The following is a 55982-nucleotide window of genomic DNA, read 5'->3' on the forward strand; positions in this document are numbered from 1 at the left end:
CTCCCGGCCGGGTCGCGTGCCGCGGCCTTCTGCCGGGTGTGGTCCCGCAAGGAGGCCTACCTCAAGGGCGTCGGTGTCGGCCTGGGGCGCGCTCTGGACGCCGACTACGTGGGCGACCGTCCACGCCGCGGAGCCGTCCACCCCGCCGGCTGGTCCCTGCACTCGCTCGACCCGGGCCCGCAGCGCGACACACACGCCGCCGCGGTCGCCCTGCGGGACACCACACCGCCGGTCCTGCGCGTCCTGCCCGACTCGTACCCGCACACCACTCAACAGGTGCGGCGCTCATAGCCGTTGCCGCCGGGAGCCGTCACGTCGTGATCCCTGCGGACGATGTCCAACCGCTCCCCGAATGCCCGACAGGCCTTGCGCAGGCCGGTGTCGGTGTACTCGATCACCACGACCCGGTCGTCGAAGGCTTTCGCGTACACACCACACTCGTCGTAGGCGCCGCATTCCTCGGCGACGGCGAAGTCGACTCCCAACTCGTGGCCGCTGGAGACCAGTTCGGCAGTGTTCTTCTGGCCGACGGCGAGCCCGTTCCGGTGTGCGCGCCGCACCAGCAACGACATGAACGCCTTCGCGTCCTGTGCGCTCAGCAAGCCCTTCGAGCGTGTGTAGCTGTCGTAGTTGTCCGGTTCGACGGCGTCGAAGCCGTCGTCGGCGCAGCCGTCGATCCAGGGGCCGACGCGGGCGGCCACGCGCTCGCGCTTCTTCGCCGTGCCGATGTCGAGGAGCGGTTCGTCCCAGTCCCGGTCGATGACGATCCGGCCGTTCGGGTCGTGCAGCAGCAAGTCGGCGGGCCAGTCGTCCCGTTCGTCGGGCTGTGCCTGGAAGGCGTTGACGTAGCAGATGTTGTACAGGCCGGGGGCGGGCTGCGCCGCCCGGTCGCGGCTCACCACGCCGACGTCCTTCGCGGGCGGATAGACGCCACCGATCTGGTAGTCGAAGCCCGTGTGCCGGGGCGGTGGACTCCAGTTGTCCCCACCGCCTCCGGCCTTCCCACCGTCGGGCGAGCACCCGGCTACGAGCGAGGACAGCAGGACGGTGATCAGGGCAGAGATGAGTACGTTCGTGTCGCGTGACGCCATGCCCCCATTTGATCCCGTGGAGCGATGTGCGTGCGGTGATCAAGATCTCGAATTGGCTGAACACCGACCCGGCAGGTGTGCTCGGGCGAGGCCGTCGCGGGGCCACCTCGGGGGAGCCATTAGTGTTTCCGGTACCGGACCCTACAGGGGAGTTGCATTGACCAGGCTGCGCTGCGCCGTGCTCGACGACTACCAAGGCGTGGCCTTGTCCATGGCGGACTGGACCAGAGTGGGGACGGACGTCGAAGTCCGGTCCCTGCAACGCCACTTGCCGACCGAGGACGCGGTCGTCGCGGCGGCCGGCGACTGCGAGATCGTCGTCGCGATGAGGGAACGCACAGCTTTCACGGACACCCTCTTCGCCCGCCTCCCGCAGCTGCGTCTCCTGATCACCTCGGGGATGCGCAACGCCGCCATCGACCTGGCCGCAGCGGCTCGGCACGGCGTCACGGTGTGTGGCACCGCCAGCAACTCCGAGCCGGCCGTCGAACTGACGTGGGCGATCATCCTCGGCCTCGCGCGGAACGTGGTGCGCGAGAGCAACGCCCTGCGCGACGTGGGCCCCTGGCAGAGCACCCTCGGCGCCGACCTGCACGGACGCCGCCTCGGCCTGCTCGGGCTGGGGAAGATCGGCACCAAGGTCGCCCGCGTCGGCCAGGCCTTCGGCATGGAGGTGACCGCGTGGAGCGAGAACCTCACCGAAGAGCGCGCGGGGGCGGCCGGCGTCAGCCTCGCGCACTCCAAGGAGGAGCTCCTGGAGAGCAGCGACTTCGTCTCCGTCCACCTCGTGCTCGGCGACCGCACACGCGGGCTGATCGGCGCGGCGGAACTCACACGCATGCGCACCACGGCCTACCTGGTCAACACCTCGCGCGCCGCGATCGTCGACCAGGACGCTCTGGTGCGTGCCCTGCGCGACGGCTGGATCGCGGGGGCGGGCGCCGACGCCTTCGAGACGGAGCCGCTCCCGGCCGACCACCCCCTGCGCAGCGCCCCGAACTTCCTCGGCCTGCCGCACCTCGGCTATGTCACCCGCCGCAATTACGAAGGCTATTTCGAGGGCGCGGTCGAGGACATCGAGGCGTTCCTGGCGGGGAGTCCGGTCCGCACCCTCACGGCCTGAGCAGGACAGAGGCGGCCCGGGCCGGACGCGGGGCGAACGGCAGGGCGGCGGTACGTGCGAGGCCACGGGGGGCCGCACGATCGGCGGTGACGGGGGCAGGGACGATGCGGCGCTGGATCAAGGTGGCGGTGGCGGCCGCGGCGGTCCTCGGCCTGGGTGGCTCCGTCGCCGAGCCGTAAGCCCAGGACTGGTGGCTGGTCGGACGCGCCTGTGACGGGGCCGTGCTCCGTCCCCGCAGAACCCGTCGTGCGCGAGAAGCTTCCTCGCACCGCCTGTCCCAGCCGACACGTCCCCCCATCCACGAGGCCGACATCGCCGACGTGGCCGTACGCGCGCTCCTCGACGACGACCTCCTGGGCCAGGCGCTCTCGATGACCGGCCCGGAGGGACTGGCCATGGCCGAACAGGTGGAGAACCTCGGGCAGGCGCTCGAACGCCCCCTGCGCTTCGAGGAGATCGGCCCCGAAGCGGCGAAACAGGCCATGTTGTCCGTGCACGCCTGGATGAAGGAAGCGGCTGTCGACTCGCTCCTGAGCTATCTGGCCCACTCGGTCGGCCACAGCGCGCCGGTCACCCAAGAGGTCCCCCGCGTCCTGGGCCGCCCCGCCGGACCTTCGTGCAGTGGGCCGAGGATCACGCGGACGCGTTCCGGCGCTGAGGAAGCACGTGCGCGCCCGGCGGAACCCCGAAATCCGGCGTCAAAACCCCAGCTCAACGGTTTTCGCAGGTCACGAGGGGTGGCGTAACTTCGGCGTAACGCGGAAGGTGTGGGCGGTGGGGTAGCTTCGGGCCCGGAAGCAGGTGACGAACGGTGCCGAACCACCCCATGCATGACGAGGAATTCCAGCGCCCCGGCGGCACGCCGCCCCGGGCCGAGCGGGCGCGGCGGGCCGCCGACACGCTTCGGCAGCAGATCACCTCCGGTGTCTACGCACAGGGACTGCTGCCCGACGAACGCCGGCTCGGCCATGCGCTCGGCGCCACCCGCAACGTCATCAGGGAAGCCCTCGCGCTGCTCGCCGACGAGGGGCTGATCATCCGCAGGCGCGGTGTCGGCACCCGCGTCGTGACGGCGAAGTACGGGCACGGACTCGAACGCCTCACCGGCCTCGCGGAGACGCTCGTCGACCACGGCACCGTGACCAACGAGGTGCGTGCGGCCCGGACCGTGCCGCACGCACCGACGGCGGTCACCGAACGGCTCCGGCTCCCCGACGGATCCGAGGCCGTGTACTTGGAGCGCCTGCGGAGCCTGGACGGCCGGCCCCTCTCGGTCGATTCGACGTGGCTCGCCCCCGACATCGGTCGGCCCCTCCTCGACTGCGATCTGGCCCACCGGGACGTCTTCGACCTCATCGAGGAGACGTCGGGACACCGGTTGGGCAGCGCGGAGGTCACCGTGCATGCCGTCACCGCCGAACCGGACACCGCTCGGCTCCTCGAAATCCCCGAGGGCGCAGCCCTGTTCGCGATCGACCGCCTCACATGTCTCGCCGACGGCCGCCCTGTGGACGCGGAGACCCTGCGCGTGCGGGCCGACCGGTTCGCCCTGCAGGCCCTGGTCCACCGTGGTCCCGTACGGCCCCGCACCTGACCGCGGTACACCCCTTTCCTGACCGCAAGACACCCCTCCCCGCTGCCCTCGGAGGCACCCCCATGCCCATGGACCTCGACGTCCTCACCCTGGTTCTCCTCGCCCTCTTCGGGCTCGCGGGAGGCATCGGGATCACCGCGGTGGGGCCCGGTGGTGTGCTGCCGACGATCGGGATGTTCCTGCTGACCGGGCTGTCCCCGGCCGGGGTCGCGGGCACCGCCATCGCCACCCATGTGGCGACCGGCGCGCTCGGCACGGCCGCCTACACCCGATCGGGACAGTTGCGGGACGCGGCCACGCGGCGCACGGCGACGGTCCTCGCCTTGGCCGCCCTCCTCGGCACACCTCTCGGTGTCCAGCTCAACACCCTTGTCTCGGGGCAGGGGTTCGGGATCCTGCTCGCGTGCGCCGTCACCGTGACGGGTGTCCTGGTGTGGGTGCGCGAGCGGCGCGCCGGGGCCGCGGGGAGCGAGCCCGTGAGCGTGCCGCTCACGCGAATTGCCTTGGTGGGCTTTGGAGTTGCCGTCGCGGCCGGGCTCTTCGGCCTCGGTGGACCGATGCTGAGCGTGCCGCTCCTGGTCGTCTGCGGGCTCCCGGTGCTGTCCGCGCTCGCCGCGGCGCAGGCGCAGTCCGTGGTGATCGCGGCGATCGGCACGCTCGGGTACGTGCTGCACGGTTCGGTCGACTGGAGGCTCGCCGCGCTGGTGGGTGTGCCCGAGCTGATCGGCGTGATCGTGGGGTGGAAGATCGCCCACGCCGTGCCGGCGCGCCGCCTCAAGTACGCCCTGGTAGGAACACTGCTGGCACTGGCCCCGTACCTCGCCTTCCACTCCTGACGCCCCGGACCCGCCCGTGTGACCGAAGGGCGGGCCCGGGACGAGGAGTTCAGCCTCGGTCGGGTCGCGGCTGGAACGTGCCGCCGTACATCGGCAGCCGCACGCTGGAGCCGTAGCGCTCCAGCTGGGCCCAGGGCCGGTTGAGGCCCGAGGAGCCGAACTCGCGGACGCGGGTGACGGCGTCCAGGTCGAGGACGTCCGCCAGGAGTTCCTGGCCGGGGCCCGCCTGCTGGCGGATGGTGCCCTCGGGGTCGACGATGACGCTGGTGCCCACGGCGGCCGGGTCGGCGGCGTTGACGTTCACCACGTACACCTGGTTCGTCCAGGCGTTGGCGCGGGCGCACACGATCTCCATGTCGCGGTCCCTGGTGGTGGTCAGGGTGGGCTGGACGATCACTTCGGCGCCCAGCCAGGCGAGCTGGCGTGCGGTCTCCGGGAACGAGCCGTCGTAACAGATCGCGAGGCCGATCCTGCCGATGTCCGGGATGTCGAAGACGACGAACTCGCTGCCGGGCGCCGTCGTTTCGTAGGGCTGCCAGGGAAAGACCTTGCGGTAGCGGGCGACGATCTCGCCCTGCGGAGAGACGGCGAGCGCCGTGTTGTAGACGGTGCCGTCGGCGGTGCGCTCGTAGACGCTGCCGGGTATCAGCCACAGGCCCGTCTCGCGCGCGAGGTCGCAGATCCGGTCGGTGAGCGGTCCGGGGACGGTGACGGCCGCCTTGTCCATCCAGTCCTCGCGGGCATCGAACAGCGGTGCCTCCGCGGACAGCATGAGCTCGGGCACGACGACGAGCTGGACGTGCGGAAGCAGGGCGCGGGTCGATCGGACCCGGTCGGCGAACAGCGCCCATGTGGCCTCGGGATCGAAGGGGACAGGGGCGGTCTGTACGGCGGCGATGCTGAGCGTGCGCATGGATCAGTCCTCGGTGACGGTCAGTCGGGTGACGGCGGTGCGGCCGTCGCGGAAGAAGGAGCGGAAGCGGTGGCGCAGCGCCAGCATCACGACCAGGCCGAGCAGGACGGAGCCGAGGCCCAGCAGGAGAACACCGCCGACGCCGAACAGTGAGGTGGAGCCGTACGAGGGGTCGGTCATGTCGACCGCACTGCGGACGAACGCGGCGAGCATCATCAGCCCGCCGGCGAGCGGCAGCACACCCTTGAGGAGCGCGTCCCGCCAGGAGCGGCGAAGCTGCCCTCGGAACAGCCAGACGCAGGCCAGGCCTGTGACGCCGTAGTAGAGCGCGATGAGCAGGCCGATGGAGAGGATCGCGTCGCCGAGGAAGGCGGGCGAGAGCCAGGTCAGAGCGGCGAGGAGAACCGCGGCCGCCGTGCCCATGAAGACGGTGCCGAAGGACGGCGTGCGATGGCGCGGGTGGATGCGGGCGAACGCCTGGGGCAGCGCGCCGTGGACGCTCATCGAGAGCGTGGCCCGCGAGCTGCCGACGACGCAGGTGAGCAGCGCGGCGATCGCGGAGACACAGACGGCGAGCTGGACGCCCTTCGCGAGCGCCGTGCCGAGGACGGGCGGGCCGAGGGCGGACAGGACGTCGGCCGCGTTGCCGGCGTTGCCGAGTCCCAGGCCTGAAGTGCCCGTCCCGGCGAAGCTGATCGCGGCGACCGCCGTGAACAGATACGTGACCAGGAGGACGAGCGTCGAGATGAGCGCGGCCTTGCCGGGGGTGCGCTCGCTGTCGCGGGTCTCCTCGTTGACGGTGAGCAGCGCGTCCCAGCCCCAGTAGATGTAGAGGCAGAGCAGGACCGCCTTGGCGAACGCGCCGAAGCTGTCGAAGCCGAACGGATCCAACCAGGCGAGCGAGGGCGTCAGCGCCCCGTGCCGGGCGAGCGCGGCAGCGCCGAAACCGAAGAGCGCGAGGAGTTGGAGCCCGAGCAGCACGTACTGGACGACCGCGGCGAGCTGGAGGCCGCGGTACGCGATGACGGTGATGGACCCGATGAGCAGCGCCGCGGTGACGGCGACCGCGGTCTCGTCGGAGGCCAGTGAGTCCAGGCCGAGGAGCCCGAGGAGGTATCCGGCGCCCACCTGGGAGAGCGCGGCCATGGCAGTGACCGTGGCGAACTGGGTGACCCAGCCGCCCAGGAGCCAGCCGGACGAGGGGCCGAAGGCGCGCGTCGTCCACACGAAGGTGGTCCCGCAGTCCGGCATCTCCTTGTTGAGCTCGCGGAAGGCGAAGGCCGTCAGCAGGATCGGCACGAATCCGAGGAGCAGCGCGGCGGGCGCGAGGTGGCCCACGGCCATCGTCACGAAGCCGAGGGTCACGGCGATGCTGTACGCGGGGGCGACCGAGGAGAGGCCGAGCGCCACCGAGGCGAGCAGCCCGACGGACCCGCTCCGCAGGCCCTTGGCGGGCGGTGGGGACGTGGTGGTGGGGGCGGGTGTCTGAGGGGGATCAGGGTTCACGGCGGCCTTCTGGTCGGCGGCGACTTTTCGTTAAACCGAGATTTAACGAACGAGTCGTGAGGCCTGTCAAGACTGGGTTCGGTATCTTTACCCCGGCATCAGCGAATCGGCTGGGATATGGACTGGTGCCGGGTCGGAATCGGATCGGACGGAGGCGGTCGTGGGACGGCGCAAGGACCAGGAGGCGCGGCGCGCACAACTGCGCCAGGCCACGCTCCGCGCACTGCACAGCCGGGGCCTCGAAGGGCTGCGACTGCGCGATGTCGCCGAGGAGGCGGGGGTCACGTCGGCCGCGGTGCTCTACTACTACGACGACCTCGACGAGCTGATGTACGAGACGTTCCAGCGGGCGAACGAGCGCTTCAGCCGCGAGCGCGAGGAGAGCGCCGAGAAGTTCCAGGACGCGCGGGACCGGCTGCGGGCCTGCGTCGAGCACGGCGTCGCCGACGGACCCGACGACCTGCTGCCCCGGCTGCTCTTCGAGTTCTGGCCACGCAGCCTGCGCGACCCCCGGGCGGCCGCTCTCGACGCCGCACTGACCGAGCGTCAGATTGCGGTGTACTACGCCACGTTGGTCCTCGGTGAGGCGCAGGGGCACTTCACTCTCGCCGAACCGGCGGGCCAACTCGCCGCCGGGTTCGTCGCGATGGAGGACGGCTTCCAGATGGAGGTCCTCGCGGGGCGCCGCACGCGGACCGAAGTGATCGGTGCGCTGCACGGGTACGCCCGGATGGCCACGGGCTTCGACCCGTCGGCGTGAGGCGGGACGCGCGGGCGCGCGGTCACATCCCGAACCGGCGCACCGACTGCTCCTCCTGGGCGATCCTGCGCAGCATGAGGAGGACCGGCTCGTACAGGACCGCCGCCGCGACCGCGGCCTCGACCTTCTCCACCTCCTCGGGGAAGACGTCGAGCCGGTCGAGGTCGTGCTCGGCCACACGCTCCATGTGCCGTGCGTACGGGGCGAGTTCGGGCGTTCCGCAGGGGTAGCCCAGACGGTTGAGCGTGGCGACCGTCGTGACGAGGGTCCGATACGAGGGGGAGAGGCTGCCGATCTCGCGCGCGGAGTCCCAGCCGAGCTCCTCCAGGAGGCGGTCGACGGCCGAGGCCGCCTCGACCGTGGCCGGGTCGTCCTCGGGCGCCTCCGGCGGCTGCGGCAGCGCCCACAGGGCCGCGCCCATACGGATCGTGCGGCCCAGCGAGTCGTCGTCCACCGCCGCGAGCACCTCGCGAGCGGTCGCCACCGGCACCCGGCCGACCTGGATCAGCGCCCGTACGAGTCGCAGCCGGCGCAGATGGGAGTCGTCGTACTCGGCCTGTGTGGCCGTGATCCGCCGCCCTGGGGGCAGGAGTTGCTCCCGCAGGTAGAACTTGATGGTGGGGATGGAGACCCCGCTCAGCTCGCTGAGTTCCGCGAGTCGCATCTCTTGCACCCCTTCTTGGGCAGTGCCACTATCCAAGCACGGGTGCCGGGGCGGTGGCACTCCCCAACCCAGCCGAATCGGGGGCGACATGGGCACGAGGACGAACACCGGACGGACGACCGCGGGCATGCAGGGGGATGTGGTGGTCTTCCTCATCGGTATGCGCATCAACCACTTCTGGGCGGTCCACCGGTGGCTGCCCGTGTTCGTCGCGATGCCCATGATGATCAGGGAACTGAACCGCGACCGCTCCCTCGGGCTCCTGCACCACATCCTGCTCACCGGCTCGCCGCGCACCTACATGGTCGTCCAGTACTGGGAGTCGAAGGAGAAGCTGCTCGCCTACGCCGCGGCCCCGGACAAGCGCCATCAGCCGTGGTGGGCGCGGATCAACCGGTACGCCCGCAAGGGCGCGACGCACGTCGGGATCTGGCACGAGACCTACGTCGTACCCGAGGGCTCCTACGAGACGATCTACGGCGACATGCCGGCCCAGGGTCTCGCCAGGGCGTTCGGCGTCGCGGGCCTCGAAGACGGGGTGCAGGCGCAGGACCGGCTGCGGGTGTGAAGCGGAGTCCCTGAGTCCGGGCGCCGCCGTCGCCTCCGGTCGATTGTCAGTGCCACCAGGCACGATGGCAGCATGACAACGACTTCTGGTGAGTTCGTCCTGGCCGATGCCGCTGCCTATGCCCAGGCCGTCGCGGACGCGTCCCTGGCGGCGGGCGCCTACTACACGGGCGGGACGTCCGCCCTCGACGACGACGCGTACGACCGGCTCGTCCGGGCCGTCGCCGCGTACGAGGCGGACCACCCCGACGCGGTGCTGCCGCAGTCGCCGACCGGGAAGGTCGCGGGCGGCGCCGTCGAGGGGGACGTGCCGCACACGGTCCCGATGCTGAGCCTGGACAACGTCTTCGACAGCGAGCAGTTCACCACGTGGACCGCGTCCGTGGCCCGCAGGATCGGGCGCGATGTGACCCGGTGGAACGTCCAGCCCAAGCTGGACGGACTGGCCATCGCCGCGCGCTACCACGAGGGCCGCCTCACGCAGTTGATCACCCGGGGCGACGGGACGGCCGGGGAGGACGTCTCGCACGCGATCGGCACCATCGAGGGCCTGCCCGACCGCCTGCCCGACCGCCTGACCGATGCGCACACGGTCGAGGTGCGGGGTGAAGTCCTCATGACCATCGGCCAGTTCGAGCACGCGAACGAGGTGCGTACGGAGCACGGCGGCGCCCCCTTCGCCAACCCGAGGAACGCCGCGGCGGGCACCCTCAGGGCCAAGGACCGCGCCTACACGGTACCGATGACGTTCTTCGCGTACGGCCTGCTGCCCCTGCCGGACACGTCGGCCGAACACGCCGAAGCGCTGCACTCCCTGGCCCACGGCGAGCTGATGGACCGCGCCGCAGCCCTCGGGGTCAACACACCGGCCACGACAGCCGTTTCGGGACTCACCGTCGACAGTGTCGAGGAGGTTCTCGCCCGGGTCGAGCACATCGCGGGCCTGCGCGCCGAGCTGCCGTTCGGTATCGACGGGATCGTCGTCAAGGCGGACCTCGCCGCCGACCAGGAAGCCGCCGGATCGGGCACGCGCGCCCCGCGCTGGGCCATCGCCTTCAAGCTGCCCGCCGTCGAGAAGATCACCCGCCTCCTCGACGTCGAGTGGAACGTCGGCCGTACGGGCGTCATCGCCCCGCGCGCCGTACTCGAACCCGTCGACATCGACGGCAGCACGGTCACGTACGCCACGCTGCACAACCCGGCCGACATCACCCGCCGCGACCTGCGGCTCGGCGACCACGTGATGGTCTACAAGGCGGGCGACATCATCCCCCGCATCGAGGCGCCCGTCGCCCACCTGCGCACCGGCGACGAACAGCCGATCGTCTTCCCCGACGTGTGCCCGCAGTGCGGCTCCGGCATCGACACCAGCGAGCAGCGCTGGCGCTGCGAGCGCGGCAGGAACTGCCACCTGGTGGCCTCGCTGTCCTACGCGGCCGGCCGCGACCAGCTCGACATCGAAGGCCTCGGCGGCACCCGCGTCGTCCAGCTCGTCGACGCGGGCCTGGTCACCGATCTCGCCGACCTCTTCGCCCTCACCCGTGACGGGCTCCTGGCGCTCGACCGCATGGGGGAGACCAGTACGGACAACCTCCTCGCGGCGATCGAGGCCGCCAAGGCCCAGCCGCTGTCCCGGGTGCTGTGCGCCCTCGGAGTGCGGGGCACCGGACGGTCCATGTCCCGCCGTATCGCCCGGTACTTCGCCACGATGGACCACATCCGCGCCGCGGACGCCGAGGCGATGCAGCGGGTCGAGGGCATCGGCGCCGAGAAGGCCCCGGTGATCGTCTCCGAGCTGGCCGAACTCGCCCCGCTCATCGACCGGTTGGCGGCAGCGGGGGTGAACATGACGGAACCCGGCGCGACCCCGCCCGCCCCGGAGGAAGAGGCCGAGAAGGACGGAGCGGGCGAACGGGCGGCCGACGCAGGCCCGCTGGACGGCATGACCGTCGTCGTCACGGGAGCCATGACCGGCCCTCTGGAGAAGCTCAGCCGCAATGAGATGAACGAACTCGTCGAGCGGGCCGGCGGCAAGTCCTCCTCCAGCGTCTCCAAGCGCACTTCGCTCGTCGTCGCCGGTGAGGGCGCGGGATCCAAGCGGGCCAAGGCCGAGGATCTGGGCATCCGCCTTGCCACGCCGGACGAGTTCGCCGAACTCGTCGCGAACGTTCTGGAGTGATGTGAGGCCGTCCGTGGAGAGGCTGCGCAGATGACTGTCCTGGCCGAAAAGGTGCTCTAGACTGCTTCGCCGACGAGGCGCTCGACCATGCGCCGCACCGGAGACAAGGGTCGTCGACGGCCCTGCGTGGAGGACACATGGCATCGGGGGGATGGGGACCGGACAACGGCCCCAGAAACAACGGCGGACAGGCGCCGACGGGTCCGGGCTGGGGCAACCCGTACGGCCCACCACCGTCCGGACCTTACGGTCCGCCGCCCGGGCAGGCGCCGTACCCGCCACAGCCGATCCCGCCCCAGGGCGGGCCGTACCCGTACGGCCCGCCGCGGGTGCCGGTGGCGCCCCGCCGCCGCAACCCGCTGCGCCGCGTGCCGGGCCTCAACATCGTCTCCGCGATCATCCACTCGGCACACCGCGTGGCGACCCGGCTCTTCGTGCAGGACGGCGGCGTCCGCATCAACGACCCCCTGGTGGTGCGCGTCCAGATCTTCCGCTCGGTCCTCGGCCTCCTCGCCACGCTCGCCCTGGCCTTCTACTACGGCAAGGGCGAGCAGGCGTGGCACGGAGCGGCGGAGGACGGCTTCGGCAACCTGCTCATCACGCCGGTCCTGCTGATCGTCACAGGTCCGCTCGTCGTCCTGGGCTTCATCCTGTACGCCCCTCCCCACCTGCGGTCGGCGCTGCGCGCCCGGCTCAAGGGACCGCTCAAGACGGTGGCCTGGTATGTGGGGTCCGTGGCTGTCTTCGTCACCGTGTGCGTGGTGGCGATCAACAGCGGCTACCTGGACAAGCTGCCCAAGTGGGCGGCGGCCCTGAGCGCGCTCGTCGTCCTGACCGTCATCGTCTGGGGCCTGCCGTTCCTCTTCTTCGCCTCCCTCTACTCCGCCAAGACCGCCTTCAACACCGCCCACGTGCATCCGATGCTGCCCGCCGTGCTGACCGCCGTACTGGTCTGGGCGGTGGCGGTCTTCAACCTGATCGATCAGGGCATGCCGAAAGGCCCGGTCGCGGCACAGCTCTGCTCCCTGCTGGGTGGCCCGCTGTCAGTCACGGCCGTCGCCCTGTGGGAGCTGCGGAGAATGCGAACCCGCCACGGAGTCGTCCTGCGTGGCTGATCTCGGCCGCATCGCCTTGGCCCGGCGGGGAGTTGACCCGGTGTGACTCAGTCGCCCGGACAGCAGAGCCCCGCCGATGCCACCGCCCCGCGCCCCGATGAGCATCCGGCCGAGGCGGAGCGCCGGCCTCGGGCCTGGCGTGAGTACGGGACGCTTTTGATGGCGATAGTGGGGCTCATGCTGTCGCTGACCACCTTCCTGGCGACGGCGCTGCGCTGACCGCCTTTCCGGCGAAGGCTCTGCCCGACCACCGCCATCGCGAGGGCTCTGCGCCGACCCCCGCGGCCGCTCGGCCCGCACGACTCCAGAAGCGCCGAAGGCGTCGGCGCTTCTGGAGTCTCCTGGCCCTGCGCACCCCGATCCGGATGCCATGAGGAGGCGCGCGGCGTGATCATCGTGGCGGGCCCGGGCGAGACCGAAGGCGCGGATCACCCAGATGCAGAGAAGGCTTTCACCTTCTTCACAATTTGTTGCGACGTTCACACACGGAGCGACGAACGTGACAGGATCCCGGCAGCCGCCCGCCGCGGCGCCGTAGAATCGAGGCATGGACACCACGCGGCTCGCGCGGCTCGGCGCCGGGAAGTACCTCCTGGTCACCAGCTTCCGGAAGAACGGCACCCCGGTGGCCACCCCGGTCTGGGTGGTCAGGGACGGGTCCGCACTCGGTGCGTGGACCGCCGCGAACTCCTGGAAGGTGAAGCGGATCCGCAACCGCGCGGATGTCCTCGTGGGTCCGTGCGACGCCCGCGGCAACCCGACCGGCGATCAGTTGCCCGCCACGGCGGAGATCTGCTCCCCCGAGGTGACGGCGCGTTATCGCAACCTGATCCGGAGCAAGTACGGCCTGCTCGGCAAGGTGACGCTGTTCGGCAGCCGGCTGCGCCGCGGCCTCGACGGCACGGTAGGCATCCGCATCACACTCGGCGAGTGAACGCGGCGGTCAGGCCGCTTCCCGGCGCTCGGGCCGAACGGGGCCCACAGCCGTCTCCGCGCGGAACGCGACGACCATCTCCCGCGCGTGCCGCAGCCCGATCCGCGTGAAGTCGGCCTCGAGAACGTCGAGTTCGGCGAGCGTGTCGCGACGGTCGTGGCCGAGCCGGGAGCGCGACTTGACCAGCCCGAGCCGGCACAACGCCACACCACGCGGTTCGTGCAGGGCGCGGAACTCCGCCAGCGCCGAGGCGTAGACGTCCCGGGCCGCCTCGTAACGCCCGTCCCGGTAAAGGACGTTGGCGCGCATCTTGTGGTTGTACGCGAGCGCGCTCGCCAGATCCATCGCGCGGCAGATGCCCTCGGCCTCGGAGAGCAGGGACAGCGCACGGTCGGGTTCGCCCCGGACGGACAGCACGTCGGCCACCCCGCGCAGCGACCACGCGGCTTCGATCCCGAGCCCTACATCCGAAGCCCCCGCCTCACCGATAGCTACAGGCGTTCTCGCAACTCGCGAACAAAGCCAGGACCGAGGAGCCAGCGATGCTATGCGGGCGGATGGAGGCTTTGCAGTCGATCAGCAGACCGTCGGTGATGAAGTCCGCGTCGGCACCACCGAGAACGCTGCTGCCGGCGAACACCGGCCCGCACACCTGCTCATGGGGTGGCAGCGCGCGCAGCGGGGCGAACGGCTTGTCGGAGAGCTGCATCTGCTCGGAGATGTCCTTGAGCACGTACCGAGGCACCGCGGCGGTGAGGTGATCCAGGCGCGTGTCGGCGTCGGCCTGGGCCAGCAGATTGCGGCGGCGGGAAAAGACACCGTTGCGGTACACGGCTTCGAAGAACCGGCCACGTGGCACAGCCGCGTCAACTGCTCCTCGGCCAGGGGGTGCGTGCCGTCCAGGTGGGCGTGTGGACATTCGCGTAATTCCCCAGGAGTAAGTTCACGTAATTCCCCAGGTGCCCGTCTGGCTGGGGGGCTTGTGACCCGCCTTGTCAGAGGTCGACGCGACGCTCGGCAGCCGATGGGTCATCGACGGAGCCGTAGCGCAAGACGACGTGCGCCGGCCGGAACGGCAGGCCGTTCAGGATGGGTGCCATGACAGCGAAGAGTGCGTCGGCGTCTGGTCCGTAGGCGTAGAGGACCACCTCGCCTCCTCCGTATTCGTTTCCGTCGAACTCGCCGACGTCGGCTTGCTCGATCGCTTCGGTCAGCAGGTAATGGGACTGACGGACGACCTCCCGTTGGCTTGGCTCGCCGAGGCCGTCATCGGCCAGTCGATAGTGAGTGATGACGGCATGCTCAACGGCGTTTTCTGCTTCGTCTGTGTCGGCCATGTGGGAAACGATCTCATCCTGGACCGACGTCCTCGCCAGCCCGGCCCTCCGGGACGCGGTCCTAGGCGATCGTGGGCTTGGCAGGCTTGTCGGTCGGGTTTTTGGGCCGCTTGTTCGGGCGGTAGCTGGGGCCGTTCATGATGACCTGGTGGCTCGTGTTGATCAGCCGGTCCAGAAGTGACTCGGCGACGACGGGGTTGGGGAAGAGTGGATACCAGTCACTGGGCGCCCGGTTGCTGGTGATGATCAGGGACCGGCCCTGGCGTTCGCTGACCAGCTCGTATAGGTCGTCAGCCTGGGACGCTCCGAGCTGGCGCATGGCGAAGTCGTCGAGGATGAGCACGTCGGGCCGTACCAGTTCATGGATCCGCTTGTCCCAGGTGCGGTCCGCGTGGCAGCCGGCGAGGTCCGCAAGGATCCGGCTGGTCTTGGCGAACCGGACGTGGGCGCCCTGGCGGACCGCGAGGTGGCCGAGGGCCTGGGCGACGTGTGTCTTTCCGACCCCGACCGGGCCGAAGAGGATGACCGACTCGCCCGAATGAAGCCAGCGCAGGGCTCCGAGATCGCGGATTTGGGCGGCCGGAAGCTTCGAGGAGGCAGTGAAGTCGAACTCCTCCAGGGTGACCTGCTGCTCGAACTTCGCCCGGGTTAGACGTCGTTGGAAGGCGACGGTCTCGCGGCGGGTGATCTCGTCCTGGCAGAGGACCTGCAGGAAGTCCAGGTGCCCGAGCTCGCCGCCATGGGCCTGGGCCAGGCGGGCATCGAGGGCCCATGGCCAATTAGGAGAAGTCGGGCTGAGGAATTACATGATCCTTCATCGCCCGGTCGGCGATCTCGGTGAACTCGTGGCGGATCGATGGCAGCCGCAGCATGCGACAAGCGACGTCACTACTGCTCGACAAAGCCACTTCCGCCGACCTCACGCTGAAAACCTCAGTAGGAAGCCTGCCTTGGTTGTTCCGGCTCCTGGCGTGCTTGCCTGCGGCGGCGCTGTTCCGCGACGTCAGCCACGGGGGCGGACAGCAGCAGGGTGCGAGTGTAGGGGTGGTCGGGGGTGCGTGTGATGTGGTCGGCGTCGCCTGTTTCTACGATCTCGCCCTTGTGGATCACGGCGACCCGGTGGCTCATGCAGCGGACCACCGACAGGTCGTGGGAGACGAAGAGGTAGGACACCCCGGTCTCCTGCTGGATCTCCAGGAGGAGGTCGAGCACGGTCCGTTGCGTGGTGAGGTCGAGTGCGGACACCGGTTCGTCGCAGACGACGAGGCGAGGGCGGAGCGCGAGGGCGCGGGCGATGGCGACGCGCTGGCGCTGGCCGCCGGAGAACTCGCGCGGCAGGCGTCGCGCCGTGTCGGACGGCAGGTGGACCCGGTCGAGCAGGCCGCCGACCCGGCCGCGCGCCTCGCGGGCGTCGACGCCTTGGGCGAGGAGCGGTTCGGCGAGGGTGTCGCCGATGGTGAGGGACGGGTTCAGCGACGTGTACGGGTCCTGGAAGATGACCTGGAGGTCACGGCTGAGGGCCCGGCGGCGTGCCGTGGTCGCCGTGTCGATGCGTTCGCCGTCGAGGGTGATGGTGCCCGAGGCGACCGGCACCAGACCGAGGACGGCGCGGCCGATGGTCGTCTTGCCCGAGCCCGACTCGCCGACCAGGCCGAGGGTTTCGCCGGGCCGGATGTCGAGGTCCACCCCCTTGAGCACCTCGGTACGGGGCGCGCGCCACCCCTTGCCGGGGAACGACACCCGCACGTCCGTGACGGTCAGCAGGGCTTCGGATGCCGGTGCGCTGGTCATACGGTGGTGCTCCTTGCCTCGCGGGGCTGCCAGGGCTCCCGTGCGGGGGCGGTGTCGAGAACGGAGTCGAGCAGGGTGCGGGTGTAGTCGTCCTGCGGGTCGTGGAGCACCTGCTCGGTGGTGCCGGTCTCCACGATGCGGCCCTTGTTCATGACGGCGACCCGGTCGCAGAGGTCCGCGACGACGCCGAGGTTGTGGGTGACCAGCAGGACACCCAGGTTCCGGTCCTGCTGGAGGCGGCGCAGCAGGTCGAGGACTTCGGCCTGGACGCGGACGTCTAGGGCGGTGGTGGGTTCGTCGGCGATGAGGAGTGCGGGGTCGCAGGACATGGCGCCGGCGATGAGTACGCGTTGGGCCATGCCGCCGGATATCTCGTGCGGATAGCGGCGCATGACCTGCTCGGGGTTCGGGATCTCGACGGTGCGGAGCAGGTCGACGGCGCGATCGGCGGCCTCCTTGCGGGACAGGCCGAGGACGTGGCGCATCGGTTCGATGAGCTGGCTGCCGATGGAGAAGGCCGGGTCGAGGTTGCTCATCGGTTCCTGCGGGATGTACGCGACGGTCGCCCCGCGCAGGGCACGGTGCTCCCGCTCGGGCATCCCCACGACTTCCCGGCCCGCGACGAGGACGCTGCCGCGGGAGATCCGGCCGCCCTCGGGGAAGAGGCCGAGCACGGAGAACGCGGTCTGCGTCTTGCCGGAGCCCGACTCGCCGACCAGTCCGACGATTTCGCCGGGCCGCACGTCGAGGTCGACCTCGTGCACGACCTCCTTGTCACCGCCCTCGGGTCCGGGGTAGGCGACGGCGAGCGAGCGGATCGACAGAAGCTCGGCCCGCTCCTCGCCCGAGTCCGCGAGGGCCACGACATCGGCCGCACGGGCGGGAGTTCGCGTACGACGGGAGGCTTGCCCCGCGCGGTCCTCCAGGCAGTCCCGCAGGGCCGTGGCGATCAGCACGAGCGCGGCGTTGGTCAGGCCGAGGGCGAGTCCGGGCCACAGCAGCAGGATCGGCCGGCGCTGGATGTTCTGGAACGCCTCGTTGAGCATGGCGCCCCAGGTGGCAGAGTCGCCGCTGCCGACACCGAGGAATTCGAGGCCGGCCTGGAGGGCGATGGCAAGGCCGGACACGAGAGCGATCTGGATGATGATGGGGCCGCGGACGACTGTCAGGACGTGCCGGGCCACGATGCGGGTGTCGGAGAGCCCGGAGACGCGCGCGGCGTCGACGTACAGCTCGCCCCGGACGTTCGCGACGATGCCCCGCACCAGGCGGAAGAAGCTGGGGGAGGACAGGAATCCGAGGACGACCATCAGGACCCAGACGTTGGGGCCGAGGATGGCGCGGGAGGCGAGGAGTACGACCATGGCGGGCAGCGCCATGACGAGGTTTACGAGCCAGTTGGCGACGGAGTCGAAGCGGCCTCCGTAGTAGCCGGCGCACAGGCCGGCGGGGACGCCGAGCGTGAGCGCGATGCCGAGGGCGATGACGGCGCCGCCGAGTGTGTTGCGCCCGCCGTACAGGATCCGCGAGAGGATGTCGCGTCCCGCCGAGTCCATGCCCAGCGGGTGACCGGAGCTCGGACCGGAGAACGCGTTGGCGAGCGAGGCGGCCCCGGGGGCCTGGGGTGCGAGGAGCGGGGCGAGCAGCATCGCCGTGACCAGGAGCAGAAGGACCGTCAGGGAGACGGCGCCCAGCGGATTGCGGACGAGCTGCTGGAGGATGCCGCGGGAACGGTCGGCGTCCGCCGGCGTCTTCACGGCCGGTGCCGGATCGGCAGGGAGGTTCTCGCTCATGCGATCCTCGCCTTCGGGTTGAGCCAGCCGATCATGATGTCGACCAGGAGGTTGATCAGGACGACGCCGATGACGGTGAGCATGACGAGGGCCATGATCACGGGGATGTCGCCGCGGGTGGTGTAGGTGACGGTCATGCTGCCGAGGCCGGGCAGGCCGAAGATCTGCTCGACGAGGACGGTGCCGCCGAGCAGGCCGACGAACTGCATGCCGAGGACGGACAGGGCAGGCGCGGAGGCGTTGCGCAGGACGTGCTTGAGCACGATGCGGGACGGAGGCAGGCCGCGGGCCCGCAGCGTGCGGACGTAGTCCTGGCGCAGGACGTCGATGACGGCGCCGCGCACCTGCTGGGAGACGCCCGCCACGGAGGCGACCGACAGCGAGATCACCGGCAGCGTGACGGTGGAGAGCCAGGCGCCCAGCGACTCGGTGATCGGGGTGTATCCGATGGCGGGGAACCAGTTCAGGCGGACCGCGAAGACCAGAACGAGGATGAGTGTCACCAGGAATCCGGGCAGCGCGTAGCCGAGGACGCCGAGTATCTGGACACCGCGGTCGATGGCGCCGCCGCGGCGCACCCCGGCCCACGCGCCGAGCAGGAACGAGACGAGAGCCGTCACGAGCGTGACGCCGAGCATGAGACTCACGGTGACGGGCAGCCGGTTGGCGATGGCCTGGGAGACGTCCTCACTGGAGAACCAGGACGTGCCGAAGTCCCCGCGCACGGCGTGGGAGAGCCAGTCCGTGTACTGCACGAGGACCGGCCGGTCGAGTCCCAGCTGGGCGTTCTTGGCGTCGATGACGTCCTGCGACGCCCCTTCGCCGAGGAGTTGGCGCCCCACATCCATGTCCGGGATCGACAGAAGCACGTAGGAGAGGAACGAGATGACGAGCAGGAGCACGGCTCCTGCTGCGATCCTGCGGGTGATGAAGGTCAGCATGTGTCTCGGTATTCGTGACCGCGGCCGAATCGGCCGGCGTGAACCGCGCCGGGTGGCGTGGCCCCGCTGAGGGCGGGGCCACGTGCGGCGCGTGGGACGTCCCGCACCGCATCGGCGGACGAGATCGTGGGGCGACCCTACCTGCGGTTTTTGCCGCCGAGCAGGTGTGCCGGGAGGGATTTTAGCCAGCTGGTAAGTGATGGACGGCCTGCGGACACAATGGCTGCGCGCGCCCGACGCGGTGCCGCTGGAAGCGCTGGTACGCGACTTCCAAGGCTGGTACGGCCGTCACGTGACCGACACCGTCGGGGATCCGGTCACGGGCTGACCCTCGCGAGCACCTCGGCGGCCATGCTTCGGTGTCCCGCGGCGTTGGGGTGGAAGCCGGCGGCCTGAGGCGTCTCCTTCGGCTCGATCCAGCGCACCCCTTCGGCCTTGCAGGCGTCGTGCCCCACCGACGGGGTGTAGGTGTTGACGTAGGTCGCGCCGTAGGCGGAGGCCTGCTGGGAGAGCATGGAGTTGAGTTCCTTCTCCTTGTCGCGGAACCAGGCGAAGTCGCCTGCCGCGAAGGGGATGGCGTCTCGGCACGCGGAACCGTCGTCGGGCATGATCACTGGATAGCCGACCAGGAGCACCTGGGCCTGCGGTGAGCGGGCGTGGATCTCCTGGAGGATCGCATCGACCTTGGGAGCGGTGGCATCGATGCGCGAGCGGATCTCGTCGGTGCCGAGCAGGGTGTAACTCGTCTTGCAGGGCGACCCGTTCGGGTCGAGGTAGGCGACCAGGACACAGCGGGTACCGACTTTCTGGAGGCCCAGGTCGTTGCCGCCGATCCCCAGGGTGACCAGCGCCGTGTCCGGGCGCAGCGCGTCCAGCTGGGGAGGCACCGAGTCCTGTGGCGCGGCCATGTCGCTCGTGTCGGCTCCGGCGCAGGTCACGTCGGTGACGCCGACGGCGTGCAGGGCCCCGGCGACCAGGGAGGGGTAATTGCTGTCGGAGCGGCCGCAGTTCGGATCGACCTCGTCGGGGATGCCGAGCCCGGAGCTGTACGAGTCCCCGAGCGCCACGTAGTGCACGGGGGCGGCGGCCCGCTTGGAGTCCGAGGGGTGCACATGGTCGTCCGAGTGGGCGGCTGCAGGCTGGACGAGGGCCAGGCCCACGATTGCGGCCGTACCCACGGAAACGGCGGCACGCAGCAGAGGATGCCGGGCGCCTCCTGTGAGTGAGGACGCCAGGGATGGATGGCGCAAACGGTGCAGCGGCACAGCTGTACCTCTTCTCATGAGCGTCAAGGGCGGCATGGGCGCACGTCTTCGGCGGCACGGGTGTGCATGCCGGGTCGTCGCTCGGGGCGAGGCCGGCCGGGCTCGAAAACCATAGAGTGATCGGTTTCTAGCCGTCAATGCTTGTGCGCGCGGCAACTTGGGCGCACCTGTCCGGCGCAGTGCACCTCCGCTTGCACGGCTGAGAGCGCCTTGACAGTAAAAACCGATCACTTTACGTTTTTTGTTTGGCTGAGACTCCAGCCGTGTCGACACACCTCACCGGGCAGGCCGAATGACCCACCAGCACCATCACCCCGCCCCCGCCGCGGGCAGCGAACTGACCCTTCTTCAGAAGGCGTCGCTGACCAGCGGCGCGGGTGACTTCATCACGCAAGCAGCGGGGGATGTCCCGGCCGTGTCCTTGTCCGACGGGCCGCACGGACTGCGGCTGCCGAGGGAGCAGGGCGACGGCGGCCAGGTCGACCTGCACAGCGCGGCACCGGCCACCTGTTTCCCCCCAGCCGTCGCGCTCGGCAGCAGCTGGGACACACAGCTCGCAGGCATGGTCGGCGCCGCCATCGCCGCCGAGGCACGGGCCCACGGCGTCCACGTCGTGCTCGGTCCCGGCATCAACATCAAGCGGTCACCGCTGTGCGGACGCAACTTCGAGTACTTCTCCGAAGACCCGCTCGTCACCGCCGAGCTGGGCGGCGCAATGGTGCGCGGACTGCAGGAGGCGGGTGTCGGCGCCGCGTTGAAGCACTACGCGGCGAACAACCAGGAGACCGACCGCATGCGCGTCAGCGCCGACATCGACGAGCGGCCGCTGCGCGAGATCTACCTACGCGCCTTCGAGCGGATCGTCCGCCGGGAACGCCCCTGGTCGGTGATGGCGGCCTACAACGCGCTCAACGGCGTACCGCTGAGCGAGAACCACCGCCTCCTGACCGACATCCTGCGCACCGAGTGGAGCTTCGACGGCGTCGTGATGTCCGACTGGGGGGCCGTGCGCGACCGCGTCGCCGCGCTGCGGGCCGGACTCGACCTGCAGATGCCGGGCACGGGCGGACGGACCGACGCCGAGGTCGTGGCAGCCGTGGAGAGCGGCGAACTGGACGCCGAAGCGCTCGACCGGTCGGCCGCCAGGCTCGCCCGCTTCGCGCACCGGGCAACCGCGGCCGACGGCACCGGGGCCGGCGAGGTGTCGTACGAGGCACACCACGATCTGGCCCGGACGGCTGCCGAGCGCTGCGTCGTCCTGCTCAAGAACGACGGCGAACTCCTGCCCCTGGCCCCGGACTCCGGGACTGTCGCCGTGATCGGCGAGATGGCGCGCACCCCGCGCTTCCAGGGCGCGGGCAGTTCACAGGTCACCCCGACACAGCTGGACGTACCGCTGCACTGCCTGCGCGAGGCGGCGGACGGTGCGGACGTCACGTTCGCGGCCGGCTACGCCCTGCCCGGCGCCGACGCGGAACCGGCGGAGGACCTCGTCGAGGAGGCCGAACGGGTCGCCGCGGGCAGCGACACCGTGCTGCTCTTCCTCGGACTGCCCGCGCAGGACGAGTCGGAGGGCTTCGACCGCGACCACATCGACCTGCCCTCAGCACAGGTGCGGCTCCTGGAGCGCGTCGTCGCGGTCAACCCGCGGGTCGTGGTGGTCCTGTCCAACGGCGGTGTGGTCCGCACGGCTCCCTGGCACGACCGGGTGCCGGCGCTCGTCGAGGGCTGGCTCCTCGGTCAGGGCGGCGGCGCGGCGCTCGCCGGCGTCCTGTTCGGATCGGTCAACCCGTCGGGCCGGCTCGCCGAGACGATCCCGCTGCGCCTGGAGGACTCCCCTTCGCATCTGTCCTTCCCCGGCGAGGAGGGCCATGTCCGTTACGGGGAAGGCGTGTTCGTCGGCTACCGCGGCTACGACAAGCGCCACACCGAGGTCGCCTTCCCGTTCGGGCACGGACTGTCCTACACGACGTTCACGTACTCCGACCTGACCGTGCGGACGGGGGCCGACGGCGCGCGTCTGGATCTGCGCGTACGGGTGGCCAACACCGGGCAGCGAGCCGGGCGCGAGGTCGTACAGATCTACAGCCGGGGACCGGCGGGTAGCCGAGTGGCCTGCCCGGAGCGCGAGTTGCGCGGGTTCGCGTCCGTGGAGCTCGCGCCCGGCGAGGAGGTGGAGGTGGAGGTGCGCGTGGACCGGGCCGACCTCGCCCACTACAGCGAGCGCGAGGCGAGATGGCGTGTGGAGGGCGGTGTCCACCACTTCGAGGCGGCGGCCTCGTCCCGGGACATCAGACTCACCGCTGCGGTGACGCTCGACGCGGACCCGTCCGGAATCCTGCTGACAGGGCGCCACACCCTGGCCGAATGGCTGGAGCACCCCGTCGGCGGACCGCTCCTTGCGGAGGCGCTCGCCCGAGGCCGAACCGACGAGAGCACGGGCGCCATGGCCGATCCGGTGATGCGGCGCTTCCTCGCGGGAATTCCGCTCGACGTCATCGCCGACTTCCCGCAGAGCAGCATCACCCCCGAGGACGTGATCACGCTGTCGGCCAAGGTGGCGGCGGAGCCGGCCGACGGGAAACCCCGGACCGATGATGACAAGTGAGGGCGCCGCGGTGATCGAGGGCGAGGCAGCGCCTGGCTGGGAACCGGTGCTCGACGCGTTCGCCGACGCCCAGGCGCGGGACCCCGGTTCGGCACAGCTCGCGGTCTACCAGCGCGGGCACCTCGTGGTCGACACATGGACGGCCGCCGAAGGGGCGGGCACCCGCCCCTTCGGGCCCGACTCGGTGGGCGTGCTGATGTCCGTGACCAAGGGGTTAGCGGCCGTCTGCGTCCAGATGCTCAGCCAGAACGGCGAGCTCGATGTCGCAGACCCGGTCTCCCGCTACTGGCCCGAGTTCGCCCGCAACGGCAAGGCCGGAACGACGGTCGCCGATCTCCTCACCCACAGTGCGGGGCTGCCGGCGTTCACCGGTGACCCGGCCGATGCCGCCGGCGTCGATCTGCTCGACTGGGACGCGTGCGCGGCCCGGCTTGCGGACGCGCGGCCGATGTGGCGGCCCGGCAGCGCCTTCCACTACCACCCGCTCACCTACGGCCACTTGGTCGGCGAGGTGGTGCGCAGGGTCACCGGCTCCACCGTCGGGTCCTACTTCGCGGCCGAGGTCGCCGCCCCGCTCGGGCTCGACCTGTGGATCGGACTTCCACCGCACGAAGACCACAGGTTCGTGCACCAGCACCACCCCGGATCGCCGCCCACGCCTGCGGAGTTGACCGCAGCGCTGCACTCCGTCGGCCTCACACCAGACGACGGGCTCGCCCGCTCGATCCTGGCGTCCATGGCCGAACTCGCCTCCGTGACCTCCGCTTTCCGCTCCCGGCAGGGCCGCGCCGCCGAGATTCCCGCGGCGGGCGGCATCGGCAACGCCCGCAGCCTGGCCCGGCTCTACGCGGCTCTCATCGGCCACGTCGACGGTGTGCGGCTGCTGTCGCCGCTGACCGTGGAGCGGGCACGGGCACCCCGCACCGACCACCTGCCCGCGCCGGCACCGCTGCGCCGCCCCGCACACACGCACCCGGCCCGCTTCGGCCTCGGCTTCGAACTCCCGCGACGAGGCCTGCCGATGCTCGGCGAGGGCTCTTTCGGCCACGCCGGGGCGGGTGGCCCTCTGGGCATGGCGCACCCGGAGAGCGGCCTGGCCGTGGGCTACACCTGCACGGAGATGACGTGGGACGGTTCACAGGGCCCCGACCCGCGCTGGATTCCGTGGACCCGGGCCATCCACCGGGCCGCGGGGCTGACCACCGGCTTGTGGTGAACGTCCGAGGCCAAGCAACAATGCACAGAGTGCTGGAGGCGGTGTCCGCCTCCAGCACTCTGTGCATCTCTCGCAGCAGAACCGTCACTCCTCATCCGGTTTCGCCGACAGCAGGCTCATCACGTCCTCGATGGGCTGCTCCATGTCGGTGGACCGGTCGATCAGCCACTGCAGCTGAATTCCGTCGGCCAGCGCGAGGAACAGCACAGCGAGGCGCTCTGGCGGGATGTCCGAGTGCAGTGCGCCCTCGTCCATCCTCCGGCGCAGATAGTCCGCCGTGCGTTCGCGCATCGTCGGATAGCGCTCGGCGAAGAGGGCGTGCGCCGGATGCTTTGGATCGCTCGCGGCCGCCGCCATGGACACGAACAGCTCGACGAGTCCGGGCGTGCTCGCGCTCTCCCGGATGATCTCGCGGTAGCTCTTCGGGTCCGCCCGCTCCGCGTGCCGGATCCTGGCCGTCTCGTCACGCATCCGCAGGACCTGCGTCAGCAGATCCTCCTTCGAGTCGAAGTAGTGCATGAGACCCGGCAGGCTCAGGTTGCACTTGGCCGCCACCTTCCGCAGCGAGGTGCCGCGGTATCCCTCGCTCGCGAAGATCTCCAACGCCGCGTGCAGGATCTCGGCGCGCTTCGCCTCGCCCTTCTCGTACGGGCCCCGTTTTGCCATGTCAACCAGCCTAGCGTGCGCTGAGCGCGCTGGCCGGGGCGTGCGGGATGCGGCCCGAGCGGGCGAGCGCGCCGAGCCGGCGGGCCGAGTCCTTGGGGGTGCGGGCGAAGGTGTCCGGGTCGACCGCGATCAGTCCGAACGTCGGCCGGAAGGTGCCCCATTCGTAGTTGTCGAGGGCGCTCCAGTGGAGGTATCCACGTACGTCGATGCCGTCGGCCATGGCCGACGCGAGGCTCTCCAGAGCGCGGGTGGTGTAGTCGACGCGGCGCTCGTCGTCGCCGGTCGCGATGCCGTTCTCCGTGACCATGACGGGTACGCCGGGGCCGACCACGTCGACGGTGTGCCGTACGGCCTCGCCCAGCGCCTCGGGATAGTACTCCCAGCCGGTCAGCGTCGTCTCGGCGCCTTCGGGAACGGGCAGCGGCCCGTCCGCGCCGATGAGGTGGCGCGTGTAGGCCTGTACGCCGATCCAGTCGTCGTCACGCGCGGCCTCGAGGAACACGTCCTCACGCGAAAACGCGTACGCCGCCGCCACGTTTTCGGCCCCCGGTTCGGCCTGGTACACCTGGTTGGCGACCGTCCAGCCGACCTGCAGCCCCAGACCGGCGTCGTGCAGGACCTCGGTCGCGGCGTGGTGGGCGCGGATGAGGGCCTCGGTGACGTCCGCGGCCGGCTCGACGGAGGCAAAGCCCGCCGCGGCCCCGGTGCCACCCGCGTCCTTCTCGGTGGCACGGCGGTACAGGGCGGACATCAGGGCCACCATGTTGGGCTCGTTGATCGTGGCCACGTACTTCACCCCGGCACGCAGGACCTCGAGCGCCGTCCGGGTGTACTGCGCGAACACCTCGGCGGAGTCCGGCGCCGCCCAGCCTCCCCGCGCGTGGAACCACTGGGGACAGGTGAAGTGGTGCAGGGTCACGACCGGGGTGAGACCGCGCTCGATCGCCCCGCGGACCATGTCCCGGTAGTGCGCCAGGGCGGCACGCGAGACGCGGCCCTGCACCGGCTCGACGCGTGCCCACTCGATGCTGAACCGGTAGGAGTTGAAGCCGAGTTCGCGCAGGAGGTCCATGTCCTCGGGCCAGCGGTGAAAACTGTCGGCGGCGTCCCCGCTCGGCTCGGTCACGAAGGTGTCCGGCCGGTTCTCGAAGGCCCACCAGTCGCTCCCCGTGTTGTTGCCCTCGACCTGGTGGGCTGAGGTGGCCGCACCCATCAGGAAGCCATCCGGCAGGACGAGTTCGGACTGCGCTGAGGACGTCATACGGCCACCCCTGAAAAGCGTTCGTTGATCGGTTTTCGTGTTAGCGTACAGGCGGGGCCGGTCGGAGAGGAAGTGGCGCCGGGACGAACGCGCGGCCCGGCCGGTCCGCCCGCCCGGGGGCGCTGTAACGCCGTACCTGACGAGCCGGCGGCCGGACCCCCGGGCCTTCGGACCTGCCGGTGGAGGACTTCATGAACGCCGTCATCCCCAGCCCAACCGGGCAAGCCGCTCTGGGCGGCACCGGATCACTTGCGGCCGCAGGGCCCTGGCGCGTCCGGGCTGACCGCTCCTTGAGCGAGGTCGCCGACACCATACGGGCCCTGCTGGCACCGCACCTCGGCGCGCGGCTGCTGCCCGACGGCGACCCGCGCGAACCCGGCAGCGAGATCGTCCTGACCCTCGACGCGAACGGCGTCCCGCTCGCCCGGACCGTCGGAGTCGCACCGGCCGGCACGGCGGAACCGGCCGACGAGGCCTATGCCCTCACTGTCGGGGCCGACGGGATCACCTGCCGGGCGCGCACACCCGAGGGCATCTTCCGCGCGGCGGCCAGCGCCGCCCAACTGCTCCTGACGACACCGTCCGACGGCGCGATCGAGGCCCAGCGGCTGTGGGACGCGCCCCACTACGCGTGGCGTGGCCTCATGATCGACCCGGCACGCAGCTTCGTCACGCCCGACGAGGTGCGCCAGATCATCGACCTCGCCGCCCTCTACAAACTGAACGTGCTGCACCTGCACCTCACCGACAACGAGGGCTGGCGCCTCGCGGTGCCGTCGCTCCCCGCACTGACGGCCGATGCGGACGCGTCCGATCCCGGTGCTTCCGGTCCAGGTTCGCCCGATCCGGGCGCGTCCACGGCAGCGGCCTTCTACTCGGCCGACGAATACCGCGACCTCCAGGCGTACGCGACGCGGCGCTTCGTCACGATCGTTCCCGAGATCGACCTCCCGGGTCACTGCGCGGCACTGCGGGCCGCGCTGCCGGACCTCCCGCCCGCTCCTGCCCCCGAAGGGCTGGCGGACCGCTTCCCCTTCGTGCCCCCGCTCGACCTCGCCGACGCGGCCACGCACTCCGCGGTCTCCGCCGTTCTCGCCGACGTGTGCGCCCTCACGGACGGCCCGTTCGTGCACATCGGGTGCGACGAAGCCGTAGGCATCACGGCCGACGCCTTCAAGGCCGCGGTGCACGAACTGCGCAGCATCACACGGAAGTTCGGCAAGCGCCCGGTGGCTTGGCAGGAGTCGTCGCGGGCCGGCTCCGGGCCCGAGGACATCGCGCAGTTCTGGGTCGACGTGCCGATGATGGACCTCCCGGCCTCCGCCGAGGAACTCGTCACCCGGCCCGAACTGGCCGCGTCCGGCATGACGATGGAGATCGCCTCGGCGCTCAGGACCTTCTTCGCCCCGTCCGACCACGACATCGAGCGCGTCCTCGCGGGCGGCGGCCGGCTGCTGCTCTCCCCGCAGTCCCATCTGTACCTCGACCGGCGTTACGCGGCCGAGGTGACGCCTCCCGCCCAGGCGGAGGTGGCGGCCCGCCTCGGCTTCCCCCACTACCTCCCGCGCGATGTCCGGCACACGGCGTCCTGGGACCCGGCCTCGCACGGCATCCCCGACGAGTCGGTCGCGGGCGTCGAGGCGACTCTGTTCGGCGAGACTCTGCGGGGCATCGACGACCTCACGACGCTGCTCCTGCCGCGACTCGGCTCGGTCGCCGAGACGGCCTGGTCGGGCCGGCCTCCCCTGTGGGCCGAGTACCGCGGGCGCATCGCGTGCCATGGGCCGCTCTGGCGCGAGCGCGGTCTCGTCCACTTCGCCGCCGAGGACGTGCCCTGGGCGTGATTGCACCAAAACGGGGGCGCCTCCACCGCGGACTGCAGTGGAGACGCCCCCGTCGTGTCATTCGGTTCAGGACTTGGCGGGCGTGTAGTTGTAGATCGACGGCACGGCCATCCCGGACTGCGGCACGACCTTCACGTCCTTGCTCGACACGATCAGGAAGCTCGTCCGGTAGAAGGGGGCGAACCAGCCCTCCTTGACCAGGTGCTTGTTGAGCGTGCGCGAGGCGTCGTCACCGGCCTTGGTGCCACTGGCCGCCTGGACCTGCGGAAGCAGCTTCTTCACGGTCGGGTCGCTGGTGGCGAAGGGGTTGAAAGCCCCCGGTACCACGAGGTCGTTCATCGTCACCCAGTCGATGGGGGACTGGCCGATGTTCATGACCATGCCGGAGTAGGCCCGCTCCCGGAAGATCTTCTGCAGGGCGGTGGCGGCGTCGAGCTGGTCCCATTTGACCTTGACTCCCACGGCCTTGAAGTCGGCCTCGATCGACGACGCCAGCGCGTCGTTGACGATGGCGGAGATCCGCGGCAGTTTCAGTGTGAAGCCCTTTGCGTAACCGGCCTGCGCAAGCAGCTTCCTGGCCTTGGCCGGGTCGTGGGGGTAGTACGTGTCCAGGCTTTTGTCGTACGCCTTCGTCTCGGGACCGAAGACTTGGTCCGTGATCTCGGCATGGCCGCCGCGGATCTTCTCGAGCATCGTCTTGCGGTCCAGGGCGTAGTTGAGTGCCTGCCGCACCCGCACGTCCTTGAGCTGGGGTGTCAGCACGCCGCCGCGATCGAAGAGCAGCAGCCCCTGGAAGTCGAAGCTGTGCTTGATCTTGGTGAGGTTGGTGTCGGGCTCGACGGACGTCTGCTGGTTGGCGTCTTGGAGGACGGCGCTGTCGAGCTGGCCCGTCTTGAGGCCGTTGACGACGGCGGTCTCGTTGTCGAAGACGCTGATCGTCAGGGTCTTGTAAGGGAGTTCGTCGCCCCAGTAGTCCTTCTTGCGGTCGAAGACGTACTTGGAGCCGATCGCCGTTTTGCCCTTGTCGAGGGTGTAGGGGCCGGTCCCGACCGGCTTCGTCTTGAGGGAGCCGTCGGCCAGCTTCTTCGGGCTCGCCATCAGTCCGGGCCCGTCGCTCAGGTAGAAGAGCATTCCCGGGTCGGGGCCCGTCAGCTCCAGCGTGAGGTGCGTCGCGTCGGTCACTTTGACGTTCTTGAGCGTGGTGAGGTACTTCGCCCCGCCGCCTCCGCCGCCCTTGAAGTGCTCCAGGTTGGCCTTGACCGCCTGCGCGTCGAAGGCGGTCCCGTCGCTGAACTTCACGCCTTCTCGCAGGGTGAGTGAGAGCTTGGTTCGGCTCTTGTTGTATGTCCACTTGGTGGCGAGCATCGGTTTGTACGTGCCGTCGGGGGCCCGCTTGATGAGGGTGTCGTAGACCGCCTGGAAGTACGGCAGGGCGCCGCCGAGCGCGGTCGCCGGGTCCAGGCTCTGGGCGTTTGTGAGGGTGGCGATGTCGAGTTCCGCCGTGCTGGCGGTGGCGGAACCAGGGTCCGTGCCGCAGCCCGTGAGTACCAGGGACAGAGCCGTGGCGCCAGCCGTCAATGCCCCTATGCGGGCAGAAATCCTCATGCTGTTCTCCGTCTGGAGGGCCGGGCGGCAGACGTCTCCCGGCAAGGTGTCATGCGGCAGCCGGACGGCAACGCTCCGCCGACAGGCTCTTCAACGCTCGAAAACCATATGGTGATCGGTTTCTAAACGTCAATGCGCCAGCCGCGAAGTGCTGGCGAGTTCGCCGCCCAGCGCGGTCGCCCGACGCTCGCCTGCGATGTGCCGGTTTGGTGTCAGTGGGCGGGTGTCAGTGACGGCATGTCAGGTCGGGGCTGTTTTGCTGGTCGGGTGTTGAGGTAGAGCGCGGTCACTGACACGGGGCGGTGTCTGGGGCGGGCGTGGCTGTCATGGAGCGGTACACCACGCGCCTGCACCCTCGACGGCGGCAAGGTCTGGAGGTCGGTCAAGGCCCACGCCCTCAACGCCCGGGGCCACTACCGCCTCACCGTCCCCGGCGTCGGCCTGACTGCCGGAACCTGGCTCGGAGTACGGTTCTCTGCCCAGGACCGTGCCGAGAACTCTGTGGTCCAGACGCTGCTGCGAGCCGCGGTCCGCTGACGCACGGATGATCTCGAAGGGGGCCGGCCCCGGGAATTTTTCCCGCGGCGGCCCCGTCGTCCGCCTCGGTGGCCACCCGGACCGACTCCTCGAACAGTTCCAGGGCCTTTGCGTGGTCGCCGGTGTTGCGGTGCATCTGGGCGATGCCGGACATCGCCCAGACCATGTGCCGGGGTTCGCCGTGGGACCGGCCCTGTTCGAGCAGTTCCTCGTGGAGGGCGGCGACCGCCGCGTAGTCGCCCTGGATCCGTCCGGTCTCCGCCAGGCCCGCCAGGGCGTAGCCGTGGGCCAGCCGGTCGTCGCTGCCGGCGGCCAGGGTCACGGCGTGCCCGAGCAGGCGCCGTGCCAGACGCAGCGAGCCGCACTGGCGGGCGAGCGTGCCGCCGCTCCACAGCGCCCACGCCATCGCCCCCGTGTGCCCGGCGGTCCGCGCGCTGCGATAGCTGCCGCGCCACGCGTACGCGGCCGAGCCGCCGGTTCGCCTCGGCGAGCGCCAGTGCCGCGCGGGCCCGCTCCAGGGGGCTGCCCGCCGTGTCGAGGGACCGGCCCGCCGCCGCGCGCACGTCCTCGTAGGAGGAGTTCACCCCGAGGGTCGTGCGCAACTCGCCCTGATACTCCGGGGCGAATGCCTTTCCGTACATGTAGCCGTGTCCCTTCGCCGGTCCCGTCGTGCCGCTGCGTTCTGATCAAGAACGTACGAGCGGCGAGGGTCCCGGCGGATCCGTCCACGTATGTGTTGTGCGGTACGACTTGAGTGCTACCGGGCGTCGGCCGGTCATCACATGGATGTACGGGAAGTGCGGAAGGCCGCCCGTCTCCGAGGGGGTGGGGAGGCGGGCGGCCTGGTCCTTGTTTCCTGGATGGCCCTGCTCGTCGGTCGCGCTACTCGTCGATCGCCGCCCCGAACAGCGCGTCCGTGGACGGCGCGTCGAGCGAGCCCGCGCCGTACGTCCACGAGCCGGAGGCCGTGACGCCGCCGGAACCTGCCGAGAACACCCAGACCACACCGTCGTTCGTGTTCTCGCCCGGCGCCGCGGCGAGCAGGCCGAAGCGGCCGTCGCGGTTCGGGTCGGTGAGGCGGACCTGACCGCCCCACTTGTCGCCCTTCTCGGGCACGCCGGGCACGTTCGCCGAGTTCTGGTCCCAGGACTGCGCGCCGGTCGCGGTCAGGCCCGTCGACGCCCCGCGCAGCACCCACACCGCGCCCGCGTCGGCGACCGTGCCGATGTCCTCGCCGGCCGCGCCGATCGCCACGTCGGCGTACCCGTCCCCGTTCGTGTCCGCGACGGACAGATCGGTGCCCCAGCCGTCACCGCGCTCGGCGGTGCCGGGCACGCCCGCGGAGTCCTGCGTCCACCACTGCACGTCGGGCGAAGGCCCGTCGGGGCCGCCGAGGCGCACGCCCACGAGGCCGCCGGTCATCGAAGCGCCGCCGTCGTCGGGGGAGTTGGGCTCACCGGTCACCAGGTCGTCGTATCCGTCGCCGTCGATGTCGCCCGAGGCCGCGACGGGTCCGCCGCGCAGATCGCGCTCGTACGTCAGCCCGTCGGCGTGCCCGGACAGGTACGACGACCAGCCGTGGCCCGGCTCCGAGCCCGCTGTCACGCCCGAGACGACGAGGTCGGCGAAGCCGTTGTTGTCGTAGTCCCCGGAGGTCAGCGACGAGGGCACGATGTCGCGCTCGTCGGCGAGTTCGGAAAGGCGGCTCGTCGAGCGGCGCTCCAGCGGTGCCTTCGACGCGGGCTGTGGCGCGGAGTCGTAGGCGAAGAGCTCCAGGTCGTCGCGGTCGAGGACGGCGAGGACATCGCCCGGCGTGTCGTTCGTGAAGTGCGCCGCCGTGATGCCGGCGCCGAACTTCTCGCCGGCGGTGGGTTCCTGGGTCTCCAGCCAGTCGCTTGCGGCGCCGGTCAGGCCGGTCTTGGAACCCCAGAGGACGGCCACTCCGCCCGCGTCCGCGGTGGTACCGATGTCCTCGCCGGGGATGCCGACGATCGCGTCGTCGTAGCCGTCCCCGTCCAGGTCGCCCGTGGCCACGGCCTTCCCGAACGCGTCACCGGTCTCGGCCGCGCCGGCCACACCGGAGGTGGACTGGCTGAAGCGGGCGACGTCGGTGGTCCCGATGCCCCTAGACGACCCGTACTGCACGGTGACGAGGCCGGCGCCCTTCTTCCCGCTGACCGTCGCGCCGGGCGCGCCGACGAGGACGTCCTCGTAACCGTCGCCGTTGAAATCGCTGTTGCGGTCATTGGCGTGCGTGCCGCCCGGGGTTCCGGCGGAGGCGGAGGGGGCGGTGGCGATGGCCGCGCCGGACAGAAGGAGGAATGACGCCGCGGCCAGGGCGGCGGAACGGTTCTTGCGCACGAGCGGCTCCCGAGGAGAAGGACGGCCGGGCAGCGCGGGGGGTGTCCGGAAAGGGCCCGTTCCTTGTCCGGCGCCCTGTTTGGCAGCGCGTGAGGGGGAAGGGTTGTACGGGAGTTTGCCTCCGGTTCATGGACCTTCGGGAGGTCAACTGGCAGGCGGTGAGGGCGAATTGGTGCACATGACGCCGAACTACCCCAGTGGTTGATTGTTTGTGCAAGAAATCGCCATACATCTTGCAGCAACGAACTTCCCTCGGCACGGTGTCCCCGTCGCGTCATCCCCGGCGCGCTCGTAGACGCTCGTAGACGGGAGATCCCTTGTCCGGGAGAGCTCACAGAGAGCACAGATCCGCACGGCGCCGCACTTCCCCGCACCCCTCGCGCCGCGGCCGGGCCCGCGCCCTTCGCGCCCTGTCCGTGGCCGCCACCGCCACGGCGCTCGCGCTCGGTGGCCTCGCGGGACCCTCCGCCGCACCGGCCGCCGCGGCGGCCACCCCTTACCCCAACCTCACCCCGGCCCCGCCCATGGGCTGGAACAACTGGTCCTACTACGGCTGCGACATCAGCGAGGAAACCGTCCTCGCCAACGCCCGCGCGCTCGTCTCCTCCGGCCTGGCCGCCAAGGGCTACGACACCGTCACCACCGACGACTGCTGGATGACGCACACCCGCGCCGCCGACGGCAACCTCGTCCCCGACCCCACCCGCTTCCCGCACGGCATGGCCTACGTCGGCGAGCAACTGCACGCCATGGGCCTGAAGTTCGGCATCTACGAGGACGCGGGCACGGCCACCTGCGGTGGCTACCCCGGCTCGTACGGCCACATCAAGCAGGACGCCGACCTCTTCGCCAAGTGGAAGGTCGACTACCTGAAGCTGGACGGCTGCAACGTGCCCGTCCCCACCGGCCAGAGCGCGGACGACGTCTACCACAAGCTCTACGGCGACATGAGCCAGGCGCTCCTCGACACCGGCCGGCCCATCGTCTACTCCGTCTCCGCTCCCGCCTACTTCGAGGGCGAGAAGGACTGGCACCACGTCATCTCCTGGTCCGCGGAGGTCGGCAATCTGTGGCGGGAGGGCGCCGACGTCGCCATGGAGTCGTCCTCGGCGCGCGGCAAGTGGGCCTCCATCAAGTACAACTACGCCTACAACGTGCCGCTGGCCGACCTGCAGAGCCCGGGCCGCTGGAACGACCCCGACTTCCTCCTCGCCGGGCAGTCCCGGCTGACCGACGACGAGATCCGCAGCCAGATGTCGCTGTGGTCCGTGATGGCCGCCCCGCTCATCTCCAGCACCGACCTGACGAAGGCCTCGCCCGAAGCGCTCGCCGTCCTCGGCAACAAGGACGTCATCGCCGTCGACCAGGACACCAAGGGCCTCCAGGGCCGCATCGTCCAGCAGGGCGACGGCTACGACGTCCTGTCCAAGCCCCTCGCGAACGGCGACCGGGCCGTGGCCCTGTTCAACTCGTCCGACGAGGCGCGGACCATCACGACGACGGCCGCCAAGGCCGGCCTGCCCGACGGAGCCTCGTACCTCCTCAAGGACCTCTGGTCGAAGCGGACCACCCAGACCACCGGCACCATCGCCGCGAACGTGCCCGCCCACGCGACCGTTCTGTACCGCGTCCACGCCGGCACCGCCCACCGTGTGCAGCCCGCCACAGCCATCACCTGGACACGGACCGGCGGCGAAGGCGCCACCTCGACCTGGAAGGTCGGCCTCGCGGACCACGGCCCGACCGGACTCACCGGCGCGCAACTGCGCATCAGCGCCCCGGAAGGCTGGCGCCTCAGCACGTCGAAGGTGTCCCTCGGCAAGGTCAGGCCGGGCGGCTCCGCCACGGCGACCATCACCGCGAAGGGCCCCGACGCCGAGCCCGGCACCACCGTCACGACCCTGACCGCGACGGCCCGCTACCGCGCGGGTGGCGCCGGTGAGGGTACCGCGTCGGGACGCGCGTCGATCGTCACCGAAGTGCCGTACCCGAGCCTGGAAGCCGCCTTCAACAACGTCGGCGTGACCAACGAGGCGGCGCCGCCCGCCGAGGGCAACTACACGACCGGCAACTTCGACGGCGGCGGCGACAGCTACTCGGCGCAGGCCCTCGCCGCGGCCGGGGTCACCCCGGGAGCCAAGGTCAGCAAGGACGGTGTGACCTGGACCTTCCCGGCCGCCAAGCCGGGCACCCCGAACAACGTCGAACTCGCCGGCCAGTCGATCACCCTCACGGGCAGCGGCTCCAAGCTCTGGTTCCTCGGCGCGGAGGCCGGCTTCGCCTCGGGCCAGGTCAAGGTCACCTACACCGACGGCACCACGAGCACGGGCAGCCTCGGCTTCCCCAACTGGTGCTGCACAGCCGGCACGGAGTACGGCGCGACGACCGTCGCCACGTCCGACCACCGCAACACCCCGACCGGCCCCGCCAACTTCGGCACCGGCTACAAGCTGTTCGGCAACTCGGTCCCGCTCACCGCGGGCAAGACGATCCGCACGGTCACCCTGCCCGACGCGGACGCTATCCACGTGTTCGCGATCACGGTTCAGTAGAGCCGGGGTGGGCCGGTGCGCCGGATGCCGCAGGTCGCGGTGTCCGGCGCACCGGCGTGGACGTACGGTGACGCGATGGACAGACTCCGCGAACCCGTGACGGCGACGGCCATGGCTACCGAAAGGCTCGAACTGCTGCCGCTTCAGGCGGAGTTCGCCGACGAGATGGCCGTGGTCCTCGGGGACCCGGCTCTGCACACGTTCATCGGCGGCGCACCGCTGACACCGCCGGAGCTGGGCGAACGCTACGGGCGTCTGGTCACGGGCTCCCCGGACCCGGCCGTCTCTTGGTGCAACTGGGTGCTCCGGATCAGAGAGGAAGGACGTCTGGCCGGGACGGTCCAGGCCACTGTCGGCCCCGGCGACGACGGGCTCGAAGCCGAGATCGCCTGGGTCGTCGGCGTGCCGTGGCAGGGCCGCGGCCTCGCCACGGAGGCGGCGCGCGGACTGGTCGACTGGCTGGGCGAGCAGGGCGTACGCACCGTCGTCGCGCACGTCCACCCGGACCACGTCGCGTCGGCGACCGTCGCCAAGGCCTGCGGACTGGCGCCCACGGACCGGATGCACGACGGCGAAGTCAGGTGGCAGCGCACCCTGAGGTGACGGCTCACCGGATCTCGGGGCCGTCACCTCTCCGTGCGCAGGGACGGCACGGCGTCAGTGCTGCTGGGCCTTCTGCGGCGTCGCCTCGCTGGGACGTACGATGACGTACCCCTCGCCCTCCAGCTTCAACTGGACGGCCTCGCCCGAACCGCCGCGGATCATCGACCCGATGGACTGCGACCGGTGCAGCGAGGTGTGCAGATGGGCGGTCCAGCCCACGACCGCGTCGGTGTCGACGAACACCGGCTGCTGCGGCGCGACGGGGATGACCAGGGGGTTCCCCTCGCAGACCAGTCCCAGTCGGCCCTGCCCGGTGAAGACGCTGTTGAACAGCCCGCCGCCGGAGATGCCCGCGCCCTTCACGGTCTTGATCTCGTACGACAGTGTGGAGTCGAAGCACAGGACGTTGCGCCCGTTCACCGTCAGGGCCTCGCCCGCTTCGACGTCGACGATGAAGCAGTTCTGCGCCTCGTGCGCGAACCAGGCCTCGCCCTGCCCGCGCACTGTCATCAGCGGCAGTCCCTCGCCGGTGACCGCGCGCTTGAGCATGCCGCCCATGCCCTGGCCCTTGCGCTCGAACTGCAGGTTCCCGCGGTAGGCGATCATCGCGCCTTGGCGGGCCATCATGTCGCCGTCGACGGCGTAGCGGATCGACTTGGCGTTCTGCGCGGTCATTCCCGGCGCGGAGGCGGGCTGTACGACGTGCTCGCTGGAAAAGAGATCACCCTTCATGCGGGCATCTTTTCCCGGACGGATCGGTTCCGCCAAGGCCGGGCGGCGTACCGGCCGGAATCCGACGGGCGGGGCGCCCGTCGGGGCTCAACTCGCTTGTCAGGAGCGGGTCTTCGCCAGGAGTTCAGTGATCTCCCCGGTCGTACCGGTCTCGCCGAGGCGCGGGAAGATCCGCTCGATGCTGTTGTGGTGTGCCTCGACGTCCAGGTCCGTCATCGCGTCGGTGGCCAGGGTGACGTGGTAGCCGTGCTCGTGGGCGGCGCGGGCGGTGGACTCGACGCCGATGCTGGTGGCGACGCCGGTCAGGACGACCTGAGTGATGCCGCGCCGCCGCAGCTGGAGGTCCAGGTCCGTGCCGAAGAAGGCGCCCCAGTTGCGCTTCGTCACGGTGATGTCCTCGGGGTGGCCGGACAGTTCGTCCACGATGACGTCCCAGCCCTCGGGCATGGCGCCGGTACGCCGCGGAGTCTCGTTGCGCCCGGGTACGGCATCCGCGCCGTCAGGGGCGGCGCTGACGCGGACGAGGACGACCGGCAGGCCGTGAGAGCGGAAGGCGTCCGCCAACTCGACCGAGCGGGCGACTACTTCGGGGCCGGTGTACGGAGTGGTGGGTGCGCCGACGATGCCGTTCTGGAGGTCGACGACGACGAGGGCGGTGCGGTCGTCGAGGGTGGTGAGAGCCATGGGAGGGGGCCTTTCTCGGTGGATCGGTTGCTTGGGTGGAGACGGGCGCTGCGGTCAGGCTTCCGTGAGCCGTTCCAGCAGGGTCAGAGCGGTGACGATGGTCAGGCGCTCCTCCTCCGAGTAATGGTCCTGGAGGGTGCGGGCGAGCCATTCCCCGCGGGCCTGCCGGGTGCCCTCGGCGCTCTCGCGGCCGGTGTCGGTGAGGGTGACCACCTGACGGCGGCCGTCCTCGGGGTCGGGCCGGCGCTCGATCAGTCCGCGCTGGTCGAGCGCGGCGAGCGTGGCGGCCATCGACTGCGGCCGGACGCCCTCGGAGGCGGCGAGACCGCTGGCCGTGGCGGCCCCCGCCTTGCTGAGCCGGTTGAGCGCGGAGACCTGGGACGGGGTGAGGTCCTGGCTGTCGGACACCTCCTTCAGGCGGCGCCGGAGGCGGCTGAACATCACGCGCAGTTCACGCGCGGCGCGGTCCGCGGATTCTGAGATGCCCTCGACGTTGGGGAGGCCCTCGGCGTTGTCCATGCGTCCACGCTAAAACCTTCAGCCCAAACTGTCCAGTCTGGGCTGAAGACCTGGGATTGCCTCACTTCAGACCCCGGAGGTCCAGGCCCTGCGTCCCCGCCGTGACGAACGTATGGAGCGCGCCGCCACCAGGGCGATCAGGCTGCCTCCGATGACCAGCAGGCCAGGCCCGACGCTCCGAGTGTTCACGACCCGGGAGAGCGCGGCGGTCGGGCCGGTGCCGGTGCCGGTGCCGGTGCCTGTGCCGGCCCCGGTGTCGGTGGCCCTGCCCAAGTTCGTACCTGTGCCTGCACCCGTACCCGTACCTGCATCCACTCCCGTACCCGTCCCGCCCTCACCCGGGGCGCCCGCCTCCGGCCCGTCGTCCGCGGACGTGCCGGTCAGGCGTACGCCGAGGGCGTTCATCGCTGCTCCGACGGGCTGGAAGAAGGTCGTGCCCCCGGCGTCGCAGTTCCCGTTGCCGCCCGACGTCAGGCCCAGCGCGAGCCCGTTCGCGAACAGGGGGCCGCCGCTGTCGCCGGGTTCGGCGCACACCGTCGTCTGGATGAGGCCCGTGACCGTGCCCTCGGGATAGTTCACCGTCGCGTTCAAGCCGGTCACCCGGCCGGAGTGCAGCCCCGTCGTGCTGCCGCTGCGGAAGACCCGCTGGCCCACCACCGGGTCGGCCGCCCCCGTGATGCGTACGCCACGGCCGCCGCCGATGGCGACCACGTCACCTTGAGCGCGCGGCGTTGCCCCGTCTTCGTAACGCACGAGAGAGAAGTCGTTCCCGGGGAACGTGCCGCTCACCGTGGTGCCCAGCGTCGTGGCGTCGCCCGGTCGCGCGAACCAGGTCGTGCCGACCGGGCCGCAGTGTCCGGCGGTCAGCAGGAACGCGTCCCGGCCGTCGGTCACGTCGAAGCCCGCGGAGCAGCGCCCGCCGCTCGCGAAGATCGGGGCGGCGCCGTCGACGCGCGGGGTGAACGTGCCCGGCGTCCGCTCCATGCGGACGGACGCGCCGATGGCTTTGGCGACACCGGCCAGCCGCGACCAGGCGGCGGCGGAGACGGTCGAATCGGCCCGCACCACGACCTCGTTCGAGCCGTAGTCCATCGCCCATGCCGTACCGGCCACGCGGGGGGCCGCCCGCAGTGTCGCGGCGGCCGAGCGCAGGTCCCGCATGCTGTGACGCACGACCTCGGACCGCGCCCCGGCACGGCGCACGTCCGCCGCGGCGTCCGCGTCGGTCACCGCGACCACCGTCCGCCCGTCCGCGCCGAGCCAGCTGCCCGCCGTACGGGAGGTGCCGAGCTGGGCCACCAGCCGTTCGCCCACCGGGACGGACGGACCGGAAACGCCGGAAGCGCCAGAAGTGCCGGAAGCGCCTGGTTCGCTCGCCAGCGCGTGCGTGACCAGCAGGCTTCCGCAGAGCAGGCCGCCGACGGCAGCAAGGCGTGTGATCCGCCGGGCGGTGCGTCGCGCGTGCCTCATCCAGACTCCCCAACGTGCGAAACGGTGTACGGGCAACAGGTCAACGACCTTGAGGGGAACGGGCGTTGAGAGTGATGACCGACCCGTCCCCTCGCTCACGTACGTACGGGCACGGCGCCTCGTTCAGCGGGGCGCCGTGCCCGCAGCTGAGCGGCCGCCGGTCCGGGGGCGGGCCGATCGAGTGGACGCGCGGCCTGTACGACCTGCGAAAGCCCGGCCCGAGGGGCGAGCGGGCCATGGGGAGTGCAAGGATGTCGCCATGGCAATCAAGGCATATTTCGACATCACCATCGACGACAAGCCCGCCGGGCGCATCAGCTTCAACCTCTTCGACGACGTCGTCCCGAAGACGGTGGAGAACTTCCGTGCCCTGGCCACGGGCGAGAAGGGCTACGGCTACGCGGGGTCGTCGTTCCACCGCATCATCCCGCAGTTCATGCTCCAGGGCGGCGACTTCACCGCCGGCAACGGCACGGGCGGCAAGAGCATCTACGGCGAGAAGTTCGCCGACGAGAACTTCCAGCTCAAGCACACCAAGCCGGGCCTGCTCTCCATGGCCAACGCGGGCCCGAACACGAACGGCTCGCAGTTCTTCATCACCACGATCGTGACCGACTGGCTCGACGGCAAGCACGTCGTGTTCGGTGAGGTCGCCGACGAGTCCAGCATGGAGCTCGTCAAGAAGATCGAGTCCCTCGGCTCCCGCAGCGGCGCGCCCTCGGCGAAGGTCACCATCTCCGAGTCCGGCGTTCTCTAGCCTCCGGAACGACGTCTGACCGCCGGCCACTCGAAAGCCGGCGGACGGACACGGTCGAAGCGGGCCGGGGCAGCCGATCAGGCCGCCCCGGCCCGCTCCGTACCAGGTATCAGTCCTCGTGAAACCCGTCAGCGGCTCAGCGCCGGCGCCCCGCGACCGGTACGTCGAGCGGCCGTGCGAGACCCGTGACTCCCTCGTCGAGGCGCTGGAGATGCCGCAGCACGCGGTACGTGACCGTTCCCGAGCGCAGTGCTCCCGTCCCGTCCGCCTCCAGCATCGCGGCGATGCTCGCGCCCGCCTCGACCTCCCCGCCGGTCTTCTCGTCCCGCACATGCGCGTCGATCACGCCGATGTTGTGCGCGATACGCACCCCGGCCCGTTCGAGCCGCGGATCCGCCGCGATGGTCTTGCTGTACGGCACGAGCTCGGCCGTCGCCGCCAGGGAACGGGCGTGATAGGCGCAGGTCTCCAGGAGTGCCACCAGATAGCGGGCCGTCTGGCGTCGCACCCGTAGCGGCGTGATCGGGTGCGTCAGCGGCTTCGTGGAGGCGCGCAGATCTTCCAGGGCCGTGTCCAGGTCCCGCGCCTTGTCGAGCAGGTCGACCGCGGGTCCGCCGCTGAGCTGCTCCACTGCGGCCGACACGACGTCACCGAGCCTGACCAGGACCGTACTGAGGAGTTCGTCGGTACGGCGGTCCGTGTGCACCGGCAGCACGAGCACCGCGGCGACGATGCCGCACGCGGCGCCGAGCGCCGTCTCCTCGATCCGCAGGACGAGCACGTCCAGGCTGTACGTGTTGAGGAGTGTGTAGAGCAGGCCCAGCATCGCGGTGACGAAGAACGACATCAGGGCGTACGACAGCGGCGCCGTGAAGAACATCGCGAAGATGAAGACCAGGACGAGAGTGAAGGCAGTCCAGGTATGGTTGCCGACCACGCCCGCGAGCGCGACACCGGCGACCACGCCGAGCACGGTCCCGAGGAGCCGACGGTAGCCCTTGACCAGGATCTCGCCCGTGGACGCGGTGTTGAGGAAGACCACCCAGCACGTCAGGACCGCCCAGTACCAGCGCTGACTGGACAGGAACTCGCCGCCGACGATGGCCAGGGACGAGCCCACCGCGACCTGGAACGCGGCCCGCGTCGTGGGCCGCTGGAGCCCGCTGCGGTCGTCCGTGTCGTCCTCGTCCTTCTCGGAGCCCGTGATCGCGATGTCCTCGGCGTCGAGTTCCTCGCGGGAGCGCGTCGTCGCCGGGGTGTCGTCGGACTCGTCCTGCGGCCCGTCGAGGGCGAGCCGCAGACCCATGACGGCGCGCGCCGCCTCACCGATCCCGCGGAAGACGTCCTGCACGGCGGCGGAGCCACGCGGCAGGTTGTCCTCGTCGCGGTACGCGAGCAGCCGGTTGCGTACGTGGGCGAGCGCCGTCCCGCGCTCGCCCGACACCGGGCGGGCGACGAGCAGGTGGAGTGCGCTGAGGTCGCGGCGCAGGGTCACGGTCGCGTCGTCGTCGCCGTACAGGCGCTTCGACGGCGCAGGCACCGGCGCGTGCGGCAGGTGCAGGGTGAGGGTGTCGGCGCGCTCCGCGCTGCGGGCGTTGAGCAGCAGGACGCCGAGCCGTTCGGCCGCGATCTCCGCGTCGGCGACCCTGCGTTGCACGAGGGAGGCCGTGGCCGAGTCCCGGGTGCCCTCCTCCAGCCGGCCCTGGATCATCAGCGCCGTCTCGTGCAGCCGGGCGGTGCCCCGCCGCAGGTCGTCGAGGACCTTCTCCAGCTGATCCGGTTCGGCGTCGAGCAGTTCCGCCTGTGTGTCGACCAGCTGAGCGAGCCGCGCCCTGAACGCGTCACGCAGCCGGCCGAGAACCCGCTCCGGTGTCTCCGGCACGACCGCGAAGCGCACGACAGCGCTGCACGCGAAAGCGATGGCCAGCGTCGCGTACAGCTGTGGCAGCGACGACACCGTCGCGCTCACGAACAGGGAGACGAAGTAGATCTGAAAGCCGATCAGGCCCAGCGCGGTGCCGCGGTCACCGAAGCGGCGGCTGTACACGGCGCCGAAGATCAGCGCGATGAAGAAGAGGTCACCCGCGACGACCTGATTGTGCAGCAGCGCGGCCAGCGACACCGCCGCGAGCGCCACGGGCAGGCCCAGGGCGAGGGTGACCGCCTGGCCGCGTACGTCCTTCTCCCTGATCGCGAAGGTGGCCACCATCGCGGCCATGGCGCCGGCGACCATGTGTGTCACATCGGTGTGCAACGCCGCGAGGACGGCAAGCGTGAGCGCGATCGCGCCGACCGTCCGCAGCCCCGCCATCAGCCGCAGCAGCCCCGGATCGGACGCCACGAACCGGTCCCATGTGCCACCGATCCCCGTCAGCCGTGTCACTGCGCTCACTCTGCCGCACCCTCCTGATCCAGCCATGATCCGCGGACGCCTCAGCATCCCATGCGCGTCAACCGCGGTCCGCAGCCGGTCTTAGGAGGTGGGAGGGGGTACGGGACGGCCAGCTCGCGTCGTCGCGGGTCGTCACGTGCCGTCAGACAGGGAGGCCGATCAGGCCACGGCCGCTCCGGGACGCCTCGGTCACGACCTCGCCCCAGCCTGTGCCCGTGTCGGCATCGTCGAGGCACAGCCGGAACAGCTCTGCCAGGAACGCGTCGAGCGCGGCCCGCGCTCAGTGACAGGCGTCCGCCCGAGGTGTCCCGGTCCACGACGAGAACGGTGATGTCCAGCCTCATGGGGAGAGGCTGTAGATCGCACATCGGGGGAGGGGCAGGCGCTCACCTCAGCGGCCTGCGCGCCCACACCTGCCGGTCGTGCGCCCCGGGTACGTCGCCGGGGCCCGATGTGCCGAGGTCCAGCCAGCCCCAGGAGCGCAGCAGGGTGGAGCCCGGCGCCTCGGTGCCCGCGGGGTCCGGCAGGCTCACCGCCGCGACGACGAGATCGGATTCGTGGCGGGCCAGGAGCAGTGTCCGCAGGTCCGTCGCGACACCGTGGCGCCGATGGGCGGGCACCACCATCAGCTCGGCGAGGACGAACGCCCGGCCGGACGCGGTGAGTTCCTCGAACTCGGCCGGCAGGTCACCCCGGAAGCCGGCCCACCAGTCACCGGTGCGGGCGGCCCGGTACCCGTAGACGCAGCCGACGAGCCCGCCCGAGTCGGCCACCACCATGTCGAAATCGGGACGCTGACCGTGTTTCTCGAACCGGCCCAGGAACCCCTGCCGGTCGCGGTACTCGGTCCCCGCGGCCCCGTGGTACGCCGAGACGTACACGTCGGCGACGGCGTCCCGCTGCTGCTCCGCCTGCCACCGCGACAGCCGCCGCAAGTACACCTCAGCCATACGAGCCTCCCGTCGGGCCGCGGGACATGCCCGGGCTCCGCATGGTGACACTCACCGGCGATGAGGGGAACGGGGCGTCACACTCTGACTCGCGAACTCCCGGTGATCTCAGCGTACTTGGGCGCCCAAGTGCTTGGAAGGCGCGGCCTCGCGGACGTCAGGACAGGGACTGCACCGTCTGCCGCACCTGGGTGGCGACCGTGTCCGGAAGCGGCGCGTAGTGGATCCGGGTCAGCGCCTGCTGTCCCTCGTCGCTCGCGGTGTAGGTGAGGAAGGACTTGAGCGCCGGGAGCGTGGCGGCCCGGTTGCCCTTGTCGCAGACGATCTCGTACGTGACCAGGACGATCGGGTACGCCCCGGCGGCCGAGTGGCCGTAGCTGAACTTCAGCGACATGTCCTTGCCCTCGCCGGCGACGCGGGCCGCGGCGATCCCGGCGGACGCGGACTGCGGCGACGGGGCGACGGGCAGCGCCGCGCCCGTGTCGATACGGACGGTCGGTACCTGGCTGGTCGCCGCGAAGGACAGCTCGAAGTAACCGATCGAACCGTACGAGGAGTTGACCTCGGAGACGACGCCGCTGGAGCCGTTCGCCGAGCCGCCGCCCTTGCCCTGCCAGGACTTCTCCGCCGCGTAGGGCCAGGCTGCGGGGGCGGCTCCCGCGAGGTAGGCCTGAAGGTTCTGCGTCGTGCCCGAGTCGTCCGAGCGGTGCACCGGGCGGATGCGGGTCGACGGCAGTTCCGCGTCGGGGTTGAGCGCGCGGATCTGAGGGGCGTCCCAGGTGGTGATCCGGGTGTCGAAGATCCCGGCGAGGGTCGCGGCGTCGAGGACGAGGTCGTCGACGCCGGGCAGGTTGTAGCCGACCGCGATGGGGCCGCCCGCCATGGGCAGGTTGATGGCCCGGCCGCCGGTGCACGTCTGTTTCGACAGCTCCACCTCTTCGGGCTTCAGCGCGCTGTCCGAGCCGCCGAACGCGGTCGCGCCGCGCAGGAACTGGGCGGCGCCGGCGCCCGATCCGAGCGGGTTGTAGGCGATCTGGACGCCGGGGCAGGCGCGCTGGTACTGGTCGATCCAGAACTTCATGACGTTCTGCTGGGCGGTGGAACCCGAGCCGGGCACCTGGCTCTTGCCGGCGCAGTCGATGTCGGCGACGGGGGACGCACCTGCCGAGGACGCGGAGTCGTCGGGGCCACCAGCGCCGCCCGCTCCGCACCCCGCGAGCAGGAGCGCGGCCGCGACGGATGCCGCGCCGACCGGAACGCTCCGCTTGATGAGACGTCTGGCACGGGCGCTCTGCACTGTCGTTCCCCCTGATGAAACCGCGATCGGAAGCACAGATCATTTCCGAGCATGGCGGTCATGCGGTGACGTGAAGGTGAACTGCAGGCGAAGTGCCACCGTACGAAGGGCGAGCGGGGCCCGACGCGGGCCCCGCCGTCATCTTCCGCTGCCGCTCAGTTCCGACGCAGTCCCCGCGCAGTCCTTGAGCAGTCCTTACTCAGTCCTCGCTCAGTCCTTGTAGTCCGGTGCGATCCGGTCCAGCAGGCGCAGCATCGCCGCCCACGCAAGGTCGTAGGCGTCCTCGTCCTGGAAGTCCGAGTCGGCCTCCGCCTCACCCGCGAGCTGCCGGGCGGTGTACTCGCACACCTCCGGCGACGGCACGGTCAGCGGCACGCCGCCGGCCTGCGCGGTGACCTGGATCTCGCAGGCCTTCTCCAGGTAGTACATGCGCAGGAACGCCTGGGCCGCGCTGTCGCCCACGGTGAGCAGGCCGTGGTTGCGCAGGATCAGCGCGGGGTGGCCGCCGATGTCGTCGACGAGGCGCTTCTGCTCGTCCAGGTTGAGCGCCACGCCCTCGTAGTCGTGGTAGCCGACCCGGTTGTGGAACTCCATGGACATCTGGTTCAGCGGCAGCAGGCCGCCCTGCTGCGCGGCGACGGCGCAGCCCGCCTTGGTGTGCGTGTGCAGGACGCAGTGGGCGTCCTCGCGTGCGGCGTGGATCGCGCTGTGGATGACGAACCCGGCCGGGTTGACCGGATAGGACGTCGGCTCGACCGGGTTCCCGGACAGGTCGATCTTGACCAGGTTGGAGGCGGTGATCTCCTCGAAGAGCAGCCCGTACGGGTTGATCAGGAAGTGATGGTCCGGGCCCGGCAGGCGCAGCGAGATGTGCGTGAAGATCAGGTCGGTCATGCGGAAGTGGGCCACGAGCCGGTAGACGGCGGCGAGTTCGCGGCGCAGCCGCAGTTCCGTCTGCGCGGCGTCCTGATCGGCGGCGGGGGTCAGCAGGTCGGTCACGAGACGGCTCCTTCGAGGGTCGGGTCGACCACGGGCGTGAGCGGGCGGCCGGTGCGGTACCAGGCGATGACGTTCTCGGCGGGCGCGCACACGTACGCGCGCTGCGAGGCGTCGGACAGGAACGCGCTGTGCGGGGAGAGCTGGATGCGCGGGTGGGTGCGCAACGGGTCGTCGGCGGGCGGCGGTTCGACCGGGAACACGTCGAGCGCGGCCCCGGCGAGATGCCCGCTGTCCAGCGCGCGCAGCAGCGCGTCGGCGTCGACGAGTTCGCCGCGCGAGACGTTCACGAGGAACGAGCCCGGCCGCATCCGGGCAAGCAGGGCCTCGTCCGCGAGGCCGTGGGTCTGCGGGGTGAGGGGGGTGTGCAGGGACAGTACGTCGGCGCCGCTCACCAGCTCGTCGAGGCCGAGCCGGTCGACCTCGGGCGGCCAGCCGGCCGGGTCGGCGTGCGGGTCGAAGGCGGCCACGCGGCCGAAGACGGGAGCCGCCATCCGCGCGACGGCGCGCGCGATGCGGCCGAACCCGACCAGGCCGAGTGTCAACTCGCTGGCTCTGCGCGGAAGTTCACCGAACTCCGTGTTCCAGCCGCCGGACCGCACCGTGGCGTCGGCGTGCGGCAGGTGCCGTACGAGGGAGAGGGCGGCGGCGAGCGCGTGCACGGCGACGTCCTCGGTGGCCGCGTGCGGCAGGTTGCTCACCCACAGGCCGCGCCGGCGGGCCTCGGCGGTGTCCACCATGTCGTAGCCGGCGGACATCGTGGCCAGCATGCGCAGCGTCGGCAGCCGGTCCAGGAGGGTCGCGTCCACGGGGGCGTAGCCGACGATCAGGGCCTCGGCGTCGTGCGCGGCAGCCGCGATCCTCCCGGGGTCGCGACTTCCGACCACGCGGACCTCGAAGCCCGCGTCGCGCAGCAGGCGCGCGCCCGGTTCGACATCCAGCTCCTCGGGGTCGGTGAAGACCGCCACGGGCTGACCCATCCCAATTCTCCCCACACTTGGAGCGACGGACCCAGAGCGTCGAACCTCAGGGCGACGAACTCGGAGCGACGAATGATTCGTCGGTCGATTCGGTGTTGAGGTTACGTTTCGTCTTCCATAATTGTCCAGCCCGCACGAGACGGGCGTCTGTGACGCGTGTCACGGGTGTCCGGCACCCGTGTTCCCGTGGTCGACAATGGGCGCCGACCCCGGGTGCGGCCGCGCCCGGGCAGCCGAGCTGAGGGGAAGCCCCGGTGGACCTGGACCACATCGACCTCGCCGTCGTCCGCGAGCTGCAGACGGACGGCCGTCTGACGTACGAGACGCTCGCGCAGCGGGTCGGCCTCTCCCGGCCCGCCACCCGGGCCCGCGTCCAGCGGCTGCTCGACGGCGGCGGTGTGCGGGTGGCGGCCGTCGTGCATCCCGCCCTCCGGGGTCTCACCGCGTCGGCGCATCTGTCGATCGGCGTCCGCGGGCCTGCCGGGCCCGTGGCGCGCGCCATCGCCGCCATGCCCGAGGCTCCGTTCGTCACGCTGACCGCCGGGGGTTATGCGGTCATGGCCGAGCTGCGCACGAAGGGGATCACCGATCTGGACCGGGCGATCGAACGCGTCCGCTCCCTGCCGGGGGTCGACGTCGTGGACCCGCTGATCTCCACCCGCCACCTCAAGGACCCCTATCTGCTCGCGGGAGAGCCGGCCGTCACGGAACTCGACGAGACCGACCAGCTCATCCTGCGCGAGCTGGAGGCCGACGGCCGCCTCCCGTTCGCCGAGCTCGCCGAGCGGGTCGGCCTGTCGGCCGGGGCGGCCCGCGCGCGCACGCTGCGGCTGCTCGACGGCGGCGTCGCGAAGGTCCTCGCGCTGGTGCGCCCCGAACTCCTCGGCCTCGGCATCCTGTGCGGCTTCGCGGTCCGCGTCGAGGCGGAGCGTGACGAGGTGGCCGGGCGCCTCGCGGACCGCGAACAGGTCTCCTTCCTGTCGTCCTGCATGGGGCGCGCGGACCTGGTCGGCACGATCACGGTGGACTCCATCGCGGCGATCCGGACGGCCGTCGAGGACATGCGGGCCGTGAAGGGCGTGCGCTCGGTGGAGAGCTGGGTGCACCTGGAACTCATCAAGGAGCGCTACGAGGATCCGTCGGCCGGATGATGCGTAGGTCGAGACCTGTCTAGACTTCCGAAAAATTTCCAGCCAGTACACCTGGTCAAGTCAACGTCGGTTGCTTATCGTCCATGCGAACGAATCAATTGCCGCGCCCTGTCTGTGTGCGGCTGCCCTCATGGTCGTCCCACGGTCGAAAGCAGGCCCCTTCATGCACCACCCTCTCGATGACGCCGACCGCACGCTCCTGGTGACCGGCGCGGCGGTCGCCGCCGTCGGAACACCCGTACGTGCCGAGGCCCTCGCCGTACGCGGCGGCCGCGTCGTCCACGTCGGCACCGCCGACGAGGCGCGCGCCGCGCTCGGCGGCCGGATCGACGAGCGCCTCGAACTCGACGGCGGCCTCGTCCACCCCGGCTTCGTCGACGCCCACTGCCACCCGGTGATGTACGGACAGGCGCTGGCCTGGGTCGACTGCCGGCCCGAACGCGTCCCCGACATCGAGACCCTCGTAGCCGTCCTCACCGACGCCGCCCGCGAACTCCCCGCCGGGGTCCCCGTGCGCGGCTTCGGCTACGAGCACCGCAGGCTCGCCGAGCGCCGCCACCCCACCTGCCACGACCTCGACCGCGTCGCCACCGACCGCGAGGTGTACGTCATGAACGCCTCCGGCCACGGCGGCGTCGTCAACTCCCACACCCTGCGCACCTGTGGCGTCACCGCGGGCACCCCCGACCCCGAGGGCGGCAGCATCGGCCGGCTGCCCTCCGGCGAACCCGACGGACAGCTCTGGGACGCGGCCTGCGACCTGCTCACCGGGCCCGGCGGCGTGAAGATCGGCAACCACGGACCGAACTTCCATCTCTCCGAACCCGACGCGATCATGGCCGACCACCTGCTGCGTGCCCAGGAGGTCTTCCTCGCGGCCGGCGTCACCACCGTCGGTGACGCCCAGGCGTCCCGCCGCGAGATGGAGACCTATCTGCGGGCACGCCAGGACGGCTCCCTGCGCCTGCGCGTCTCCGCCTACCTCACGTCCGCGCTCCTCGACACCGCGCTCGACCTGGGCGTCGTGAACGGTTTCGGCGACGACCACTTCCGCGTCCAGGGCGTGAAGTTCTACGCCGACGGCACACTCGGCGGCTGGACCGCGTACTTCCCCGACGGATACGCGGCGGACTGCTGCCACCACGGTCAGCTCTACCACTCGGCCGAGGAGTACGCCGAACTCGTCGGCCGCGCCCACCGTGCGGGCCTGCAGACCGCCACCCACGCCCAGTCCCCGTTCGCCATCGGCATGGTGCTCGACGCCGTCGAGAAGGCACAGGCCGACCGCGAGCGCCCCCGCATCCGCCACCGCATCGAGCACTCCGGTCTGCCCACCGACGAACAGATCGTCCGCATGGGCGAGTTGGGCGTCGTACCCGTCATGCAGCCCCAGCACCACCTGCGGACCGGCGACGGCACGCTCACCGCCGTCGGCGACCTCGGCCACCGCTACAACCCGGCGGGCACCTGCCTCGCCGCGGGCGTGCCCGTCGTCTTCAGCTCCGACGCGCCCGTCGCACCGCCCGCCCCCCTCGAGGCGATCTCCGCGGCGGCCACCCGGCGCACCGTACTCGGCACCGTCCTCGGCGACGCGTCCCTGCGCATGCCCGTCGCGGACGGCCTGCACGCCCACACCGCGGCGGCCGCTGCCGCCCTGCACCGCGAACACGCGGTCGGCGCCCTGACCCCCGGCATGCTCGCCGACTTCGTGGTCCTCGACAGCGACCCGCTCACCGCGGACCCGGCCGAACTCGCCTCCATCGGCGTGCGCGAGACCTGGATCGGCGGCGCCCGCGCCTGGGCCGCCCCCGGCCGCTGACCCGTCCGCTCCCTCCGCTTTCTCCCCTTCTCCGCCTCTCCTGTCCCCGGAGGCTTCATGCCGACACAGCCCGCCACCACGCGACAGAGCCCGTACAGAGCCGCCTTCGCGGCCCTCGCCGGCACCTCCATCGAGTGGTACGACTTCTACGCCTTCGCCACCGCGGCGGCGATCGTCTTCGACGACGTGTTCTTCCCACCGGACATGTCGCCCTACCTCAAGACCCTCTCGGCGTTCGCGACCTTCGCCGTCGGCTTCCTGCTGCGCCCGCTCGGCGGCATCGTCTTCGGCCACATCGGCGACCGCGTAGGCCGCAAGAAGACCCTCGTCATCACGCTCATGATGATGGGCGTCGCGTCGTTCGCGATCGGACTGCTCCCCACCTACTCCCAGGTCGGCGCGCTGGCGCCGGTGCTCCTCATCACGCTGCGCCTCATCCAGGGCATCGCGATCGGCGGCGAGTGGGGAGGTGCCGTACTGATCGCGGTGGAGAACGCCCCGCCGGGCAAGGCCGCGTTCTTCGGCTCGTTCGCCCAACTCGGCTCATCCGTGGGCGCGTTGCTGTCGACCGGTGCCTTCAGCCTCATGAACCTCTTCGGCAACGACGCGTTCATGAGCTGGGGCTGGCGCGTGCCGTTCCTGGCGTCTGCGGTCCTGGTGATCGTCGGCCTCGTCGTACGGGTGAAGCTCGAGGAGTCGCCCGTCATGTCCGAGGTGCGCGAGGCGGAAGCCGCCACCGAGCAGAAACTGCCCGTCGTGGAGGTCTTCCAGAAGGCGTGGCGCACGGTCCTCATCGGCGTCTTCGCCCTGGCCACCGCGACCGGCGGCTACTACGTGGTGACCAGCTTCCTGCTCTCGTACGGCACCGGCGACCTCCACCTGTCCGAGTCGATGCTCCTCAACGGCCTCACCCTGGCCGCCTTCCTGGAACTCCTGGTCACACCGTGGCTGTCCTGGCTGGCCGACCGGGTCGGCCCGCACAAGGTCGTCATCGCGGGCCTGGCCGGCGTGATCGTCCTGGCCGTTCCGCAGTTCATGGTCCTCGGCACCGGCAGCGTCGTCCTGATCTGGCTGATGATGCTGGCCATGCGCCTGGTGATGTCCGCGCTGTACGGGCCCATCGCCTCGATCCTCGCGGAGGGCTTCGCCCCGCACGTCCGCTACACCGGCATCTCGCTGTCCTACCAGATCTGCAACATGGTCTTCGGCGGCCTGGCACCGCTCGCGGCGATCTCGCTCGCCGCCGTCGCGGGCGGCCACTACTGGCCGACGGCACTCATGCTCATGGTCATCTCGGCCATCGGCATCTGGTGCACAGCCCGGCTCCGGCGCCTGCGGGTGCCGCGGGCGGGGGAGGGCGCGGGCGCGGTGAAGGAACGGGAGGTGGCGAGCGGGGTCTGAGGGGCGAGGGCGGTGCGCGGTCCGGACGCGGCCGGTGTCAGATCGGCTGCGTCCGGTGGATGGAGTACTGCTCCATGAGCTTGGCGCGAGTCGCGCCGAGCCGGTACGCGAGGATCTCGGCGACGGTGCGGATCAGGGTCATGCCCAGCGCGGGATCGGCGTCGCAGAGCTCGCGCACCGCCTGCGCGTCGAATTCGTAGGCGCGCACGGGGCTGAACGCCACGGCCCCGAAGTCCCACTGGTGCGGCGGGAACAGCCAGGACCAGCCGAGCAGATCACCCGAGCCCAGCGAGGCGACGGTCACCCGCCTGTGCCCGGTGACCTGCTGGTCCAGCGAGACAGCGCCCGAGCGCACGACCCAGAACCGGTCGGCGATGTGTCCCTCCTCGAAGATCCGTTCGTCCTCGTCGAACGACACCTCCTTGGCGAGCGTCATCAGCCGTTCGCGGTGCGCGTGAGGGAGGGCGGTCAGCAGTCGCGTCGCGTTCGTCATGGAACAGGCCTCCTCGCCGAGGTTCCCCGTCTTCCATTGGAGCCGCCACGGGCCGATTGAGCACCCTGGGGGCGGCACCGAATTGCACGGACTACGCAGAGCCACTCACCGGCTTCGTAGCGACAGCGGAAAGCCACTCGACGACATCCGTGGCGCCCTGTTCGCGTGCGATGTCCAGGGGCGTCCTGCCGCCGTATCCGATGCGGTCGGCGTCCGCGCCCAGCTCGTACAGGTACCGGGCGGTGTGGTTCCAGTCAGGTCGAGCGTCACCCCGGAGCCGGAGCCGGAGCCGGAGCCGGAGCCGGAGCCCGGTGACAGGTTCACCGCCATTCTGGCAGCGACGGAGAGGGGCCGTCCCGGGGGCGACGGGACGGCCCCTCTCCGCGTCAGCGAGGCGACGAACCGCGCGCCCGCAGCAGGTCGGCCATGAGCTTCATCTCCGACTCCTGCGCGTCGACCATGCCTTGCGCGAGTCGCCGCTCCACCGGGACCTCGCACTGCTGGGCACAGGCGCTCGCCATGCCGATTCCGCCCATGTGATGCGCCGTCATCAGCTGGAGGTACAACACCTGGGCGTCCTTGCCGTCGGCCTTGCGCAACCGGTCGAGCTCGGCGTCGGTGGCCATGCCGGGCATGAGCGCGCCACTCTTCGCGGCACTCCCGTCGTCCCCGTGGTCATGCGCGTGACTACCGCCCATCCATGCCATGTAACCGCCGTCCGGCGAGACCTTCGGCAGCCCCCACAGGTCGAGCAGGCCCAGCAGCATGCCGCGCTGGTGGGTGTTGGCGATGTCGTACGCGAGCCGGCGCACCTCCTCGCCGTCCGTACGGTCGCGGACGACGAACGACATCTCCACCGCCTGCTGGTGGTGGACGGCCATGTCCCGGGCGAAGCCCGCGTCCGCGGAGCCGACGGCCGGCGGCCCGGCCGATGTCCCTTCTCCGGCGCCAGTGCCAGGGGTGGCCAGAACCCACTGAGCCAGAGCGAGGGCGACCAGGACCGCCGCACCTGCGAACAACAGCCGGACGGGAGCGGAGCGCCCGGCCGCCTCGCCGGACTCGGCGGCATCCGCCGAAGCCGTCGTCAGCTCCCCTCCAGGCCGTTGGTGCAGGCGGCGCCGGGTTCGGGTGTCTGCGCACCCTGCACGTACTTGGTGAAGAACTGCTCGACCCGCGGGTCCGAGGCCTTGTCGACGGTGAGCTGGTGGCCCCACGCGGACAGCATGACCGGACCGGCCTGGTCGTCGACCGGACTCATCAGCGAGTAGGGCGTCTTGGCGACCTTCTCGCCGAGCTTCGCGACATCGCTGTCACCGGCCTTGCCGTTGTACGTCACCCAGACCGCACCGTGCTCGAGGGACTGCACGGCGTTCTCGTTCGGTATGGCCTTGGTGTAGACGGTGCCGTCGCATGTCATCCAGGCCTGGTCGTGGTCCCCGCCGACGGGCGGATTCATCCCGTACGTGACGGCTTTGGTGACGTGGTTGCGGCCGAGCTTCTTCGCGTCCCAGCTCTTCACGCCCCGCACTGGCTTCTTCGCCGCGGCCGTCTGCTGGTCGTCCTTGTCGTTCGCGCTGTTCACGGCGTAGGCGCCGAAGCCGACGAGCCCGGTGACGATGACCGTGCTGAGCGTGATCGTGATGATGCGGTTGCGCCGGTCGCGGGCCTGCTGAGCGCGGCGCATCTCGTCGAGACGGGTCTTGCGCGCGGTGGCCGCGGCCTTCTTGCTGGTTCTGCTCATGGGTATGACTCCTCGCCGCCGTGCGGTGTCGTGGCGCGGCGGTTCTGCGGGACGGGTGGGCGATGTCGTGGTGTGCGCGGGCGCGCGTGCGGCGGGCGGGGCGACAGGCGCCAGCCCCGACATCGGCCTAGGTCCGCTGAACCTGGAGGACGTGGAGATCGGTGGCCGTAACGGCGGGCGGGAGACCGGCGGGGCCCGGAGGCGGGGGATCCGGCATCGCGGCGGCGGGGATCCGGGGCAGCACTGCCGAGTGGGGCTGCGCGGGAGCGGAGAGCACCGCGCGTACACCCCGGGACACCGGGTCGCAGCAGGTGTCCCCGGCCGGGCAGTCGCTCCGGCGCGCGACGGTCTCGACACCGTCTGGGTGTGTGGAGGACTGCATGTGGTGCTGAGTCGAGGTGACAGCCGTGGCGGAGGCGACTGCGGGCGGAGAGCCGTCCGCGCCGTGGGCCGCGGGGCCCAGGCACATCACCAGCGCCGCGAGCAGCATGCCCAGGGCAGGGCAGAGCGCCGCGACCCGCGTGGCCCACCACGCGCCGCGCCTCGCACGCTGCGTCCTGCTTCCGGTCATCACCGGTGATGTTAAGCGGTGCCTGTGAGCGCCCAGTTGGCCAGGGGGCGAACTACCGCGGTCTCTACGAGGTGTGCGTCTACGAGGTGTAGTGACGATGAGGTGTGGTGTCTACGAGGTGTGGTGGGCGAGTGCCGCGTGCGGGTCGGGTACGCCGGGGTCGGGCGCCGGGTCGGCGTGCACCAGTGCGCCGGTGAGCTTGGGGACGGCGTGCAGCAGGGCGTGCTCCGCGGCGACCGCGACTTCGTGGGCGGCGCGCACGCTGAGTGTTCCGTCCACGACGATGGCGACCTCGGCGCGCAGCCGGTGCCCGATCCAGCGCATCCGCAGTTCGCCGACGGCCAGCACTCCGGGTACGTGGACCAGGGCTTGCTCGGCGCGGTCCACGACGGCCGGGTCGACGGCGTCCATCACCCGTCGGAAGACCTCACGGCAGGCGTCGCGCAGCACGAGAAGGATGGCGGCGGTGATCGCAAGGCCCACGATCGGGTCGGCGAGCCGCCAGCCGAGGGCGGCGCCCCCCGCCCCGATGAGCACCGCCAGCGAGGTGAACCCGTCCGTACGCGCGTGCAGTCCGTCGGCGACCAGCGCCGCGGAACCGATGTCGCGGCCGACGCGGATGCGGTAGCGGGCGACCCATTCGTTGCCGAGGAACCCGATCACGGCCGCCGCGGCCACGGCCGGCAGGTACGTGATGTCGCGCGGGTCGATGAGCCGGTCCACGGCCGTCCACGCGGCGAAGGCCGCGGAGGCGGCGATGGTCAGGACGATGACGAGCCCGGCGATGTCCTCGGCGCGCCCGTATCCGTACGTGAAGCGGCGGTTGGCGGCCCGCCGGCCCAGGACGAAGGCGACGCCGAGCGGCAGTGCGGTGAGCGCGTCCGCCGCGTTGTGGACCGTGTCGCCGAGCAGCGCGACCGAACCCGAGAGCACGACGACGACCGCCTGGGCCGCCGCGGTCACCCCCAGCACGGCCAGCGAGGTCCACAGGGCGCGCAGCCCCTGAGCCGAGGCTTCGAGTGCCCGGTCGGTCTTGTCGGCGGCCTCGTGGGAGTGCGGAGTGAGGACGTGCGCGAGCCGGTGCCGCCAACGAGCCGCTTCCGGCGTGGAGCCGTGGACATGTCCGTGTCCGTGGTCGTGGTCGTGGCCGTGGTGATGCGGGCCGTCGTGGGGCGCGTGTCCGTGCTGAGGGCTCAAGAGTCGGGCCTTCCTGGACGGGGTGGAGGCTGACGGATCGGATCGGGTGAGAGCTGGACACCATAAGGCGCCTCCGTCCATTATGTGCGTATGAGCGCACGCATGCACCTGTCACCTGCGCATGATGCGCACCCGCAAGACCCGAGCGATGCGCAACTGACCTACGCCGCCGAACTCCTCGGACTCCTCGCCGACCGCACGCGTCTCGTTCTGCTGCACACACTCGGCACGGGCGAGGCCGACGTCACGACGCTCACCGAGGCATGCGGTACGGCCCGGCCCGCCGTCAGCCAGCATCTGGCGAAACTTCGCCTCGCGGGTCTCGTGACCGTCCGCAAGGAGGGGCGTCGCATGATCTACGCGCTGCCCGACGGGCATCTGCGACGCCTGGTGAGCGAGGCGCTCAACCTCGCGGACCATGGAAGGCGCGGGTCGGGCTCCTAGGATCCCGGCATGACGGATCAGGGCATGACGGATCAGGGCATGACGGGTCAGGGCATGACGGATCAGGGCTGTTACCCATGCGGCACGGAAGCACGGTTCGCCGGCCTGCCGCCACGCGAGCGCATCGCCTTCGACGAGCACTGGCGGGTGGTCCACGCCATCGGAACGGCGCTGCCCGGTTGGCTGGTGCTGCTGCCGCGACGCCACGTCACTGCCGTCCATGACCTCACCGACGCGGAGGCCGCGACGCTGGGCGCCTGGCAGGTCCGGCTCTCCCGCGCGCTGCGGAGCGTGACCGGCTGCGACAAGACCTACGTGGCGCAGTTCGCTGAGGCCGAAGGTTTCTCGCACGTGCACTTCCACATCGTGCCCAGGCCGCCCGGCCTCCCGCAGGAGCGCCGCGGGCCCGGCGTCTTCGCGATGCTCGGCCGGCCGGAGGGGGAGTGGGTGACGGACGGCGAGGCGGACGGGATGGCGCGTGAACTACGGGCTCATCTCCGCCCCGGGCCGCCCAGGTGACCATGGTGGTGACGTGGTGTCAGTTCCCCGCCGGGGGATCCTGGTCGGGATCCTGGTCGAGTACGTACAGCTCCGGCAGGTTGACGACGATCGCCTCCTGTGTGCTGCGCGCGATCACCACGACCGCCTCCTCGTCCGGGCTCGGGTTCTCCTCGCGGTGCGGGACGTAGGGCGGTACGAAGATGTAGTCGCCGGGTGCCGTGCGCA

At 70.8% G+C, this 55982-nt stretch carries 53 protein-coding genes and 2 pseudogenes (2 of these 55 running past the window's edge); 23 read left to right on the forward strand and 32 right to left on the reverse strand.

The window, feature by feature from the left end; genetic code table 11:
* Positions 1-291, forward strand: partial view of a 4'-phosphopantetheinyl transferase superfamily protein gene (locus ACIPWY_RS06480; protein WP_362900327.1) — the end only. It extends 507 nt beyond the left edge of the window; only the last 291 of its 798 coding nucleotides appear in the window; the start codon falls outside the window, past its left edge; its stop codon occupies positions 289-291.
* Here the strand turns inward: ACIPWY_RS06480 and ACIPWY_RS06485 are convergent.
* Positions 270-1091: an endo alpha-1,4 polygalactosaminidase gene (locus ACIPWY_RS06485; RefSeq protein WP_393698813.1), complete on the reverse strand. Its 822-nt coding sequence runs from the start codon at positions 1089-1091 to the stop codon at positions 270-272. The genes ACIPWY_RS06480 and ACIPWY_RS06485 overlap by 22 nt on opposite strands.
* A 211-nt stretch (positions 1092-1302) precedes the next feature.
* Between ACIPWY_RS06485 and ACIPWY_RS06490 the strand changes: the two genes are divergently transcribed.
* The 4 genes from ACIPWY_RS06490 to ACIPWY_RS06505 all read left to right on the forward strand — a co-directional run bounded on the left by ACIPWY_RS06490 (position 1303) and on the right by ACIPWY_RS06505 (position 4644).
* Positions 1303-2214, forward strand: a complete 912-nt coding sequence (locus ACIPWY_RS06490) for a D-2-hydroxyacid dehydrogenase family protein (protein ID WP_393699016.1) — start codon at positions 1303-1305, stop codon at positions 2212-2214.
* 320 nt (positions 2215-2534) lie between these two features.
* The gene (locus ACIPWY_RS06495; RefSeq protein ID WP_393698815.1) at positions 2535-2960 is read left to right on the forward strand and encodes a hypothetical protein; all 426 of its coding nucleotides are present in this window, start codon (positions 2535-2537) and stop codon (positions 2958-2960) included.
* Positions 2961-3040: 80 nt separating this feature from the next.
* Positions 3041-3808 (forward strand): GntR family transcriptional regulator, encoded by a 768-nt coding sequence (locus ACIPWY_RS06500; protein WP_362900322.1) that lies wholly within the window; start codon positions 3041-3043, stop codon positions 3806-3808.
* A 62-nt stretch (positions 3809-3870) separates the two neighbouring features.
* Positions 3871-4644 carry a sulfite exporter TauE/SafE family protein gene (locus tag ACIPWY_RS06505; RefSeq protein WP_362900319.1) on the forward strand — a complete coding sequence of 258 codons (774 nt, stop codon included), beginning with the start codon at positions 3871-3873 and terminating at the stop codon, positions 4642-4644.
* A gap of 49 nt (positions 4645-4693) precedes the next feature.
* Here ACIPWY_RS06505 and ACIPWY_RS06510 read toward each other — a convergent pair whose 3' ends face one another.
* Both ACIPWY_RS06510 and ACIPWY_RS06515 read right to left on the reverse strand, forming a co-directional pair.
* A complete protein-coding gene (locus ACIPWY_RS06510) occupies positions 4694-5557 on the reverse strand; it encodes a carbon-nitrogen hydrolase family protein (RefSeq protein ID WP_362900317.1) in 864 nt (287 codons plus the stop codon).
* 3 nt (positions 5558-5560) lie between these two features.
* Complete coding sequence (locus ACIPWY_RS06515) at positions 5561-7063, reverse strand: APC family permease (protein ID WP_393698821.1); 1503 nt, start codon at positions 7061-7063, stop codon at positions 5561-5563.
* A gap of 160 nt (positions 7064-7223) precedes the next feature.
* On the opposite strand from ACIPWY_RS06515, the gene ACIPWY_RS06520 reads away from it, so the two are divergent.
* The gene (locus ACIPWY_RS06520) at positions 7224-7823 is read left to right on the forward strand and encodes a TetR/AcrR family transcriptional regulator (protein ID WP_393698823.1); all 600 of its coding nucleotides are present in this window, start codon (positions 7224-7226) and stop codon (positions 7821-7823) included.
* A 22-nt stretch (positions 7824-7845) separates the two neighbouring features.
* Here ACIPWY_RS06520 and ACIPWY_RS06525 read toward each other — a convergent pair whose 3' ends face one another.
* On the reverse strand, positions 7846-8487 hold the full coding sequence (locus ACIPWY_RS06525; RefSeq protein WP_362900311.1) for a MerR family transcriptional regulator: 642 nt from the start codon (positions 8485-8487) through the stop codon (positions 7846-7848).
* 88 nt (positions 8488-8575) lie between these two features.
* Here ACIPWY_RS06525 and ACIPWY_RS06530 point away from each other — a divergent pair, with 88 nt between their 5' ends.
* From ACIPWY_RS06530 to ACIPWY_RS06550, 5 genes are all read left to right on the forward strand, one after another.
* Positions 8576-9055: a DUF4188 domain-containing protein gene (locus ACIPWY_RS06530; protein ID WP_393698825.1), complete on the forward strand. Its 480-nt coding sequence runs from the start codon at positions 8576-8578 to the stop codon at positions 9053-9055.
* Between the two features lie 72 nt (positions 9056-9127).
* A complete protein-coding gene (ligA, locus tag ACIPWY_RS06535; protein WP_393698827.1) occupies positions 9128-11233 on the forward strand; it encodes an NAD-dependent DNA ligase LigA in 2106 nt (701 codons plus the stop codon).
* Between the two features lie 137 nt (positions 11234-11370).
* Positions 11371-12348 carry a hypothetical protein gene (locus tag ACIPWY_RS06540; RefSeq protein ID WP_393698829.1) on the forward strand — a complete coding sequence of 326 codons (978 nt, stop codon included), beginning with the start codon at positions 11371-11373 and terminating at the stop codon, positions 12346-12348.
* 42 nt (positions 12349-12390) lie between these two features.
* Positions 12391-12567, forward strand: a complete 177-nt coding sequence (locus tag ACIPWY_RS06545; protein WP_362900303.1) for a hypothetical protein — start codon at positions 12391-12393, stop codon at positions 12565-12567.
* A gap of 328 nt (positions 12568-12895) precedes the next feature.
* The gene (locus ACIPWY_RS06550) at positions 12896-13282 is read left to right on the forward strand and encodes a PPOX class F420-dependent oxidoreductase (protein WP_362900301.1); all 387 of its coding nucleotides are present in this window, start codon (positions 12896-12898) and stop codon (positions 13280-13282) included.
* Positions 13283-13291: 9 nt separating this feature from the next.
* Here the strand turns inward: ACIPWY_RS06550 and ACIPWY_RS06555 are convergent.
* From ACIPWY_RS06555 to ACIPWY_RS06585, 7 genes and pseudogenes are all read right to left on the reverse strand, one after another.
* Positions 13292-13726: pseudogene (locus ACIPWY_RS06555) on the reverse strand (hypothetical protein); the annotation flags it as partial.
* 37 nt (positions 13727-13763) lie between these two features.
* Entirely contained in the window at positions 13764-14114 is a 351-nt protein-coding gene (locus ACIPWY_RS06560) for a hypothetical protein (protein WP_393698832.1), read from the reverse strand.
* Positions 14115-14277: 163 nt separating this feature from the next.
* A complete protein-coding gene (locus tag ACIPWY_RS06565) occupies positions 14278-14619 on the reverse strand; it encodes a hypothetical protein (protein WP_393698834.1) in 342 nt (113 codons plus the stop codon).
* A 61-nt stretch (positions 14620-14680) separates the two neighbouring features.
* Complete coding sequence (gene istB / locus ACIPWY_RS06570) at positions 14681-15373, reverse strand: IS21-like element helper ATPase IstB (protein ID WP_393699018.1); 693 nt, start codon at positions 15371-15373, stop codon at positions 14681-14683.
* 179 nt (positions 15374-15552) lie between these two features.
* Entirely contained in the window at positions 15553-16410 is an 858-nt protein-coding gene (locus ACIPWY_RS06575) for an ATP-binding cassette domain-containing protein (protein ID WP_362900293.1), read from the reverse strand.
* Complete coding sequence (locus ACIPWY_RS06580) at positions 16407-18203, reverse strand: dipeptide/oligopeptide/nickel ABC transporter permease/ATP-binding protein (protein ID WP_393698836.1); 1797 nt, start codon at positions 18201-18203, stop codon at positions 16407-16409. Before ACIPWY_RS06580 ends, ACIPWY_RS06575 begins: the two co-directional genes overlap by 4 nt.
* Positions 18200-19144 (reverse strand): ABC transporter permease, encoded by a 945-nt coding sequence (locus tag ACIPWY_RS06585; RefSeq protein WP_393698838.1) that lies wholly within the window; start codon positions 19142-19144, stop codon positions 18200-18202. Before ACIPWY_RS06585 ends, ACIPWY_RS06580 begins: the two co-directional genes overlap by 4 nt.
* Positions 19145-19340: 196 nt before the next feature.
* Between ACIPWY_RS06585 and ACIPWY_RS06590 the strand changes: the two genes are divergently transcribed.
* Positions 19341-19472, forward strand: coding sequence for a hypothetical protein (locus ACIPWY_RS06590; RefSeq protein ID WP_401532383.1), 132 nt, complete (start codon positions 19341-19343; stop codon positions 19470-19472).
* Here ACIPWY_RS06590 and ACIPWY_RS06595 read toward each other — a convergent pair.
* On the reverse strand, positions 19462-20427 hold the full coding sequence (locus tag ACIPWY_RS06595; RefSeq protein ID WP_393698841.1) for an SGNH/GDSL hydrolase family protein: 966 nt from the start codon (positions 20425-20427) through the stop codon (positions 19462-19464). The two genes, ACIPWY_RS06590 and ACIPWY_RS06595, sit on opposite strands and share 11 nt — an antisense overlap.
* A 274-nt stretch (positions 20428-20701) precedes the next feature.
* Here ACIPWY_RS06595 and ACIPWY_RS06600 point away from each other — a divergent pair, with 274 nt between their 5' ends.
* Both ACIPWY_RS06600 and ACIPWY_RS06605 read left to right on the forward strand, forming a co-directional pair.
* Positions 20702-23017 carry a beta-glucosidase gene (locus ACIPWY_RS06600; protein ID WP_393698843.1) on the forward strand — a complete coding sequence of 772 codons (2316 nt, stop codon included), beginning with the start codon at positions 20702-20704 and terminating at the stop codon, positions 23015-23017.
* Positions 23004-24233, forward strand: coding sequence for a serine hydrolase domain-containing protein (locus ACIPWY_RS06605; RefSeq protein WP_362900282.1), 1230 nt, complete (start codon positions 23004-23006; stop codon positions 24231-24233). Before ACIPWY_RS06600 ends, ACIPWY_RS06605 begins: the two co-directional genes overlap by 14 nt.
* Positions 24234-24317: 84 nt before the next feature.
* On the opposite strand, the gene ACIPWY_RS06610 is transcribed toward ACIPWY_RS06605, so the two are convergent.
* Together ACIPWY_RS06610 and ACIPWY_RS06615 are read right to left on the reverse strand one after the other, a co-directional pair.
* A complete protein-coding gene (locus tag ACIPWY_RS06610) occupies positions 24318-24899 on the reverse strand; it encodes a TetR/AcrR family transcriptional regulator (RefSeq protein ID WP_362900281.1) in 582 nt (193 codons plus the stop codon).
* A 10-nt stretch (positions 24900-24909) separates the two neighbouring features.
* Complete coding sequence (locus ACIPWY_RS06615) at positions 24910-26160, reverse strand: family 1 glycosylhydrolase (protein ID WP_362900279.1); 1251 nt, start codon at positions 26158-26160, stop codon at positions 24910-24912.
* Positions 26161-26351: 191 nt separating this feature from the next.
* On the opposite strand from ACIPWY_RS06615, the gene ACIPWY_RS06620 reads away from it, so the two are divergent.
* Positions 26352-28004: a family 20 glycosylhydrolase gene (locus ACIPWY_RS06620; protein ID WP_362900277.1), complete on the forward strand. Its 1653-nt coding sequence runs from the start codon at positions 26352-26354 to the stop codon at positions 28002-28004.
* A 66-nt stretch (positions 28005-28070) separates the two neighbouring features.
* Here the strand turns inward: ACIPWY_RS06620 and ACIPWY_RS06625 are convergent, their stop codons facing one another.
* The 3 genes and pseudogenes from ACIPWY_RS06625 to ACIPWY_RS06635 all read right to left on the reverse strand — a co-directional run bounded on the left by ACIPWY_RS06625 (position 28071) and on the right by ACIPWY_RS06635 (position 32507).
* Positions 28071-29609 carry an ABC transporter substrate-binding protein gene (locus ACIPWY_RS06625; protein ID WP_362900275.1) on the reverse strand — a complete coding sequence of 513 codons (1539 nt, stop codon included), beginning with the start codon at positions 29607-29609 and terminating at the stop codon, positions 28071-28073.
* Positions 29610-30201: 592 nt separating this feature from the next.
* Positions 30202-30787 (reverse strand): annotated as a pseudogene (locus tag ACIPWY_RS06630) (tetratricopeptide repeat protein); the annotation flags it as partial.
* Between the two features lie 241 nt (positions 30788-31028).
* On the reverse strand, positions 31029-32507 hold the full coding sequence (locus ACIPWY_RS06635) for an esterase (protein ID WP_362900263.1): 1479 nt from the start codon (positions 32505-32507) through the stop codon (positions 31029-31031).
* A 416-nt stretch (positions 32508-32923) separates the two neighbouring features.
* Between ACIPWY_RS06635 and ACIPWY_RS06640 the strand changes: the two genes are divergently transcribed.
* Both ACIPWY_RS06640 and ACIPWY_RS06645 read left to right on the forward strand, forming a co-directional pair.
* A complete protein-coding gene (locus ACIPWY_RS06640; RefSeq protein ID WP_393698847.1) occupies positions 32924-35059 on the forward strand; it encodes an NEW3 domain-containing protein in 2136 nt (711 codons plus the stop codon).
* Positions 35060-35134: 75 nt separating this feature from the next.
* Positions 35135-35662 (forward strand): GNAT family N-acetyltransferase, encoded by a 528-nt coding sequence (locus ACIPWY_RS06645; protein WP_362900259.1) that lies wholly within the window; start codon positions 35135-35137, stop codon positions 35660-35662.
* A gap of 54 nt (positions 35663-35716) precedes the next feature.
* Here the strand turns inward: ACIPWY_RS06645 and ACIPWY_RS06650 are convergent, their stop codons facing one another.
* From ACIPWY_RS06650 to ACIPWY_RS06665, 4 genes are all read right to left on the reverse strand, one after another.
* The gene (locus tag ACIPWY_RS06650) at positions 35717-36394 is read right to left on the reverse strand and encodes an AIM24 family protein (RefSeq protein WP_362900257.1); all 678 of its coding nucleotides are present in this window, start codon (positions 36392-36394) and stop codon (positions 35717-35719) included.
* A 99-nt stretch (positions 36395-36493) separates the two neighbouring features.
* The gene (locus ACIPWY_RS06655; protein WP_393698850.1) at positions 36494-37078 is read right to left on the reverse strand and encodes a hydrolase; all 585 of its coding nucleotides are present in this window, start codon (positions 37076-37078) and stop codon (positions 36494-36496) included.
* 54 nt (positions 37079-37132) lie between these two features.
* The gene (locus ACIPWY_RS06660) at positions 37133-37597 is read right to left on the reverse strand and encodes a MarR family winged helix-turn-helix transcriptional regulator (protein ID WP_393698852.1); all 465 of its coding nucleotides are present in this window, start codon (positions 37595-37597) and stop codon (positions 37133-37135) included.
* Positions 37598-37663: 66 nt separating this feature from the next.
* Positions 37664-39067, reverse strand: a complete 1404-nt coding sequence (locus ACIPWY_RS06665; RefSeq protein ID WP_401532386.1) for a S1 family peptidase — start codon at positions 39065-39067, stop codon at positions 37664-37666.
* A gap of 259 nt (positions 39068-39326) precedes the next feature.
* Between ACIPWY_RS06665 and ACIPWY_RS06670 the strand changes: the two genes are divergently transcribed.
* Positions 39327-39824, forward strand: a complete 498-nt coding sequence (locus ACIPWY_RS06670) for a peptidylprolyl isomerase (protein ID WP_362900249.1) — start codon at positions 39327-39329, stop codon at positions 39822-39824.
* Between the two features lie 136 nt (positions 39825-39960).
* On the opposite strand, the gene ACIPWY_RS06675 is transcribed toward ACIPWY_RS06670, so the two are convergent.
* From ACIPWY_RS06675 to ACIPWY_RS06695, 5 genes are all read right to left on the reverse strand, one after another.
* Complete coding sequence (locus ACIPWY_RS06675; RefSeq protein ID WP_393699020.1) at positions 39961-42135, reverse strand: FUSC family protein; 2175 nt, start codon at positions 42133-42135, stop codon at positions 39961-39963.
* A 467-nt stretch (positions 42136-42602) separates the two neighbouring features.
* Complete coding sequence (locus ACIPWY_RS06680) at positions 42603-43166, reverse strand: hypothetical protein (RefSeq protein ID WP_401532387.1); 564 nt, start codon at positions 43164-43166, stop codon at positions 42603-42605.
* A gap of 157 nt (positions 43167-43323) precedes the next feature.
* Complete coding sequence (pstS, locus tag ACIPWY_RS06685) at positions 43324-44463, reverse strand: phosphate ABC transporter substrate-binding protein PstS (RefSeq protein WP_393698858.1); 1140 nt, start codon at positions 44461-44463, stop codon at positions 43324-43326.
* 210 nt (positions 44464-44673) lie between these two features.
* Positions 44674-45462: a class II aldolase/adducin family protein gene (locus tag ACIPWY_RS06690; protein ID WP_362900243.1), complete on the reverse strand. Its 789-nt coding sequence runs from the start codon at positions 45460-45462 to the stop codon at positions 44674-44676.
* Positions 45459-46439, reverse strand: a complete 981-nt coding sequence (locus ACIPWY_RS06695; protein WP_362900242.1) for a C-terminal binding protein — start codon at positions 46437-46439, stop codon at positions 45459-45461. The genes ACIPWY_RS06690 and ACIPWY_RS06695 overlap by 4 nt, the downstream gene beginning before the upstream one ends.
* Positions 46440-46693: 254 nt before the next feature.
* Here ACIPWY_RS06695 and ACIPWY_RS06700 point away from each other — a divergent pair, with 254 nt between their 5' ends.
* The 3 genes from ACIPWY_RS06700 to ACIPWY_RS06710 all read left to right on the forward strand — a co-directional run bounded on the left by ACIPWY_RS06700 (position 46694) and on the right by ACIPWY_RS06710 (position 50810).
* The gene (locus tag ACIPWY_RS06700; RefSeq protein WP_362900240.1) at positions 46694-47590 is read left to right on the forward strand and encodes an Lrp/AsnC family transcriptional regulator; all 897 of its coding nucleotides are present in this window, start codon (positions 46694-46696) and stop codon (positions 47588-47590) included.
* A gap of 163 nt (positions 47591-47753) precedes the next feature.
* Complete coding sequence (locus ACIPWY_RS06705; RefSeq protein ID WP_393698861.1) at positions 47754-49409, forward strand: amidohydrolase; 1656 nt, start codon at positions 47754-47756, stop codon at positions 49407-49409.
* Positions 49410-49466: 57 nt separating this feature from the next.
* Entirely contained in the window at positions 49467-50810 is a 1344-nt protein-coding gene (locus ACIPWY_RS06710; protein WP_362900236.1) for an MFS transporter, read from the forward strand.
* Positions 50811-50847: 37 nt separating this feature from the next.
* On the opposite strand, the gene ACIPWY_RS06715 is transcribed toward ACIPWY_RS06710, so the two are convergent.
* From ACIPWY_RS06715 to ACIPWY_RS06735, 5 genes are all read right to left on the reverse strand, one after another.
* Complete coding sequence (locus ACIPWY_RS06715) at positions 50848-51303, reverse strand: cyclic nucleotide-binding domain-containing protein (RefSeq protein ID WP_362900234.1); 456 nt, start codon at positions 51301-51303, stop codon at positions 50848-50850.
* Between the two features lie 386 nt (positions 51304-51689).
* Positions 51690-52322 carry a DUF305 domain-containing protein gene (locus ACIPWY_RS06720; RefSeq protein ID WP_393698864.1) on the reverse strand — a complete coding sequence of 211 codons (633 nt, stop codon included), beginning with the start codon at positions 52320-52322 and terminating at the stop codon, positions 51690-51692.
* Positions 52323-52387: 65 nt separating this feature from the next.
* The gene (locus tag ACIPWY_RS06725) at positions 52388-53044 is read right to left on the reverse strand and encodes a DUF3105 domain-containing protein (RefSeq protein WP_401532388.1); all 657 of its coding nucleotides are present in this window, start codon (positions 53042-53044) and stop codon (positions 52388-52390) included.
* A 127-nt stretch (positions 53045-53171) separates the two neighbouring features.
* Positions 53172-53615 (reverse strand): hypothetical protein, encoded by a 444-nt coding sequence (locus ACIPWY_RS06730; RefSeq protein ID WP_393698866.1) that lies wholly within the window; start codon positions 53613-53615, stop codon positions 53172-53174.
* 111 nt (positions 53616-53726) lie between these two features.
* A complete protein-coding gene (locus tag ACIPWY_RS06735; RefSeq protein WP_362900227.1) occupies positions 53727-54812 on the reverse strand; it encodes a cation diffusion facilitator family transporter in 1086 nt (361 codons plus the stop codon).
* A 90-nt stretch (positions 54813-54902) separates the two neighbouring features.
* Between ACIPWY_RS06735 and ACIPWY_RS06740 the strand changes: the two genes are divergently transcribed.
* The gene (locus tag ACIPWY_RS06740; RefSeq protein ID WP_362900225.1) at positions 54903-55256 is read left to right on the forward strand and encodes a metalloregulator ArsR/SmtB family transcription factor; all 354 of its coding nucleotides are present in this window, start codon (positions 54903-54905) and stop codon (positions 55254-55256) included.
* Positions 55257-55265: 9 nt separating this feature from the next.
* Entirely contained in the window at positions 55266-55775 is a 510-nt protein-coding gene (locus tag ACIPWY_RS06745) for an HIT family protein (protein WP_393698869.1), read from the forward strand.
* Between the two features lie 19 nt (positions 55776-55794).
* Here ACIPWY_RS06745 and ACIPWY_RS06750 read toward each other — a convergent pair whose 3' ends face one another.
* Positions 55795-55982 carry the final stretch of a cupin domain-containing protein gene (locus tag ACIPWY_RS06750; protein ID WP_362900221.1) on the reverse strand. It continues 346 nt past the right edge of the window, so the window shows 188 of its 534 coding nt (coding positions 347-534); its start codon lies off the right edge, out of view — the gene reads right to left on this strand; it ends in the stop codon at positions 55795-55797.

It is taken from the genome of Streptomyces sp. NPDC090032 (assembly GCF_044748025.1).
Taxonomy (GTDB): Bacteria; Actinomycetota; Actinomycetes; order Streptomycetales; family Streptomycetaceae; genus Streptomyces.

Bases quoted from the DNA above. Each gene is read 5' to 3' on its own strand.
- ACIPWY_RS06575 (WP_362900293.1), bottom strand. From the start codon at position 16,410: ATGACCAGCGCACCGGCATCCGAAGCCCTGCTGACCGTCACGGACGTG.
- ACIPWY_RS06600 (WP_393698843.1), top strand. From the start codon at position 20,702: ATGACCCACCAGCACCATCACCCCGCCCCCGCCGCGGGCAGCGAACTG.
- ACIPWY_RS06695 (WP_362900242.1), bottom strand. From the start codon at position 46,439: ATGGGTCAGCCCGTGGCGGTCTTCACCGACCCCGAGGAGCTGGATGTC.
- ACIPWY_RS06660 (WP_393698852.1), bottom strand. From the start codon at position 37,597: ATGGACAACGCCGAGGGCCTCCCCAACGTCGAGGGCATCTCAGAATCC.
- ACIPWY_RS06585 (WP_393698838.1), bottom strand. From the start codon at position 19,144: ATGCTGACCTTCATCACCCGCAGGATCGCAGCAGGAGCCGTGCTCCTG.
- ligA (WP_393698827.1), top strand. From the start codon at position 9,128: ATGACAACGACTTCTGGTGAGTTCGTCCTGGCCGATGCCGCTGCCTAT.
- ACIPWY_RS06745 (WP_393698869.1), top strand. From the start codon at position 55,266: ATGACGGATCAGGGCATGACGGATCAGGGCATGACGGGTCAGGGCATG.
- ACIPWY_RS06610 (WP_362900281.1), bottom strand. From the start codon at position 24,899: ATGGCAAAACGGGGCCCGTACGAGAAGGGCGAGGCGAAGCGCGCCGAG.
- ACIPWY_RS06525 (WP_362900311.1), bottom strand. From the start codon at position 8,487: ATGCGACTCGCGGAACTCAGCGAGCTGAGCGGGGTCTCCATCCCCACC.
- ACIPWY_RS06645 (WP_362900259.1), top strand. From the start codon at position 35,135: ATGGACAGACTCCGCGAACCCGTGACGGCGACGGCCATGGCTACCGAA.
- ACIPWY_RS06705 (WP_393698861.1), top strand. From the start codon at position 47,754: ATGCACCACCCTCTCGATGACGCCGACCGCACGCTCCTGGTGACCGGC.
- ACIPWY_RS06670 (WP_362900249.1), top strand. From the start codon at position 39,327: ATGGCAATCAAGGCATATTTCGACATCACCATCGACGACAAGCCCGCC.
- ACIPWY_RS06500 (WP_362900322.1), top strand. From the start codon at position 3,041: ATGCATGACGAGGAATTCCAGCGCCCCGGCGGCACGCCGCCCCGGGCC.
- ACIPWY_RS06675 (WP_393699020.1), bottom strand. From the start codon at position 42,135: ATGGCGGGGCTGCGGACGGTCGGCGCGATCGCGCTCACGCTTGCCGTC.
- ACIPWY_RS06680 (WP_401532387.1), bottom strand. From the start codon at position 43,166: ATGGCTGAGGTGTACTTGCGGCGGCTGTCGCGGTGGCAGGCGGAGCAG.
- ACIPWY_RS06730 (WP_393698866.1), bottom strand. From the start codon at position 53,615: ATGACCGGAAGCAGGACGCAGCGTGCGAGGCGCGGCGCGTGGTGGGCC.
- ACIPWY_RS06565 (WP_393698834.1), bottom strand. From the start codon at position 14,619: ATGGCCGACACAGACGAAGCAGAAAACGCCGTTGAGCATGCCGTCATC.
- ACIPWY_RS06710 (WP_362900236.1), top strand. From the start codon at position 49,467: ATGCCGACACAGCCCGCCACCACGCGACAGAGCCCGTACAGAGCCGCC.
- ACIPWY_RS06510 (WP_362900317.1), bottom strand. From the start codon at position 5,557: ATGCGCACGCTCAGCATCGCCGCCGTACAGACCGCCCCTGTCCCCTTC.
- ACIPWY_RS06580 (WP_393698836.1), bottom strand. From the start codon at position 18,203: ATGAGCGAGAACCTCCCTGCCGATCCGGCACCGGCCGTGAAGACGCCG.
- ACIPWY_RS06615 (WP_362900279.1), bottom strand. From the start codon at position 26,160: ATGACGTCCTCAGCGCAGTCCGAACTCGTCCTGCCGGATGGCTTCCTG.
- ACIPWY_RS06490 (WP_393699016.1), top strand. From the start codon at position 1,303: ATGGCGGACTGGACCAGAGTGGGGACGGACGTCGAAGTCCGGTCCCTG.
- ACIPWY_RS06595 (WP_393698841.1), bottom strand. From the start codon at position 20,427: ATGAGAAGAGGTACAGCTGTGCCGCTGCACCGTTTGCGCCATCCATCC.
- ACIPWY_RS06625 (WP_362900275.1), bottom strand. From the start codon at position 29,609: ATGAGGATTTCTGCCCGCATAGGGGCATTGACGGCTGGCGCCACGGCT.
- ACIPWY_RS06650 (WP_362900257.1), bottom strand. From the start codon at position 36,394: ATGAAGGGTGATCTCTTTTCCAGCGAGCACGTCGTACAGCCCGCCTCC.
- ACIPWY_RS06715 (WP_362900234.1), bottom strand. From the start codon at position 51,303: ATGACGAACGCGACGCGACTGCTGACCGCCCTCCCTCACGCGCACCGC.
- ACIPWY_RS06665 (WP_401532386.1), bottom strand. From the start codon at position 39,067: ATGAGGCACGCGCGACGCACCGCCCGGCGGATCACACGCCTTGCTGCC.
- ACIPWY_RS06505 (WP_362900319.1), top strand. From the start codon at position 3,871: ATGCCCATGGACCTCGACGTCCTCACCCTGGTTCTCCTCGCCCTCTTC.
- ACIPWY_RS06550 (WP_362900301.1), top strand. From the start codon at position 12,896: ATGGACACCACGCGGCTCGCGCGGCTCGGCGCCGGGAAGTACCTCCTG.
- ACIPWY_RS06725 (WP_401532388.1), bottom strand. From the start codon at position 53,044: ATGAGCAGAACCAGCAAGAAGGCCGCGGCCACCGCGCGCAAGACCCGT.
- ACIPWY_RS06740 (WP_362900225.1), top strand. From the start codon at position 54,903: ATGAGCGCACGCATGCACCTGTCACCTGCGCATGATGCGCACCCGCAA.
- ACIPWY_RS06485 (WP_393698813.1), bottom strand. From the start codon at position 1,091: ATGGCGTCACGCGACACGAACGTACTCATCTCTGCCCTGATCACCGTC.
- ACIPWY_RS06655 (WP_393698850.1), bottom strand. From the start codon at position 37,078: ATGGCTCTCACCACCCTCGACGACCGCACCGCCCTCGTCGTCGTCGAC.
- ACIPWY_RS06620 (WP_362900277.1), top strand. From the start codon at position 26,352: ATGAACGCCGTCATCCCCAGCCCAACCGGGCAAGCCGCTCTGGGCGGC.
- ACIPWY_RS06540 (WP_393698829.1), top strand. From the start codon at position 11,371: ATGGCATCGGGGGGATGGGGACCGGACAACGGCCCCAGAAACAACGGC.
- ACIPWY_RS06605 (WP_362900282.1), top strand. From the start codon at position 23,004: ATGATGACAAGTGAGGGCGCCGCGGTGATCGAGGGCGAGGCAGCGCCT.
- ACIPWY_RS06530 (WP_393698825.1), top strand. From the start codon at position 8,576: ATGGGCACGAGGACGAACACCGGACGGACGACCGCGGGCATGCAGGGG.